The 57,671-nt window shown below is 63.0% G+C and carries 52 protein-coding genes; 22 read left to right on the forward strand and 30 right to left on the reverse strand.

Translation table 11 applies throughout. The annotated features are described in order from the left end of the window. Positions 1–3: 3 nt before the first annotated feature. Positions 4–258 (reverse strand): hypothetical protein, encoded by a 255-nt coding sequence (locus tag MU551_RS07190; protein ID WP_247042006.1) that lies wholly within the window; start codon positions 256–258, stop codon positions 4–6. Positions 259–478: 220 nt separating this feature from the next. Between MU551_RS07190 and MU551_RS07195 the strand changes: the two genes are divergently transcribed. Then, positions 479–970, forward strand: a complete 492-nt coding sequence (locus MU551_RS07195) for a YajQ family cyclic di-GMP-binding protein (RefSeq protein WP_247042008.1) — start codon at positions 479–481, stop codon at positions 968–970. A 90-nt stretch (positions 971–1,060) separates the two neighbouring features. Here MU551_RS07195 and htpX read toward each other — a convergent pair whose 3' ends face one another. Continuing rightward, positions 1,061–1,927, reverse strand: a complete 867-nt coding sequence (gene htpX / locus MU551_RS07200) for a zinc metalloprotease HtpX (protein ID WP_247042010.1) — start codon at positions 1,925–1,927, stop codon at positions 1,061–1,063. A 140-nt stretch (positions 1,928–2,067) separates the two neighbouring features. Here htpX and MU551_RS07205 point away from each other — a divergent pair, with 140 nt between their 5' ends. From MU551_RS07205 to MU551_RS07220, 4 genes are all read left to right on the forward strand, one after another. Beyond that, positions 2,068–2,871 (forward strand): hypothetical protein, encoded by an 804-nt coding sequence (locus MU551_RS07205; RefSeq protein ID WP_247042012.1) that lies wholly within the window; start codon positions 2,068–2,070, stop codon positions 2,869–2,871. A gap of 30 nt (positions 2,872–2,901) precedes the next feature. Beyond that, positions 2,902–3,375 (forward strand): Fur family transcriptional regulator, encoded by a 474-nt coding sequence (locus MU551_RS07210; RefSeq protein ID WP_247042014.1) that lies wholly within the window; start codon positions 2,902–2,904, stop codon positions 3,373–3,375. Between the two features lie 22 nt (positions 3,376–3,397). Beyond that, positions 3,398–4,915, forward strand: a complete 1,518-nt coding sequence (locus tag MU551_RS07215; protein WP_247042016.1) for a catalase — start codon at positions 3,398–3,400, stop codon at positions 4,913–4,915. Positions 4,916–5,038: 123 nt separating this feature from the next. Beyond that, positions 5,039–5,674, forward strand: coding sequence for a DUF2461 domain-containing protein (locus MU551_RS07220; RefSeq protein WP_247042018.1), 636 nt, complete (start codon positions 5,039–5,041; stop codon positions 5,672–5,674). Positions 5,675–5,700: 26 nt separating this feature from the next. Here the strand turns inward: MU551_RS07220 and MU551_RS07225 are convergent, their stop codons facing one another. The 3 genes from MU551_RS07225 to MU551_RS07235 all read right to left on the reverse strand — a co-directional run bounded on the left by MU551_RS07225 (position 5,701) and on the right by MU551_RS07235 (position 9,753). Further along, positions 5,701–6,339: a TetR/AcrR family transcriptional regulator gene (locus tag MU551_RS07225; RefSeq protein ID WP_247042020.1), complete on the reverse strand. Its 639-nt coding sequence runs from the start codon at positions 6,337–6,339 to the stop codon at positions 5,701–5,703. Positions 6,340–6,407: 68 nt separating this feature from the next. Further along, entirely contained in the window at positions 6,408–7,940 is a 1,533-nt protein-coding gene (locus MU551_RS07230) for an amino acid permease (protein ID WP_247042022.1), read from the reverse strand. Positions 7,941–8,043: 103 nt separating this feature from the next. Further along, positions 8,044–9,753 carry a sigma-70 family RNA polymerase sigma factor gene (locus MU551_RS07235; RefSeq protein ID WP_247042025.1) on the reverse strand — a complete coding sequence of 570 codons (1,710 nt, stop codon included), beginning with the start codon at positions 9,751–9,753 and terminating at the stop codon, positions 8,044–8,046. 142 nt (positions 9,754–9,895) lie between these two features. Between MU551_RS07235 and MU551_RS07240 the strand changes: the two genes are divergently transcribed. After that, positions 9,896–10,798: a hypothetical protein gene (locus MU551_RS07240; RefSeq protein ID WP_247042027.1), complete on the forward strand. Its 903-nt coding sequence runs from the start codon at positions 9,896–9,898 to the stop codon at positions 10,796–10,798. A gap of 144 nt (positions 10,799–10,942) precedes the next feature. Here MU551_RS07240 and MU551_RS07245 read toward each other — a convergent pair whose 3' ends face one another. The 5 genes from MU551_RS07245 to MU551_RS07265 form a co-directional block, all read right to left on the reverse strand. Then, positions 10,943–11,365 (reverse strand): DUF779 domain-containing protein, encoded by a 423-nt coding sequence (locus MU551_RS07245; RefSeq protein ID WP_372489815.1) that lies wholly within the window; start codon positions 11,363–11,365, stop codon positions 10,943–10,945. A 32-nt stretch (positions 11,366–11,397) separates the two neighbouring features. Then, the gene (gene exaC / locus MU551_RS07250; protein ID WP_247042031.1) at positions 11,398–12,921 is read right to left on the reverse strand and encodes an acetaldehyde dehydrogenase ExaC; all 1,524 of its coding nucleotides are present in this window, start codon (positions 12,919–12,921) and stop codon (positions 11,398–11,400) included. Positions 12,922–13,062: 141 nt separating this feature from the next. Continuing rightward, positions 13,063–14,448, reverse strand: a complete 1,386-nt coding sequence (locus MU551_RS07255) for a helix-turn-helix domain-containing protein (protein ID WP_247042033.1) — start codon at positions 14,446–14,448, stop codon at positions 13,063–13,065. A gap of 87 nt (positions 14,449–14,535) precedes the next feature. Next, positions 14,536–15,984 carry an FAD-dependent oxidoreductase gene (locus MU551_RS07260; protein ID WP_247042035.1) on the reverse strand — a complete coding sequence of 483 codons (1,449 nt, stop codon included), beginning with the start codon at positions 15,982–15,984 and terminating at the stop codon, positions 14,536–14,538. Positions 15,985–16,056: 72 nt separating this feature from the next. Continuing rightward, entirely contained in the window at positions 16,057–17,055 is a 999-nt protein-coding gene (locus MU551_RS07265) for a DNA topoisomerase IB (protein WP_247042037.1), read from the reverse strand. A 217-nt stretch (positions 17,056–17,272) separates the two neighbouring features. On the opposite strand from MU551_RS07265, the gene rarD reads away from it, so the two are divergent. Continuing rightward, on the forward strand, positions 17,273–18,250 hold the full coding sequence (rarD, locus tag MU551_RS07270; protein WP_247042039.1) for an EamA family transporter RarD: 978 nt from the start codon (positions 17,273–17,275) through the stop codon (positions 18,248–18,250). 104 nt (positions 18,251–18,354) lie between these two features. Here the strand turns inward: rarD and gabT are convergent, their stop codons facing one another. Both gabT and MU551_RS07280 read right to left on the reverse strand, forming a co-directional pair. Further along, positions 18,355–19,710: a 4-aminobutyrate--2-oxoglutarate transaminase gene (gene gabT, locus MU551_RS07275; RefSeq protein ID WP_247042040.1), complete on the reverse strand. Its 1,356-nt coding sequence runs from the start codon at positions 19,708–19,710 to the stop codon at positions 18,355–18,357. A gap of 111 nt (positions 19,711–19,821) precedes the next feature. Next, positions 19,822–21,252, reverse strand: coding sequence for an aminobutyraldehyde dehydrogenase (locus MU551_RS07280; protein ID WP_247042042.1), 1,431 nt, complete (start codon positions 21,250–21,252; stop codon positions 19,822–19,824). A gap of 183 nt (positions 21,253–21,435) precedes the next feature. Here MU551_RS07280 and MU551_RS07285 point away from each other — a divergent pair, with 183 nt between their 5' ends. The 6 genes from MU551_RS07285 to MU551_RS07310 all read left to right on the forward strand — a co-directional run bounded on the left by MU551_RS07285 (position 21,436) and on the right by MU551_RS07310 (position 29,139). Beyond that, positions 21,436–22,881, forward strand: coding sequence for a PucR family transcriptional regulator (locus tag MU551_RS07285; protein WP_247042044.1), 1,446 nt, complete (start codon positions 21,436–21,438; stop codon positions 22,879–22,881). Between the two features lie 202 nt (positions 22,882–23,083). Continuing rightward, positions 23,084–23,656, forward strand: coding sequence for a hypothetical protein (locus MU551_RS07290; RefSeq protein WP_247042046.1), 573 nt, complete (start codon positions 23,084–23,086; stop codon positions 23,654–23,656). A gap of 221 nt (positions 23,657–23,877) precedes the next feature. Further along, a complete protein-coding gene (locus MU551_RS07295) occupies positions 23,878–25,761 on the forward strand; it encodes a vWA domain-containing protein (protein WP_247042048.1) in 1,884 nt (627 codons plus the stop codon). 71 nt (positions 25,762–25,832) lie between these two features. Next, entirely contained in the window at positions 25,833–27,173 is a 1,341-nt protein-coding gene (locus tag MU551_RS07300; RefSeq protein ID WP_247042051.1) for an MFS transporter, read from the forward strand. Beyond that, positions 27,170–27,862: a FadR/GntR family transcriptional regulator gene (locus MU551_RS07305; RefSeq protein ID WP_247042052.1), complete on the forward strand. Its 693-nt coding sequence runs from the start codon at positions 27,170–27,172 to the stop codon at positions 27,860–27,862. The genes MU551_RS07300 and MU551_RS07305 overlap by 4 nt, the downstream gene beginning before the upstream one ends. Positions 27,863–27,966: 104 nt before the next feature. Next, positions 27,967–29,139 (forward strand): AI-2E family transporter, encoded by a 1,173-nt coding sequence (locus MU551_RS07310; protein WP_247042053.1) that lies wholly within the window; start codon positions 27,967–27,969, stop codon positions 29,137–29,139. Between the two features lie 78 nt (positions 29,140–29,217). Here MU551_RS07310 and MU551_RS07315 read toward each other — a convergent pair whose 3' ends face one another. After that, on the reverse strand, positions 29,218–29,757 hold the full coding sequence (locus MU551_RS07315; protein WP_247042054.1) for a hypothetical protein: 540 nt from the start codon (positions 29,755–29,757) through the stop codon (positions 29,218–29,220). A gap of 211 nt (positions 29,758–29,968) precedes the next feature. Here MU551_RS07315 and MU551_RS07320 point away from each other — a divergent pair, with 211 nt between their 5' ends. The 3 genes from MU551_RS07320 to MU551_RS07330 are packed head-to-tail and all read left to right on the forward strand — an operon-like array spanning position 29,969 to position 32,402. After that, complete coding sequence (locus tag MU551_RS07320; RefSeq protein WP_247042055.1) at positions 29,969–30,253, forward strand: hypothetical protein; 285 nt, start codon at positions 29,969–29,971, stop codon at positions 30,251–30,253. 29 nt (positions 30,254–30,282) lie between these two features. Further along, positions 30,283–31,101 (forward strand): DUF1206 domain-containing protein, encoded by an 819-nt coding sequence (locus MU551_RS07325; RefSeq protein ID WP_247042056.1) that lies wholly within the window; start codon positions 30,283–30,285, stop codon positions 31,099–31,101. A gap of 2 nt (positions 31,102–31,103) precedes the next feature. Then, a complete protein-coding gene (locus tag MU551_RS07330; RefSeq protein ID WP_247042057.1) occupies positions 31,104–32,402 on the forward strand; it encodes an SRPBCC family protein in 1,299 nt (432 codons plus the stop codon). Between the two features lie 107 nt (positions 32,403–32,509). On the opposite strand, the gene MU551_RS07335 is transcribed toward MU551_RS07330, so the two are convergent. The 12 genes from MU551_RS07335 to MU551_RS07390 all read right to left on the reverse strand — a co-directional run bounded on the left by MU551_RS07335 (position 32,510) and on the right by MU551_RS07390 (position 46,542). Then, positions 32,510–33,976, reverse strand: a complete 1,467-nt coding sequence (locus tag MU551_RS07335; RefSeq protein WP_247042059.1) for an FAD-dependent oxidoreductase — start codon at positions 33,974–33,976, stop codon at positions 32,510–32,512. Between the two features lie 101 nt (positions 33,977–34,077). Next, on the reverse strand, positions 34,078–35,361 hold the full coding sequence (gene cobA / locus MU551_RS07340) for a uroporphyrinogen-III C-methyltransferase (protein WP_247042061.1): 1,284 nt from the start codon (positions 35,359–35,361) through the stop codon (positions 34,078–34,080). A gap of 141 nt (positions 35,362–35,502) precedes the next feature. Next, the gene (locus MU551_RS07345; protein WP_247042062.1) at positions 35,503–36,441 is read right to left on the reverse strand and encodes a PLP-dependent cysteine synthase family protein; all 939 of its coding nucleotides are present in this window, start codon (positions 36,439–36,441) and stop codon (positions 35,503–35,505) included. A gap of 262 nt (positions 36,442–36,703) precedes the next feature. Then, positions 36,704–37,651 (reverse strand): ABC transporter permease, encoded by a 948-nt coding sequence (locus MU551_RS07350; RefSeq protein WP_247042063.1) that lies wholly within the window; start codon positions 37,649–37,651, stop codon positions 36,704–36,706. Then, complete coding sequence (locus MU551_RS07355; protein ID WP_247042064.1) at positions 37,641–38,366, reverse strand: ABC transporter ATP-binding protein; 726 nt, start codon at positions 38,364–38,366, stop codon at positions 37,641–37,643. The genes MU551_RS07350 and MU551_RS07355 overlap by 11 nt, the downstream gene beginning before the upstream one ends. Before the next feature lie 49 nt (positions 38,367–38,415). After that, the gene (locus MU551_RS07360) at positions 38,416–39,558 is read right to left on the reverse strand and encodes an ABC transporter substrate-binding protein (RefSeq protein ID WP_247042065.1); all 1,143 of its coding nucleotides are present in this window, start codon (positions 39,556–39,558) and stop codon (positions 38,416–38,418) included. Between the two features lie 92 nt (positions 39,559–39,650). Next, complete coding sequence (mmuM, locus tag MU551_RS07365) at positions 39,651–40,610, reverse strand: homocysteine S-methyltransferase (protein WP_247042356.1); 960 nt, start codon at positions 40,608–40,610, stop codon at positions 39,651–39,653. Between the two features lie 122 nt (positions 40,611–40,732). Next, complete coding sequence (locus MU551_RS07370) at positions 40,733–42,154, reverse strand: sulfate adenylyltransferase subunit 1 (protein WP_247042066.1); 1,422 nt, start codon at positions 42,152–42,154, stop codon at positions 40,733–40,735. Then, positions 42,155–43,117, reverse strand: coding sequence for a sulfate adenylyltransferase subunit CysD (gene cysD / locus MU551_RS07375; protein WP_247042068.1), 963 nt, complete (start codon positions 43,115–43,117; stop codon positions 42,155–42,157). Next, complete coding sequence (locus MU551_RS07380; RefSeq protein ID WP_247042070.1) at positions 43,114–43,860, reverse strand: phosphoadenylyl-sulfate reductase; 747 nt, start codon at positions 43,858–43,860, stop codon at positions 43,114–43,116. Before MU551_RS07380 ends, cysD begins: the two co-directional genes overlap by 4 nt. Then, positions 43,857–45,599, reverse strand: a complete 1,743-nt coding sequence (locus MU551_RS07385) for a nitrite/sulfite reductase (RefSeq protein WP_247042072.1) — start codon at positions 45,597–45,599, stop codon at positions 43,857–43,859. Before MU551_RS07385 ends, MU551_RS07380 begins: the two co-directional genes overlap by 4 nt. A gap of 205 nt (positions 45,600–45,804) precedes the next feature. Next, positions 45,805–46,542 (reverse strand): sirohydrochlorin chelatase, encoded by a 738-nt coding sequence (locus tag MU551_RS07390; protein ID WP_247042074.1) that lies wholly within the window; start codon positions 46,540–46,542, stop codon positions 45,805–45,807. A gap of 61 nt (positions 46,543–46,603) precedes the next feature. Between MU551_RS07390 and MU551_RS07395 the strand changes: the two genes are divergently transcribed. Together MU551_RS07395 and MU551_RS07400 are read left to right on the forward strand one after the other, a co-directional pair. Next, entirely contained in the window at positions 46,604–47,269 is a 666-nt protein-coding gene (locus MU551_RS07395) for a trimeric intracellular cation channel family protein (protein ID WP_247042081.1), read from the forward strand. 14 nt (positions 47,270–47,283) lie between these two features. Next, the gene (locus tag MU551_RS07400; RefSeq protein ID WP_247042083.1) at positions 47,284–47,706 is read left to right on the forward strand and encodes a hypothetical protein; all 423 of its coding nucleotides are present in this window, start codon (positions 47,284–47,286) and stop codon (positions 47,704–47,706) included. Positions 47,707–47,830: 124 nt separating this feature from the next. Here MU551_RS07400 and MU551_RS07405 read toward each other — a convergent pair whose 3' ends face one another. The 4 genes from MU551_RS07405 to MU551_RS07420 form a co-directional block, all read right to left on the reverse strand. Beyond that, the gene (locus tag MU551_RS07405) at positions 47,831–48,682 is read right to left on the reverse strand and encodes an endonuclease domain-containing protein (RefSeq protein WP_247042086.1); all 852 of its coding nucleotides are present in this window, start codon (positions 48,680–48,682) and stop codon (positions 47,831–47,833) included. A gap of 424 nt (positions 48,683–49,106) precedes the next feature. Beyond that, positions 49,107–50,207 (reverse strand): polyprenyl synthetase family protein, encoded by a 1,101-nt coding sequence (locus MU551_RS07410; protein ID WP_247042087.1) that lies wholly within the window; start codon positions 50,205–50,207, stop codon positions 49,107–49,109. After that, positions 50,204–51,523 carry a geranylgeranyl reductase family protein gene (locus MU551_RS07415; RefSeq protein WP_247042089.1) on the reverse strand — a complete coding sequence of 440 codons (1,320 nt, stop codon included), beginning with the start codon at positions 51,521–51,523 and terminating at the stop codon, positions 50,204–50,206. The genes MU551_RS07410 and MU551_RS07415 overlap by 4 nt, the downstream gene beginning before the upstream one ends. A gap of 6 nt (positions 51,524–51,529) precedes the next feature. Beyond that, positions 51,530–52,315, reverse strand: a complete 786-nt coding sequence (locus tag MU551_RS07420; protein ID WP_247042358.1) for a demethylmenaquinone methyltransferase — start codon at positions 52,313–52,315, stop codon at positions 51,530–51,532. Positions 52,316–52,432: 117 nt separating this feature from the next. Between MU551_RS07420 and MU551_RS07425 the strand changes: the two genes are divergently transcribed. The 4 genes from MU551_RS07425 to MU551_RS07440 all read left to right on the forward strand — a co-directional run bounded on the left by MU551_RS07425 (position 52,433) and on the right by MU551_RS07440 (position 56,606). Next, a complete protein-coding gene (locus MU551_RS07425; RefSeq protein ID WP_247042091.1) occupies positions 52,433–53,821 on the forward strand; it encodes an isochorismate synthase in 1,389 nt (462 codons plus the stop codon). Between the two features lie 260 nt (positions 53,822–54,081). Continuing rightward, positions 54,082–54,885: an ABC transporter substrate-binding protein gene (locus MU551_RS07430; protein WP_247042092.1), complete on the forward strand. Its 804-nt coding sequence runs from the start codon at positions 54,082–54,084 to the stop codon at positions 54,883–54,885. 120 nt (positions 54,886–55,005) lie between these two features. Next, positions 55,006–55,797, forward strand: a complete 792-nt coding sequence (locus MU551_RS07435; RefSeq protein ID WP_247042094.1) for an amino acid ABC transporter permease — start codon at positions 55,006–55,008, stop codon at positions 55,795–55,797. Between the two features lie 11 nt (positions 55,798–55,808). Continuing rightward, positions 55,809–56,606 (forward strand): amino acid ABC transporter ATP-binding protein, encoded by a 798-nt coding sequence (locus MU551_RS07440; protein ID WP_247042096.1) that lies wholly within the window; start codon positions 55,809–55,811, stop codon positions 56,604–56,606. Positions 56,607–56,676: 70 nt separating this feature from the next. Here the strand turns inward: MU551_RS07440 and MU551_RS07445 are convergent, their stop codons facing one another. After that, positions 56,677–57,663, reverse strand: a complete 987-nt coding sequence (locus tag MU551_RS07445) for a hypothetical protein (protein ID WP_247042099.1) — start codon at positions 57,661–57,663, stop codon at positions 56,677–56,679. Positions 57,664–57,671 lie beyond the last annotated feature (8 nt).

Here is a 57,671-nt window from a genome sequence, read left to right on the forward strand (position 1 = left end):
AAATCAGGCTTCTCCGAGTATCCGGCCAGCCAGCTTTGCTTCAAACCGTGCAGCCTGTTCTTCAGTGATCTGGTTCAACTGGACTGCCCGCAACAAGTCCGTATGCACTCCGTCCATCCGTGCTGACGCGGCCGCCGTGGGACTAAGAATGATCGAGGCGGCCAAGGCTGCAGCAGCCACGGTGCCCGCGGCTGACGCGATGGTACCCGCGGCGGAAGAGGTAGAACGGAGGACGTAGCGGGCGGCCTTGTGCGGCATGGTCTTTCCTTTCGGGGTGTCACTTCGGGGTGTCACTTCCAACAGCTACAACTCTGGCCGGGCACGCTTGGTTCCTCCCGGGGGTTAGCTATGAGTGAACTGTGAACAGTAGAGCTGGGCGAACCTTCCGCCGACTTCATTTCCAGCCCATCCGTATTAGGCTGGATTCCAGACATCCCGGCCGATATTGAGGCACCGGACCAATAGCAGAAGGAGAGTCATGGCAGGCGAATCCACATTCGACGTCGTCAGTAAGGTCGATAAGCAGGAGGTTGCAAACGCCCTGCACCAGGCCCAGAAAGAACTGGCGCAGCGATACGACTTCAAGGGCGTAGGAGCCGAAGTTGACTTCAGCGGCGAGAAGATCCTCATGAAGGCAAACTCGGAAGAGCGTGTGCTGGCGGTTCTGGACGTATTGCAGTCAAAGCTCATCCGCCGCGGTATCTCCTTGAAGTCCCTGGACACCGGCGAGCCTTACGCTTCGGGCAAGGAATTCCGCCTGGAAGCGACCATCAAGGAGGGCATCGCCCAGGACCTCGCCAAGAAGATCAACAAGCTGATCCGTGACGAGGCTCCGAAGTCAGTCAAATCCCAGATCCAGGGCGACGAGCTGCGTGTAACCTCCAAGTCCCGCGACGACCTGCAGGAGACCATGGCACTGCTGAAGGACTTCGACGAGGCCGACCTCCAGTTTGTGAACTTCCGCAGCTAACTCAGTGAGGACGCAAACGGGCTTAGGACACGCACATTTGAGTGTCCTAAGCCCGTTTGCGCGTCCTCAGCGAAGCACGACGGCGGCCCGTCACCTGAGCGGCCGTTCCGCCATCTGCTCCAGCCTGGCAATCCGCTCCCGCATCGGTGGGTGCGTGGCGAACATCTTGTTCATTACGCCGCCACGGAACGGGTTCGCGATCATGAGGTGGGATGCATTCACCAGCCGCTGGTCCGGCGGCAGCGGCGCGAGCTGCACGCCCTGCTCAATCTTTCGCAGGGCAGAGGCGAGCGCCAGCGGATCCCCGGTAAGCGCAGAACCGTCCTCGTCGGCGTCGTACTCCCTGGTGCGGGAGATGGCGAGCTGGATCATTGAAGCTGCGAACGGCGCCAGCAAGGCCATGGCGAGCATCGCGATCGGGTTCGAGTTGCGCCGGTCACCACCCATGAACACGAGCATCTGCCCTACCGAAGTAATCACTCCTGCTACGGCGGCTGCTACCGAGGACGTGAGGATATCCCGGTTGTAGACATGCATCAGCTCGTGCCCCAGAACGCCGCGCAACTCCCGGGCATTAAGGATCTGCAGGATGCCCTCCGTACAGCACACCGCTGCATTCTGTGGATTCCGGCCCGTGGCGAAGGCGTTGGGCGCCATGGTTGGTGAGAGATAGATGCGCGGCATTGGCTGCTTGGCCTGCACCGAAAGCTCCCGGACAATCTGGTAAAGCTGGGGCGCCTGGGCCTCGGAAACGGGGTACGCCTGCATGGACCTGAGCGCGATCTTGTCGCTGTTCCAGTAACCGTAGGCCGTGGTGCCGACGCCGATCAGAGCCATGATCCAGATGGGTGTTGTACTGCGCATGCTGGCGGCAATCAAGGCACCAAGTCCGAGCAGCACAGCCCAGAGCATTCCGAAGAGCGCCGCGGTCTTCAGTCCGTTGTTATGTTTGTGCACTTCGCCTCCAGCTGACACGCCGCCCAACAGCAGAACCCAACCTTCACTCAAAAGTTTAGTGCCGCCACCGGCCAGTATCTCTAACGGTGGAGGCGCAGCTTGATTGACGCTTGATATGGTCAGCTGGGAAAGGAGCACGCATGGGATTGGCCAGACGGCTGCTGTGGGGATCGGCAGCCTGGGAAGTAGCCCGCCCTCGCACGCCACTGACCGCAGGCCACCTGCTGATCAGGCTCAGTAATCCGGCCATAGCCCTTGACCAGCGCTCGGCCTCAGACTGGCTCCGCTGCCATAAGGCAGCTGTTGCCGCACTCACCCAGGTCCTTGGCGTGACCCACTGCACCCTGATGTTTGCCTATCAGTGGCATGCTCTCGGGGCAGCCGTTGGCGAGCCGGTAGCTGAGTCCTCCACACCCACGTTCCACCTTTTCGGACGTTGGGACGCGGAACCGGTCACCCCGGGTGCCGTGCTGGCAGTTCCCGCTCATCGCCGGACGCCTCTGGACGAAGATGAACTCCTGGAAATCGATCTCGCACTCCGTGATGCCCTCCGGGCCACGGCGGCGTTCGACTCAGAATTGACGGTTGATGAGGACGATCTTGACGTTGGCCTACTGGCCGGTGACAAAGGCGCCGCCACGCTTCCCGACGTCGCTACTGTTACGCCTGCGCACCCGATCGACGGCGGGCATCGGGTGTTGACGGTCCAGCGCGACTTGGCCTCCATCTCAGACGTCCGCCCCGCGGAAATCCTGGCCCTCGCGAAGGTTCTGGAAGGACTCGCCGCGGATCCGACTGTCAGTGGGCTGAGCTGTGTTGCGCCGGATCCTGCGGTCACCCGCGGCCGGCTGGAGCTGCACGTTCTGGGACGCTCGGCCAACGAGTCCGGGAATCCACTCGTTGCTTTGCTCGATTCCCCGGAACTTAGCCAAGCCTTATTGTGATTCAGTCATAATAAGTGTTTCAATGGTGCCATGAGCGATTCCGGTGGCGGCCACGAAGCATGGGCCAAGGCCCTGCGTGCCCACGGGCGCCGGGTGACCAAGCAGCGCCTTGCCGTGCTGGCCGCCGTCGAACGTCATCCCCACTCCCCTGCCGAAAACATCCTTGCAGCCGCCCGGAACGATCTTCCGGAGCTGACGGCACAGTCCGTCTACGTGGTCTTAGGGGATCTCACCGACCTGAACATGCTGCGCCGGTTTGAACCTCCCCACTCTCCCGCGCTGTACGAAACGCGAGTAGCGGACAACCATCACCATGCGATCTGTATCAGCTGCGGACGCGTCGAAGACGTCGATTGCGCAGTTGGCCACGCTCCATGCCTCACCCCGCATTGGGGCGAGGACAGTGGACGGCGCATGACCATCCAGATTGCCGACGTGCTGTACCAGGGCATTTGCCAGGACTGCCAGCACGCCCAACAGCTTCCTTCCGAACTCGATAAGTAACCATCCAAGAAATAGGAGAACGATGACCGCGAACAGTGTTGCGCCCATCCCCGTATCCACAACCCAATCAGGGGCGCCTGTCACTTCAGATGCCCATTCCCGCTCCGTCGGTGCTGACGGCGCAATCATCCTCACGGACCACTACCTGGTCGAAAAGCTCGCGCAGTTCAACCGCGAGCGCGTGCCGGAGCGTGTAGTTCACGCCAAGGGCGGCGGCGCTTTCGGTAAGTTCACCACCACCGAGGACGTCTCGGCCTACACCAAGGCTGCTTTCCTGCAGCCGGGCGTTGACACCGAGATGCTCATCCGCTTCTCCTCTGTTGCGGGCGAGAATGGCTCCCCTGACACTTGGCGCGATCCCCGCGGTTTCGCCGTGAAGTTCTACACCTCCGAGGGCAATTACGACCTCGTCGGAAACAACACCCCCGTCTTCTTCATCCGCGACGGCATCAAGTTCCCCGACTTCATCCACTCCCAGAAGCGCCTCCCGGGTACCCACCTGCGTGACGCCGACATGCAGTGGGATTTCTGGACCCTTTCCCCGGAATCCGCACACCAGGTCACCTGGCTCATGGGCGACCGCGGCCTCCCGGCTTCCTGGCGGGAAATGCAGGGCTACGGCTCGCACACCTACCAGTGGATCAACGCTGAAGGCGAGCGCTTCTGGGTCAAGTACCACTTCAAGTCCAACCAGGGCGTCAAGACCATGGGCGGGGACCAGGCCGAAGAACTCGCCGGTTCAGACGCCGACTTCTACATCCGCGACCTGCAGGAAAACATTGCTGCCGGCAACTTCCCCTCCTGGGACCTCCACGTGCAGGTTATGCCGTACGAGGACGCCAAGACCTACCGCTTCAACCCGTTCGACCTCACCAAGGTGTGGCCGCACGCTGACTACCCGCTGATCAAGGTAGGCACCATGGAGCTGAACCGGAACCCGGAGAACTACTTCGCGCAGATCGAGCAGGCAACGTTTGCGCCGTCGAACTTCGTTCCCGGCATTGCCGCTTCCCCGGACAAGATGCTGCAGGCCCGCATCTTCTCCTACGCGGACGCACACCGTTACCGCGTGGGCACCAACCACGCCCAGATCCCGGTGAACCAGCCCAAGAACCAGGTCAACAACTACAGCCAGGACGGCGCGGGACGTTACCTCTTCAACGCCCCTTCCGTTCCGGTTTACGCACCGAACTCGGTGGGCGGCCCGGCTGCGGTTGAGCCTCAGAGCCCGGCCGGTGGCTGGGAGAACGACGGCGAGCTGACCCTTGCCGCGCACTCCCTGCACGCTGAGGACAGCGATTTCGTCCAGGCCGGAGCGTTGTACCGCGAGGTTTACGACAACGGCGCCAAGGCCCGCCTGCTCGAAACCATCACCGGTGCCGTGGGCGGCGTCAAGAGCCCGGGTATCAAGGAACGCGCCATCCAGTACTGGACCAACGTTGACGCCGAGCTCGGTGCGAAACTCCGCGCCAACCTTGGTGCAGGCGTTACCGCCGGCGCTGGCAATTCAGAGGCAGAAGCTGCCAACAAGATCGGCTGATTGTTCTGATCGAAGCGTTACTGAACGCCCCGTCGCGGATTTCTCCGCGGCGGGGCGTTTTGTTTTCCACATAGCCTCCGGAGAGTATGGCCTGCCCCGCCAGCGACTGCCTACCATCCGTACATGGACTCTTTTGAAGGAATTCCCCCGACGGCGTTCGGGTTCTACGCGGAACTGGAAGAAAACAACAACCGCGACTGGTGGCTGCAGAACAAGGCCCGTTACGAGGAGGACGTCAAGAAACCATTGGCGGCGTTGCTCGCCGGGCTTGAGCCACGCTTCGGTCCCGCCAAGATCTTCAGGCCCAACCGGGACATCCGGTTCTCCCAGGACAAGTCCCCGTACAAGACCGCCCAGGGAGCGTTCGCGTCCTATCAGGAGGGTGTGGGGTATTACCTTCAAGTGGGGGCCGATGGCCTTCTGGTTGGCGGCGGGTACCACTCGCATTCCCCCGCCCAACTCGCACGCTACCGCAACGCCGTGGACGCCTCGGCAACGGGTGAATCGCTGCAGCACATCGTGGGGGCTCTCAACAATTCAGGGTTCGACGTTGATGGCGAAAAGCTGAAGACCGTACCCCGCGGCTTCGACTCCGCCCATCCCCGCGCCGAACTGCTCAAACACAAGACGCTTACCGCAGGAGTTGACCTGGGGCAGCCCGACTGGCTGGCTACTCCTGCGGCCTCGGATGAAATCGCCGGGCTTTGGGAGCAGCTGCGCCCCCTCGTCGAGTGGGTGGGCCGCCACGCCGCACCATGAGATCGCCCGCATGGGACGGCAGCCCGCTAGTTTTCAGTCTGGGCCGGCCTTTCCGGCAGAGTTCTGTGGTGGCCTTCCGTGACAAGCCGATAGTCAAGGTTGCTGAAAAACACTGAGAGCATCAGCTCGAAGGCCTTGGTGGCTTCTTCCGGCTGGTTCATCACGACGAAGTCGAACTGCAGGCCGTAGAAGGTCGAGGTAAACAGGCGTGCATCAGTATCGGCAAATTCTTCCCGGATGCCTTGGACCACGAGCCAGTCCCGGGTTTTGTGGTGCAGCATCCGGAAATTCTCCTGCGACGTGCCACGAGGTGCTGCGGCCACGATGTCCTGGGCGGTGGCCTCGAACTCCAGCCTCGCCAGGTGGCGGTTCCGCTGAGCCATGGTCCACTGCCAGGACTGCAGCAGGAACGCGCGCCACGCCTCGCGGTCAATGTCGCGCACGTCCGCGCTCCGCATGGGGTCCAGCCTGGACTCGATGGAACTGATGATTTCGGCTATCAGCTGCTCCCTGTTGCCGAAATGGTAGACCAGCACATAGCTGGAGATACCGAGCCCCTGGGCCAGGCTGCGGAAGGTCAGTTCAGCAAGGGTCTTGTCCATCAGATAGTCCAGGATGGCAGACAGGAGCTCCGCTTTGCGTTCGGGTTTTGCAGGGCGGGCCATGGCTCCATCTTAGGAGCCATGGCCCGGCAGGGTTGACATCGCGACCGGACCCCCAGCCGGGGTGCGGTTTAGACGCGGGTCAGGGCGTCGTCGTCGTCCGATGTCTTGTTGACCGCTGACCTGGCTTCGCTGAAGCGCTCGTTAAGACGCGAGTGCCGCTGTCCGTAGGAGAAGTAGATAGCGACGCCCAGCACCAGCCAGATCGCGAAGAAGATCCAGGTCTCAACGGCCAGGTTGGTCATGAGGTAGAGGCACAGCAGGGCCGACACCACAGGAAGTACCTTGCCGAATGGAACGCGGAACGCCGGCTTCAGGTCCGGGCGCTTCTTCCGGAGCACCAGGATACCCAGGCTGACCATGACGAAGGCGGAGAGCGTCCCGATGTTGATCATCTCCTCCAGGAGATCCACATTTGTCAGGCCAGCCACCACGGCGACGGCTGCCCCGCAAATGATCTGGAGACGTGCCGGAGTGGAACGCTTTGCACTGGTCTTGGACAAGGAGCGCGGCAGGAGGCCGTCCCTGCTCATGGCCAGAACCACACGCGACAGACCCATGAGGAGCACCATAATGACTGTGGTCAGGCCGACGAGTGAACCGAACGCGATCACCTTGGCCGCTCCGGTATCCCCAACTGCTTCAAACGCCGTAGTGAGGGTGGGGTTCTTGACCTCGGCCAGCTCGGTGTATGACACCATGCCGGTCAGCGCCAACGAAACCAGGATGTAGAGCAGGGTCACCACTGCCAGGCCGCCGAAGATACCGCGCGGAAGGGTTTTCTGCGGGTTCTTGACCTCTTCGGCGGAGGTGGCAACGACGTCGAAGCCGATGAAAGCGAAGAAGACCAAGGCTGCGCCGGCAAAAATGCCAAGGGTTCCATACTGCGCAGGGGCAGCCCCCGTCAGGAAGCCGAAGAAGGACTGCTTGAGGACGTCGGTGGCGCCTGCCGCGGCGGTGGGCTCAGATGCGGGTACAAACGGGCTGTAGTTCTCGAACTTGACGTAGGTGAACCCGACAACGATGACGAACAGCACGACGGCGATCTTGATCAGGGTGAACACGTTACCGACGCGGGCTGACAGCTTCGTCCCCAACACCAGCAGCACGGTGAAGATCGCGACAATCAGGAAGGCGCCCCAATAGAGGTCGATCCCTCCGAGCGAGATGGCCGGCGGAATGTCCAGGCCTGTCAGCGCGAATACTTTGCTGAGGTAGATACCCCAGTACTTTGCGATAACTGCGGCGGCCGTGAAGAGCTCCAGGATCAGGTTCCAGCCAATGATCCAGGCCAGGAGCTCGCCCATAGTGGCGTACGTGAAGACGTAGGCGGAGCCAGCCACGGGAATGGCCGTGGCGAATTCGGCGTAGCACATGATGGCCAGCGCGCAGGTGATGGCAGCGATCGCGAAGGAAACGGTAACGGCTGGGCCTGCGAAGTTTGCTGCTGCCTTCGCCCCTACCGAGAAGATTCCGGCGCCGACAGCAACGGCGACGCCCATGATCATCAGGTCCCAGGTGCTCAGGGTCCGCTTGAGTGTGCGGCCCGGCTCCTCAGCGTCGGCTATCGACTGCTCAACTGACTTGGTCCGGAAAAGGTTCATGAGAAAGTCCACAATCTTGATTGCGTGCGGGAAACAGACTTATCAAGAGTAGTGTCCATCCAGTGGACGGCCATATTTGTCCCGGAATGTGAGACGGCCGTATTTAGAACGCGAATGTCGCGGGTATCACCCGGGTCCCGCCAATGTCGAGGGTGAAGCTGCGGGGCGTGGCCGCGGGATTGGTACCGCCAATGACGAGGGGCGGAAGTGCCCCTGCGGTGCCTGCCGGAAGTGTGCAGCTGATCTGGCGGCCCGCAACCGAACATTGCCATCCCCCGGAACCAGCGGTTGTCGGCCGGGTCTGGGAGCCGTGATACTTCAATACAACAGTCACGTCTGTGGCATGGGATCCGCCGGTAACGGCGGCGAGTGAGATAGACAGGACATCGCTGAACTGCTCGCCTCCACCCCTGCTGACATTGGCCGAGGCGCTGAACAGGGTGGCTTCCGCGGGGGCAGGCGGAGGTGCGGGGGCAGGCGGAGGTGCGGGGGCAGGAGCCTGGGTTGGTGGCGGTGCAGGTTGCGGTGATGTTTGCACAGCTCCAGAATCGGCGGAAGTTTCCTGCTGGGGAACCTCACCTACAGTCTGCTGTTCGGCGCCGGGACCTGTTCCCACTGAGCCCGGATCGTCAGTGGATACCAGCTCCGCTGCGGCCTGATCTGCTGCCCGTTCCTCGGCCAACTCGTGGGGCAGCGGATCCTCCGCTCCGGGCGAGGCGGGAAGGCCTCCTTCCGGCACGTCTTCCGGCGAAGAGCCGGCGTCGGGGGAAACTCCCCCTCCAGGTAGCAGGGTGTCCGCCGGCCTGCTATCGCCTGGCAATTGGGCTGCAGGCACATGCTGCCCTGCCCCGCCGGCATTGAGCCCGCCAAACTGCACCGCCACTGCGATTGCGACGGTTACAGCAGCAACGGAGGCTGCGCTTGAGCTGACCAACGCGTGGGTACGCGCCCAGCCCCAGGTCCGTGCGGCGCCCTCCTGCAGGCCCAGGACAGCCCCGCTGAACACTCCGCCAGCGGCAATTCCGGCTGCGGAGGGGAACGCCACCCCGGCAGCGAGCGGGAAGATGATTCCACGCATGCCTGCCCCCACGTCCTGGACCTGAAGCAGCAGTCCGAGGCACTTGGAGCACTCGTCCAGGTGGTCACGCACTTTTGCTTCGTTCCTGGGACTCAGCCCCCGGCGGGCATAGGCGCCCAATTTGTCGGTAACCGCAGCGCAGCCGGGATCTTCGGCTGTGGCCGTGATGTGGTGCTGGAGGTAGGACTGCCGCAGGCCTTCGCGTGCGCGGACGGCGAGCGCAGACACTCCGTTGGCGGACAGTCCCAGCAAGGGAGCTACGGCTGCCGGCGACATGCCATCGATTTCGGTATACCAGAGCACTGCCTGCCAGCGTTCAGGCAACGAGCGGAACGAGTCCGCAACGGTCTTGGATTCAAATGATGCGAGCACGGGATCGGTATAACCCGTGGGGTTCTCATAGGCAGTCAGGTCATCGCTTAGCGTCTGCCGGCCGTCGCCAACGTTCTTCCGGGCTGCCAGCCGGGCTATGGACGAAAACAGATAGGCCCGGAAAAAGGCGTCGGGTCCGGACCCGGTTTGCAGCGCCGAGAGGACGTTTGCGAAGCCTTCAGCAGCCAGGTCCTCGGCGTCGGATCCATTGCGCGCATAACGGTAGGCAAGCCCGACGGCGGCCCGGTGGTGCCGTCCGAAGAGTTGACCGTAGGCGTCCCCTTCTCCGGCGCGCACCTTGGCGATGAGTTCCGCATCGCTGGGTTCGGCGGGTTCCGCACCGGGGGTGGCTTCGCTGAGCATCGTTCTTCCTGACAGGCCGTTGTATCCCTGCCGGGCAGGGCAGGGCTCCCAGTTTACGGCCGGAGAATCAGGTTCCCGGGTTGTCTTGGGAAAATCTTCAAAAGTCGCGTCATGACTCCCGTGTTGAGTGCTCTTAACCGGTGTGACCATTCTTCAGCCCGCGGCCGGCATCAGGCCCATGGACCCGTTGGATGTGCTGGCACGCTGGCGCCAGCGCAGCATGGCAGCCGACTGGCGGGTCGAAGCCGACTGGCTTTGCGCTGGAACACGGGCCCTGGCAACCGCTTTTGCCCGGGGATCCTTCGATCCATTACGGCCCTCGTCCTACAACGATCGCTTCAACGGGCAGCCCACGGCCGGACAGCCCGCAGCTGGCCAGCACGCAGCCGGCCAGCACGCAGGAAAAGTCTTCAGCCTCGGTTCGTTTGGCGCAGGCATCAAGACAGCCGATACTGGCTCACTCGAACCCGTACGGCAGCTGGGGGCGGCGAGGGCTTATGACGGCGTTGGGATCGCCGAGGCACTGACCGACGTCGGGGCGCTCTTCTCGGCCCATGACCTTTCCACGCCCATGAACGTGACGGCCGCCTTCGCCGAGGCCTGGGTGGAGGCGTCGTCGCTCCTGAGCGTAGCGATTTCCTGCACCGATCCCGCCAGCGGGCTCTCCACCTGGCCGCATTTCAGGAACCGGCTCTACGAACTTTACGGCGCACACGAGGACGTCAGCCGGCGTTTCCTGCTTGCCGTCCTCAGGCACCCGAGCCATCACGGTGCAGGGCGACGCTGGGAACTCGAAGCCAGGATCGGCCACATCTGTGCCGACAACTTCGCCCGGAGCGGAACAGTTCTGAGTCGTGCGCCCGACGCCGTCATCGTCCTATCGGAGCGGACTCAGGACGCCTTCGGACGAATCAACAGTTGTGCCGCGGAACTGAACATCCTGCTGACCGGGCAGTTCCCGGGAGCGAAGGTGAGGATCGACGTCGAACCCCTTCCTGACGATGTTCAGGATGTAGCCAGGCTCTTGGACAGCCTGCGGCGGTGACCGCGTAAAAGAACTGCTTTGCCTGGCCCGCTGGGGGTGTCAGGCAAGGCCGTACCACCGAGGGAGGTCTCCTGCTAATTGCAGGAGACCTCCCTTTTGCTTTTGCCCGTACTGACTTCCGTGTCCGTACTGCCGGGACCTTTCTTAGCCGGAGGACGCACCGGCTGATCCGGATGCCCAATCCATCAGGGTTGACCGGATAAGGAACCGCTTGCCCTCGGGGGCTTCCACTGAGAACCCGCTGCCTCTGCCAGCCACCACGTCAACTGTCAGATGGGTGTGGCTCCAATAGTTGAACTGTTCCCTGGACATCCAAAATTCAAGGAACTGGGCGTCTTCCTGTTGCACACTGAGGGCTCCGGATCCAGCTGATATATCGAACCGGCCCAGCAGTACGTCAGAATTGCCGGTGTGGAACTCGCCGAGCGGGAAGCACATCGGGGAGGAGCCGTCACAGCAGCCTCCTGATTGGTGGAACATCAAGGGACCGTACTGGATCCACAGCTTGCGCAACAGCTTCACAGCTTCAGGCGTGAGCGCTACCCGGGAGAATTCTTCCCCCGGCATCGTCACCGCCGCCTCCAGCCTGGCCGGCATGTCTAGAAGAAGCCAAGCTTGTTTTCGGAATAGCTGACCAGGAGGTTTTTGGTCTGCTGATAGTGGTCCAGCATCATCGAGTGGTTTTCGCGTCCGATGCCTGAGGACTTGTAACCGCCGAACGCCGCCCCTGCCGGGTAGGCGTGATAATTGTTGACCCAGACCCTGCCGGCCTGGATTTCACGTCCGGCCCGGTACGCAACGTTGCCGTTGCGGGACCAGACCCCGGCGCCAAGCCCGTAGAGAGTGTCATTGGCAATGCCCATGGCGTCGTTGTAGTCGCTGAAGCGTGTCACGGAGACCACTGGACCGAAGATCTCCTCTTGGAAGATCCTCATCTTGTTGTGGCCCTCGAAGATGGTCGGTTGGACGTAGAAGCCGCCGGCCAGGTCGCCTTCCATTTCCACACGGGCGCCGCCGGTGAGCAGCTTCGCCCCCTCCTGCCTGCCAATATCGATGTACGAGAGAATTTTCTCCAGTTGGTCATTGGAAGCCTGGGCGCCGAGCTGCGTTTCAGTGTCGAGCGGGTTGCCCTGGATGATCCTTTCGGTCCGGGCTACGGCGTCAGCCATGAATGACTCGTAGATGTCCTCCTGGACCAACGCACGGGAGGGGCAAGTGCAGACTTCGCCTTGGTTGAAGGCAAACAGAGTGAAACCCTCCTGCGCCTTGTCATAGAACGCATCGTTTGAATCGGCGACGTCGTTGAAGAAGATGTTGGGGCTCTTACCACCGAGCTCCAGAGTTACCGGGATCAGATTTTGACTGGCGTACTGGCTGATGAGCCGGCCAGTAGTGGTCTCCCCCGTGAAGGCGATCTTGCGGATCCGGGAACTCGAGGCCAAGGGCTTACCGGCCTCGACGCCGAAGCCGTTGACCACGTTGAGAACACCGGCCGGCAGGAGGTCCCCGATCAGTTCCACCAGGACCAGGATGGAAGACGGCGTCTGCTCCGCCGGCTTAAGGACGACGGCGTTGCCTGCAGCGAGCGCCGGGGCCAGCTTCCACACGGCCATCAGGATGGGGAAGTTCCAGGGGATAATCTGGCCGACAACGCCAAGAGGCTCATGGAAGTGGTAGGCCGTCGTGTCGTCATCGAGCTGGGAAAGCCCGCCCTCCTGGGCACGGACGGCGCTGGCGAAGTAGCGGAAATGATCGGCTGCCAAGGGAATGTCCGCGTTGAGCGTTTCCCGGATTGGCTTGCCGTTGTCCCACGATTCGGCGACAGCCAGCATCTCAAGGCTGGCATCAATCCGGTCGGCGATTTTGTTCAGGATGGCCGCGCGCTCTGCGACGGATGTCTTGCCCCACGACGGCGCAACCTTGTGTGCAGCGTCAAGTGCGAGTTCGATATCCTCGGCAGTACCGCGGGCGACCTCGCAGAAAGCTTTGCCCGTAACCGGAGTGATGTTTTCGAAGTACTGGCCCTTCACGGGGGCAACCCACTCGCCGCCGATCCAGTTCTCGTAGCGGTCTTTGAAGGTGACCTTGGAACCCTCTGTGCCGGGTTGGGCGTAAACAGTCATTTGCTGGCTCCTTTGCGTGCAACATGATGGCGGCCGTCGCTGCGTTGATGACGGTAACCGTTGCGTTCAGCCTAGGAGCGGGGAGGTTGCAGCAAGGTTGCGATGGCGGAGGCACAGGTTCAGCATCGGTAACCAGAGCGGCTACACCCCGAGTTCGGCGTCCAGTCTTTCCACATCGGCGACGACGGCGGCCCGCTTGGGTGAGCGGGGAGGCAGCAGCTTCAACGCTGCTTTGCGGATCTCAAGATCGTCTCTGGCCTCGGGAAGCCCGGCGTATTTGAGGAGGGCTTCTGCGCTGCCATCACTGAGGACCGCTTCACGCAACAGGAAAGATACCCGGCTACGAAGTGCGATGATGCCGGGAGCTTCGGAGCGCGGCAGAACGGCGCCGCGGTAAATTTCCAACGCGATCCGGTGCGCTCCGCGTTGCAGGCATTTGAGGACCTGGGCGGAGTCCGGTTGAAGGTCCACAAGTAGTTTGTAGGGCCGGGAAGCGGGAACTGCCCCAGGGTTAAGTTGCTCAAGAACCTTGCGCAGGCGCACCATCTCCGCCCGCAAAGTCATGGTGGAGGTGACACCTGGATACAGGAGCGTACCCAGTTCCTCAGCGCTGAGCCCGTCCGGGTGGATGCTGAGCAAAGCCAGGATTTCACTATGGCGTGCTGAAAGGGCCAGGGTAACGCCTTCAATACTGAGCAGGGCCTGATCCCGGCCAAGCAGCTGAAGGCTGTTGCGGTACAGGCTCTTGGAATCCGTAACTACAGCGTTTCCCGATCCGGCAGCAATTGCCGGGCTCCGCCGTCGGGCAGTCACTGTTTTCCGGGAAGCAGCGAGCTGAAGCCGTTCCACCCGCAAGTGGGCCTCCGCCGCCGCTACCGTCGCTACTACCAGCGAAAGCGTATGTGCTGCCACCGCTGCCTCCGTTCCGGTGATGTCCACGACGCCGAGAACCGCCCCGGAATCGGGATCGTGGAAGGGAACTGCCGTGCAGCTCCACGGATGGACCGAGCGCTGGAAATGCTCGGCACCGGAAATCTGAATGCCCCGGTCCAAGGCCAATGCTGTACCCGGCGCGCTGGTGCCGACGGTGGCCTCTGACCAATCCGAACCCGGGACGAACATCATGCCCTCCGCCCGCCGACGCATCTCCCGATCTCCCTCCACCCACAGGAGCCGGCCCACCTCATCGCCAACAGCCACCAGCAGTCCGCTGTCGTGGCTCGGCAGGACCAGGAGCTTGTGGATGACCGGCATGATGGTGGCGAGCGGGTGCTGCCGGCGGTATTCCTCAAGCTCATCGAGGTCCATGGCCAAGGGCGCCTCAGGATTGTCGGGGTTGGCCCTCAACTGCATGGAGCGCTGCCAGGATTCCCGAACCAGGGTGCGGATACCTGGGAAGGGGCCGCCGGGAATCTCGTGGTCATGCAAGGCGGGGACGCCCGCTTTCGCAGGATCAATATGGTCGTGGCTCGCGACAGCGAGCTGTTGACGGGCGGCGTCGGTAGCCGGTCGAACCACATTCTTCATTGAACTCCCCTGGCGAGCACGTCTATCCACTGTAGTTCTTGCCAGTGTGCATGGCCATGGCTCGGCCGGGGAACCAGTATGCGGGCGTCAGCCCTCTGAGCCCCGTGAAATCTCGATCATTTCCTCACGCGGAACCACCTTGACACGCTCACGGATGATGCCGGACCCGGTCTCCCCGGACCAGGTCACCCCGAGTTTCAACTCGTGGGCGTCGAGACGGTTCCAGCCCTCCCAGGTGGTGTACCGGATTCCCCGTTCCTCCAGCAGCCGGATGATGGCCTGCGGATCAGGATTCTTTGCGGGAGGAAGCGTCAGCCGGTCCTCCAACAGGAAGCCGATGGTTTCCAATGCATCGCCCTTGGTATGGCCGATCAGCCCCACCGGTCCCCGCTTGATCCAACCGGTGGTGTAGATCCCTGGTACTGGCTCGCCATACTCGTCAAGTACCCGGCCTCCCTCGTTCGGGATCACACCGTACTTGGCGTCGTACTCGAGTTCGTCCAACGGGGAGCCGTGATAGCCAATGGCACGGTAGACAGCCTGGACCGGGTAGTCGATGAACTCGCCGGTCCCCTTGACATGTCCCGTCCCGTCGAGCTGCATGCGCTCGAACTTGATGCCGGCCACTTTACCGGCACCCTCGCCGCTGTCGCTTCCGTAGATCTCGACAGGGCTGTGCAAAAAGTGCAGGTGCAGGCGGCGCGACGACGGGACGTCCGCCTCGGTGTGCTCCTCCGCCAGCCAGTTGGTCATGGTGTTGACCATCGTCTTGATCTGGTTGTTGCTACGGATGGCTTCCTCGGAGGCTTCATCGAACTCGAAGTCCTCGGGATACAGCACTATGTCCACGTCCTTGGCGTGGCTGAGTTCGCGCAGTTCCAACGGCGTGAATTTCACCTGAGCAGGACCGCGGCGGCCGAACACGTGCACATCAGTGACGGGGGAATTCTTCAGCGCCTGGTACACGTTGTCCGGGATTTCCGTCGTCAGCAGCTCATCCGCGTGCTTGACCAGCATGCGGGCAACGTCCAGGGCCACGTTTCCATTGCCGATGACCGCAATTTCCTTGGCATCCAACGGCCAGTCCCTGGATACGTCCGGATGTCCGTCGTACCAGGACACAAAATCCGCGCCGCCAAATGAGCCCTCCAGTTCGACCCCGGGCACGTCCAGCTCCGCATCCTTGATGGCGCCGGTGGAGAAAATCACGGCGTCATAGAAGGCACGGATGTCGTGAAGGGTCAGATCCCTGCCATAAGTAACGTTGCCGAGGAAGCGGATATCGCCTCGGTCCAGCACCTTGTGCAGGGCATTGACGATTCCCTTGATCCGGGGGTGGTCCGGAGCCACACCGTAACGGATGAGGCCATACGGGGCGGGATGAGCCTCGAACAGATCGATGCTGACCTCGAAATCCCCATCCTTGACCTCATTGGACTTGGTGAGGATGTCCGCCGCGTAGACCCCTGCCGGCCCGGCGCCGATGATCGCGACACGGAGGGGCCGTTTGGGCGTGTTTTCTGCCGAACTGGTCACGGGAGCCCTTCTGAAACTGGAGACTGCACGAGCTCATGCCGCGCACAGTATCCAATTCTAGTAGCCTGTCCGTCAGCCGGCGTTCTGGATGGAGACCACCTGCCCTTCGCGATACAGAAGAGCCCGAAGCTCAGCTTCCGCCGAATCCAGGCGTCTGGGATCTATCGTCTCGCCGTCCGAGAAATGGTCCAACAAACGCGGGTCAACGTAACTCTTTCGCGCAATAGAAGGCGTATTACCAAGAACTGCCGCAGCCTCCCGCATAGCCTGACTGATGGCAGCCTTGCGGGCTGCCACTGATTTTTGCGGTCCACTCCGGGCCAGGCTCACGGCGGCAGCAACAGTTCCACGCAGGGTCCTGAAGTCCTTCGCGGTGAAGTCGGACCCGGTCCGTTCCTTCACATAGGTGTTGATATCGGCGCTGGTTACGGGATGCCACCTCCGGCGTTCCCGGTAGGCCAGGAGACGGGCATTCCCGCCCCGTTTCTTGAGGATGCGCATCAGTGGCGCAAGGTCGGGATCATCGATATCCGATTCCCAGGTCTTCCCGCTCTTGGCAGGAAAGCTGAGCAGTAAAGTGTCCTTCCGCACCTTTACGTGGGCGCAGAGCAGGGTGGCCAATCCGTGGCTGCCATTTTCGTTGGTGTACTTCTCCGACCCCACCCTTAATGATCCGCTATCCAACATCCTGAAAGCCGCTGCCAGGACCCGTTCGCGTGAGAGCCCCTCAGACCGCAGATCCATGGTGACGCGGCGCCGTGCGGAGGGGAGGGACTCGGCAAGCTGCAGGGCGCGGTCAAATTTCACCCGGTCTTTACGTTCGCGCCATTCCGGGTGGTAGATGTATTGGCGTCGGCCAACAGCATCAAGGCCGGTCGCCTGGATGTGCCCATTATCAAAGGGCGAGATCCAGACATCCGTCCAGGCCGGCGGGATCCCGATGCTCTCCAGCCGATCACGGACAGGACCCGGCGGCAACGTGGTGCCATCCAGGTCCCGGTAGCTGAAGCCCTTTCCGGCAGCCACCCTGCGGTAGCCCCGACCCGAGGCGTTGCTCCGCCTGAGCCTCATGGAATGCTTTCCTGCCCATGCATCATGATCACAATGGTAAGCCTACTGACTAACTCCGAGACCAGGGCAGTTTGAACAGGGTTCTTTTCTCTCTGGGCGGAATACTGGCAGCAGCTGTGATGTTCTTGACTTTGTGCCTACACCTCACGGATCCTCCTCTGCCAGTGTTGCCAGTTCTGACCCCGTGGCGGGCCCTTCAATGAAAACTGGACCTTCCATGGAATCCCATTCCGGAGCCCCCTTGGCCACTCCGGCTGGACAAAAGCCTGGCCTGAAGGCAGTGGATAAGGACACGACGGCGGGGATCCTCTTCGGGATTGGCGCCTACGGCCTGTGGGGGCTGCTTCCCATCTACTTCTTCGTGCTGCAACCGGCCGGAGCTGTGGAGATTGTGGCCAACCGGGTGGTGTGGTCGCTCATATTTTGCGCACTCTTGATTACGGTCACCCGTTCCTGGCATGTGCTTGTGGGCGCTTTCAAGGACCGCTCAGTTTTTGGAACGCTTGCCATTGCGGCAGGGCTCATCGCCGTGAACTGGCTGACCTACACCTTCGGAGTAACCACCGGCCAGGCAGTGGAGGCATCCCTGGGCTACTTCATCAACCCGATCGTCTCGGTCCTGCTGGGCGTGTTTGTCCTGAAGGAAACACTGCGTCCCATGCAGTGGGCCGCCGTCGGAATCGGTTTTGTCGCGGTAGTTGTTCTGACGATTTCCTACGGCAAGCTGCCCTGGATCGCCCTCACGCTGGCCGTCAGTTTCGGTTTGTACGGCTTCGTGAAAAAGCGCGTGGGCCCGAAGGCGGACGCCATCACCAGCCTCACCGTGGAGACCATTGTGCTGGCACCGCTCGCGGCAGCCACCATGGTTTTCCTTGCCTTCACAAACACCGCCACCCTGACCAATAACGGGGCTACCCACTTCTGGCTGCTGCTGTCCTCCGGCATCATCACAGCTGTTCCCCTGGTGTTCTTCGGCGCCTCCGCCAGACGGCTGCCCATGACCAGCATCGGCCTGCTGCAGTACTTCGCTCCGGTCCTCCAGTTCGTCATAGCCCTGGTGGTGTTCCAGGAGGCCATGACCACGGGACGGTGGATCGGCTTCGGCGTGGTCTGGCTTGCGCTCCTGATACTCACAGTGGACATGCTGATTCATGCCCGGAAGAACTCGGCCGCGCGGAAGCTGGCCCGCCCCTAGGAAAACAAGCGCGAACTGGCAGCTGATGCCCTCAACATCGTGATTTGAGGGCACCTGCTGCCAGCTCGCGCTCGTGGTGCGTTGGTGCTGTGCAGGAAGGACTCTTAGGCGTGCGCCTTGATTGCGGACGCCAATACGGAGAGGCCATCGAGCAGCAGCTCGTCGGTGATGACCAGGGGCGGCAGCAGGCGGATCACATTGCCGTAGGTCCCACAAGTGAGGATGATGACGCCTTCCTTGAGGCAGGCTCCGGCCACGGCCTTGGTGAGCTCCGCGTTCGGTTCCTTCGAGCCGGCCTGCACCAGTTCGATGGCGAGCATGGCGCCGCGGCCACGGACATCACCGATCACGGAGACTTCCTGGGCGAGCTCGCGCAGCTTGCCCGTGGCGAGCTCTTCGATGTGCTTGGCCCGGGCGTTGAGGTCATACTCCTCCATGGAGCCGATCGACGCGAGAGCCGCGGCGCACGCTACCGGGTTGCCGCCGTAGGTGCCGCCCAGACCGCCCGGGTGGACGGCGTCGAGCAGGTCAGCGCGGCCGGTGATGGCCGAGAGCGGCATCCCCCCGGCGATGCCTTTGGCCATGGTGATGATGTCCGGAACAACACCCTCGTGATTAACCGCGAACCATTCACCCGTGCGGCAGAAGCCGGACTGGACCTCGTCGGCAATGAACACAATGCCGTTGTCCTTGGCCCACGCAGCGAGCGCCGGCAGGAAGCCGTCGGCCGGGACAATAAAGCCGCCTTCGCCCTGGATCGGCTCGATGATGATCGCAGCAACCTGGTCGCCGCCGATCTGCTTCTCGATCATCGTGATGGCGCGCTTGGCGGCCTCGGCACCGGTGATCGAGGGGTTCTCCTCGCGGAAGGGGTAGCTCATGGGCATGCGGTAGACCTCGGGCGCGAACGGGCCGAAGTTGGTTTTGTACGGCATTGCCTTCGCCGTCAGTGCCATGGTCAGGTTGGTGCGGCCGTGGTAGGCGTGGTCAAAGGCGACGACGGCGTCCCGGCCGGTGGCCAGGCGAGCCACCTTGACGGCGTTTTCCACTGCTTCGGCACCGGAGTTGAACAGGACCGTGCGCTTCTCGTGGTCGCCAGGGGTGAGCCGGTTGAGCTGCTCGGCGACCGCCACGTAGCCCTCGTACGGGGTGACCATAAAACATGTGTGGGTGAAGTGCTCCACGGCTTCCTTCACGGCACCGACGACGGCGGGATCGGAGGCCCCGACGCTTGTCACTGCGATGCCTGAGCCAAGATCGATGAAGGAGTTTCCGTCGACGTCGTGGATGATCCCGCCGTCGGCGTCCGCTACGTAAACAGGGACGGCGGAGGCGACGCCGGCAGCGACCACTGCCTTGCGGCGTTCGGTCAGTGCTACGGACTTGGGGCCGGGGAAGTCAGCCTGGACGCGGCGCTTCTGCTCGAGGCGGTAGGTGATTTCACTTGCTGTGGCGGTCATGGAGAAGCCTTTCTTCATTGCGTTGGGGGCTCACGCCGGGAGGGTAACTGGCCGAAGCGGAGCGAGGTTAGGGGGTCGGCAGTTGGGGCCGGTGGGGACTAGGCGTCTGAGCTATGCATCAAGTGCAGACATCACGTGCTTGATGCGCGTGTAGTCCTCGACGCCGTACATGGACAGGTCCTTGCCGTAACCGGATTGCTTGAAGCCTCCGTGCGGCATTTCGGCGGTGAGCAGGATGTGCGTGTTGATCCAGACGGCACCGAAGTCGAGGTCACGGCTGACGCGCATGGCCGTGCCGTGATCGCTGGTCCAGACGCTTGACGCGAGGGCGTATTCGACGTCGTTGGCCAGGGTGACTGCCTCTTCCTCGCTGCTGAACTTCTGGACAGTGATGATGGGGCCGAAGGTTTCCTGCTGCACCACACTGTCTGTCTGCTTGGCGCCCGTGATGATGGTGGGCTCGAAGAAGAAACCCTTGTCTCCTGCCCGTTTGCCACCGATTTCAATCCGGCAGTTCTCGGGGAGGGACTCCACCACGGCGCTGACAGCCTTGAAGTGGTTGATGTTGTTCAGCGGGCCGAAGTAATTGTCCTCATCGTTCTGCGAGCCGGTGTGCAGGGTCTTGGTGTGGTCTACCATGGCGGCCACGACGTCGTCGTGAACTGAGTCCTCCACCAGTACGCGGGTGATCGCGGTGCAGTCCTGGCCTGCGTTGAAGAAGGCGAACTCAGCGATGGCGGCAGCGCTCTTCTTGATATCAGCGTCCTTGAAGACGATGGCAGGTGCTTTGCCGCCCAGCTCCAGGTGTGCACGCTTGAGGCCCTTGGCAGCTCCGGAAGCCACAGCTATACCCGCCCTGACTGAGCCGGTAATGGACACGAGCCCCGGGACCTTGTGCTCCACCATCATCGAGCCGGTCTCACCGGTGCCAAGTATCACGTTGAGCACACCGGCGGGAAGGATATCCGCTGCCAGCTTGGCAAGGACCAGCGTGGATTCCGGGGTAGTGTCCGACGGCTTCAACACAACAGTGTTGCCGGCGGCGAGGGCGGGACCGATCTTCCAGATGGCCATGAGGAACGGGTAGTTCCAGGGAGCTACCTGAGCCACAACGCCGATCGGCTCGCGGCGGACAAAGGAGGTGTGTCCTTCGAAGTACTCACCGGCGGACTTGCCCTCCAGGATGCGTGCGGCACCGGCAAAGAACCGCATCTGGTCTGCTCCGGCAGCAACTTCTTCCGAGGCGATCAGGGAGCGGACCTGCCCGGTGTTCCGGTGCTGGGCTTCGACGATCTCGTCGCTGTTGGCTTCGATGGCGTCAGCAAGCTTGAGCAGCATCAACTGGCGCTGCCCCGGCGTGGTGTGCTTCCAGCTCTTGAAGGCATCGGCGGCAGCAGTCATGGCGGCGTCCACGTCAGCCTGGCCGGAAACCGGAGATTTGGCCACGACGTCACCGTTGGTCGGATTCACAATGTCCAGCATCGCCGTGCCGTACGGCGTGACGAACTCGCCGTTGATGAAGTTCTGCAAGGTTTGAACCACGGTGTGCAACCTCTTTCGTACTGACTCAGGCAAAGAGCCTTTATGTGATGCGGAGCATAGGAGCATGCTTCCGGTGCGGCTGCAACGAGCCTATGCCTTGCCCTCATGACTGGGAATAGCCACCTGCACACCGTTGACGGAATCCTTTAGTGCGATGACACAGCACAGGGCTATTCTTTACGCATGGCAATCTCACTCGCGGCCCTGCTGGGGGTGCAGGCTCTGAAACTCCGCAAATCCGGGCTGGCGGAGACCACCTGGCATCAGGACATCCATTGGGTGGCCGTCACTGAACAAGAGGACCCGCAGCGGTTCCTCAACGGCGGAGAACTCGTGCTCACCACGGGCATGCGACTGCGCACGGCTCCGGAGCAGCGCCGCTTCGTCCGCCAGGTACAACGCGCCGGGGCTGTGGGGATCGGCTTCGGAACGGGGCTGACGCATGAGGAAGTCCCGCCCGCGCTCATCGCCGAAGCAAACCGCTGGGGACTTCCGGTGGTAGAAGTGCCTTACGAGACGCCCTTCATCGCCATCGGCAAACTGGTGGCCGATGCGCAGTCGGCCGACCACTACGCCAAACTCGAGCGGCTCATCGCCGGCCATCAGATCCTGGCCCGCGCCCTGCTGACGGGCGGCGGGCTTTCGGAGCTTCTGCGGCATCTTGGTTCCATGCTCCGCACTGACATCATCCTGACCCAGTTCACCGCACAGCTCTACAACAGTGCGGCCGGAAACCCTTCCCCTACCGCGGACGGTTGGGCGTCCTACCCCATCCCCACGGGACGCCGGGATGCCTGCACCCTGTGGGTCAGAAAGCCTTTCGAGGATTCGGGGATCGTTAACTACGCCCAAAACCTCATCAGCGTCGAGCTGAACAACATGATGAAGCAGCGCCAGTCCCAGCGGGCGTTGTCAGGGCAGGTCCTTGAGGACGTTATCCACGGGACACTGGAACCCAGTGAAGCCTCCCGGCGGCTGGCCGGCATTGGGGTCAACAGCACACGCAAGAACGTGGTCCTGCTGGCCGAATCCGCGGCGCACCAGAAACAACTCGTCAGCTCCTCACTTCCGCCGGAGCTGGAGCTGGGGGTGACTGCCGTCGTCGGCAAGGACCTTATTACTGTCGTCCTCGACGATGGCAGCGGTTCCGGCGCGCTCGCCAAGCGACTCAGCGATCACCTCGCCGAGGCAGGCATCCACGCCACGATAGGAATCGGCGGCGCCTACACCAAGCCGAATGGGCTCCGCTGGAGCTACTTCGAGGCACGTGACGCTGCCAGCCGCGGCCTGCCCGTCAACGAACCGGAACGGCTTAGCCTGACATCACTGCTGCTGGCCAGCGAAGACGTACCCCTTGCGGACATGGCCAACGAGTCCCTCAATCCGCTGCGGACGTTCGATGCCACTCATGGTGCCGAACTGATGATCACCCTGGAGAGCTATCTCGGCAACAACGGGTCGGTTGCCGCCGTGGCCGAAGCCCTGACCCTGCACCGTAATACAGTGCGGTACCGTCTGGCGCAGATCACTGAAATGACCGGATACGATCCCTCGATTACGGCGGACCGCGTGCAACTCTGGCTCGCGCTGGCGGTCTCTCGCCTGGGAGCGCGCCACGCAGGACGATAGCTCCTCGAACCGTTGGATCAGGGGTAATGCCGCGCCTTCCAAAAAGGTGCCGCATATGGAATATGTCGCTTCAGTGACAGCCCTTTAGGAGTCATTCCTGGTTCTAGAAACCGGGTTGTACGCTTTAGCCCGGCATCGACCGCGGCTTCCATGAGCAGGAATCCGTCCCGGCAACGCGGAGGTGACACCTGAGGGAGAAGCCTTGCCGGAAACGTGGTCCACCAGCACACTGATTGCCGCCGGGCGGCGTCAAACCGGCCCCCTGTTCACCCTTTCCATGCTGGCCGTGGCCGGCTGGGTCGTCTGCATAACGCTTGGCGCAATTGTCAGGCCCGAACCTGAAGTCCACCGGACAGCCCTCGTGTTCCATCTGGCCGCCATGGTGGTCTCCTTGAGCGGTGTCCTGGCAGTGGACATCAGAGGATTCTTGTGGATGGCCGGTGTCCGCCCGGTCCATGCCGCCCTTCGGATGGAGAGCTTCGTAACACCGTTGATATGGGGCGGGCTGTTGGTCCTGATGGTGTCCGGCATCTTCCTTGAGCCCAGCCTGGACACAATCCCAACACTGGCAAAACTCGTCGCCGTGCTTGGGCTGATTTTGAACGGCATCTGGCTGGTTCCCTTCAAGGAACGGCTAAGGGCCATGGGCAGGGATGCTCCATTCCTGGCGTTCACCCCATGGTTCCGTCAACAACTGCTTCTACGGTTCGCTGCGTCGCAACTCTGCTGGTGGACTGCAGTCATGGTTGGATTCGTCTCCGCCGCGAAGCACTAGCGGGCTGCCGCGACGAGCCCGCACATTGCGGCAGTACTTGGGATTGTGACTCAAGCCACGTCGCTGCAGAGGACTTTGGGATATTCTCGAGTGGCGTATCCAGGTGTCCCCGGCACCAGGGCGGGGGCTAGGCGCATTGTGGCGGCCCCGCCGCCCCGGCTGGTTTTTCGCAGATGCGGGCCGGGACCCCGACCCGGCAGACATCAAAGGATACGACGAGCATGGGCAGACGACGTGCCGCCACCAGACCCAGCTACCCGCGTTGGCTGTTGACCGTTGCCATAACCGCGGCCGCCGTGCTGGGCCTGATCGGCGGGGCAATGCTGTTGCCGACGCTGCTGGGACCGGGCGGGTCCGCATCCTCCCAGGGTGGGGCCGCTGTGGGCGGCACTCCAACCCCTCAAGCAGCCCTGCCTGTAGACCAGCCCGCCGCTGCCTCCGGGAACGGTCCATGCATTTCCCTCAACGTGCTGGCGTCACTGGAGAACGCCGATATGGTGCGGTCCCTCGCCTCGGAGTACATGGCCAAACCCCGAAGCGTGGACGGACTTTGTGTGACCGTGAATGTCAGCCAGGAGAAGTCCGGCGTGGCAGCCGTGAAGAGGGCAAGCCAGTTCGCAACCACTCCCGTCGCAGAACGTCCCACCGTTTGGCTGCCCGATTCCACGGCCTGGCTGCAGGTGGCTAAGGACAAGGCGGGAGAGGCAGGAAACGGTTTTGAAACTGCCGGCACCAGCGTCGCACGGAGTGGGATCGTGCTGGCCATGCCGGCCTCCATGGCAAAGGCGGTCGGATGGGACGCCAAGGCTCCCAGTTGGGCCGACGTTTTCAAAGCGGCAGAAGATCGCAATCTCTGGAAGCGGCTCAACCATCCCGATTGGGGGGAATTCAAGTTCGGCAAGGCCAGCCCCACCGTTTCCACCTCAGGCCTGATGGGGCTGGTCGCCTCCTATGGAATCGCTGGAAACAATCTGGAGGCCCTGGACGCGTCCCGGCTGAAGGATAGCGCTGTCATCGCCAAGGTGAAGGCAGGCGAGCTCAGCACGAGCCACTACATGGCCACCCCCGAGCATTTCCTCTGGCATGCCCGCCAGGCGGATGACGCCGGCAAAGTCTCGGAATTCCTGTCGGCAGTGATCGTTGATGAGAAATCCGTTTGGGACTACAACCGGGGTATTTCCAGCAACGACGGCGTAACCAAGCAGGCGGGTCTGGCACCTAAAGAACCCCTTCTGGCGATCTACCCGAGCGAAGGCGTCCTCGTGGCGGACAGTCCAGCCGTGGTCCTGGAGGGCAGCTGGATCAGTGCGCAACAGCGTCTCGCCGCAGTAAGCTTCATCGCCTACGCCGGTACTGAGCAGGGCCAGAACGTGGTGAAGACCACCGGGTACCGGAATATCCAGGACAAAGTGGAGGACGTGGTAGCGACGACGGGACGTTATGCGGCCTCGCTTAAAGAGATCCCGCTGCCCTCCGATGAAGTCCTGACGGTTGTACAAAAGAGCTTCCCCGACGTTCGCAAGAGGGCGCGGGCACTTTTCCTGCTCGACGTCTCCGGCTCCATGGGACAGGAAATCGTTCCAGGTGTGTCCCGGCTGCAGGGCGCAAAGGACGCCGTAACAAAAGCCATGGAGCATTTCACCGGGGATGACCAAGTGGGGATGGCCGCCTTTTCCCATCTGGAGGGCGGAAAGCTTTCTCCTGGACTGGTGAGTCCTGTGGCCCCGCTCAAAACAAACAAGGCTGATCTGCTGGCGGAGTTGAACGCGTTGCACCCGGTCGCCTATACGCCTCTCTTCGAAGCTGTGGGCACGTTTGCCGCGCAACAAGCTGAGGCTTATGACAGCTCTTCTATTAACACCATCGTCCTGCTCAGCGACGGCAAGAATGACACCCCGCATGCCGGAACCCTCGCTGCCCTGACAGAACAGCTCCATGACCAGCACCACACCACCCCCGTACTGGTCTTCACCCTCGCCTACGGGGCCGACGCCGACACGGCTTCCCTGCGGGCAATCGCCAAGGCCAGCGGAGCGCATTTCTACGACGCGAGTGATCCAAACCGGCTGGAAGCAGTGCTGGGCGATCTGGTGACCAGCTTCTAAATTCCGCAAGTTCGGAGCGATCTGCGCCACTTAAGTTCCTGTCGCAAACGTCTAACGTCTAACCTTTGGTAATGGCTAGTACGACGACGGCGTCCCTGCGGACGGCTGCACCGCTCAAGAACGGCGCAGCAGCAGATCCGGCAGTGGACCCACAAGCAGACGGCACCCCGTCAACCGGTGCGGCAACGAACACCGTTGCCGCCGACGTTTCAGGCGTCCCTTCAAAGCCCCGCTCGGTGCTGATTCTGGGCGTCATCGCCGTTGTGCTGATCGGGCTGAATTTGCGGGCAGGCATCACGGGAGCTTCGGCCTTGTTCCATGATCTGCAGCAGGTACTGGGCTACGGATCTTTCGTTGCCGCAGTGATCCCGTCGATCCCTACCCTTTGCTTCGCCGTCGCGGGCGCCGCCACATCGTGGCTGAGCCGCCGGCTGGGCGTCGAAAAATCAATTCTGCTGGCCTTGGGAATGCTGACGGCCGGACTCCTGCTGCGGGGCATCCCCTCCACCGGAATGCTGCTCGCGGGAACGGTGGCGGCAATGTCCGGCTTAGCGGTCTGCAACGTGGCGATGCCCTCCTTCATCCGCGAGCATTATGCGCACCGGACATCACTGATGACCGGCCTTTACACCGTCACCATGACCACCGGAGCCACCCTCTCCTCCGTACTGATCGTCCCCCTGGCTCATCAGCTCGGCTCACCGTCCCTGGGAGTAGGGGCAATTGGCCTGCTCTCCGCCGCAGCTTTCCTGGGATTCCTGCCGGTTGCCCTCCGTGCGCACCGGATGACAAAGGTGGCGACGCCACTGCACTTCTCGCCTTGGCAGATGCTTCGAACCCGCAAAGGCCGGCTCATCACAGCGGTCTTCACACTGCAGGCACTCCTCGCCTACGCCATCCTGAGCTGGTTCCCGTACATGCTCACCACGGTGGGCCTCTCCGCAGCGGACAGCGGACTGATGTTCGGGCTGATGCAGCTGGTTTCCGTCCCTTCAGGCATGGTGCTCATTGCCATCGGCTCCCGTCCGCGGATGCTGCGGCCCGCTTTTTACCTCGCCACCGCAGCCATGGTCCTGGGGGTTGGTGCGCTCCTGCTGCTCCCCGCATCCCTTGCCGCCATCCCGGCAGCAGTACTGGGCTTCGGGCTTGGAATTTTCCCGCTGGTCATGGTGATGATCAGCCGCAGCGGGCGGACGACGGCGGAAACCACGGCGATCTCCACCTTGGCCCAGTCGGTGGGGTACCTGCTGGCTACGGCAGGACCGTTCGGGATGGGGCTGCTGCACAGCGCCACCGGAAGCTGGAGCCTGCCCCTGGCACTCTTGCTCGCCGTGGCCCTGGTACAGATGGTGGTGGCCCATCAGCTCACCAGTGAACGGACCGAAAAGAAGATCCCGGTGGCCAAGCCATGAGCCTCACTGCCTCTTCGCGGCCGGCACTTGCTGAGGAAGTTACTGCCAAGCTGCGGCAAATGATCCAGTCAGGGGAATGGCCCCTGCAGGAACGGATCCCTGCCGAACCGGAGTTGATGGCTGCGCTTGGCGTCTCCCGCGGCACCTTGCGAGAAGCCATCAAATCGTTGGCGCACAGCGGAATGCTGGAGGTCCGGCGGGGCGACGGAACCTACGTCCGGGCCACGAGCGAGCTCTCCGGAGCTGCGCGGCGGATGTATAAGGACCACACCGAGGAGCACATCCTCGAGGTGCGGGTGGGATTGGATACCCAGGCGGCACGGCTTGCCGCCCGCAACGCCACGGAGGCGGACATCACCTCGATGCGGACGCTCCTGGCCGTAAGGCAGACCGCCTGGACTGCAGGAGACTATGCAACATGGGCGCGGGCAGACTGGGAGTTCCATGAGGCAGTTGCCCAGGCATCCGGGAATCCCCTGCTCCATGAGCTCTACACCAGTTTCGGCGGGGTCTTCCACAGCGATCTTGTGCGCCAGCAACTCCGCCCCGGTTTCGAAGGCCTTCCTGTTGCGGGTCACGGCGAGCTCCTGGACGCCATCGAAGCGCACGACGAGACTGCCGCCGTCGAAAGCGTTCAACGCAACCTGAACTCCTGCGCTGAGTGGCTGCGGGAGTGGCTGCCGCAGTAGCCCCCTGAACTTCCCTCAAAAATGTCAGTAGGCTTACTGTTTCAGGGTTATCTTTGCAATGAACCCTGAATGCAGCTTTGCCCGCCGACAACTGGGAGAACTTCATGGCTAGAGCAGTGGAACCCTCAGCAAAGGAATCCACGTCACACGTGGCGCCACCCCTCACCGCCCCAACCACCCGCAAAACTCCGCGCTCCCTCTGGTCCGATAGCTTGGGGCGCGTGGCTGTTCGCTCTGCCCAGATTCTGCTCATCCTGGCGGTTGTCAGCGTGTCAATATTCGCCCTGATGCAGATCCGGCTGTTGGTGATTCCGGTGCTGATCGCGCTCATCCTGGCTGCTGCGATCGGCCCGTTCGTGAACCTGTTGCGGCGACGTGGACTGCCCGGCGGCGCTGCCACGGCTATCGCTTTCATTCTGCTGCTGACAGTCCTGGCCGGAGTGACGAGCATCATCGTCATGTCTGTCCGCAACCAATGGGGCGAGCTTGTTTCTCAAGCGGGGTCAGGCTTGGAGGAACTGGAAAACTTCCTCCTGACGGGCCCCTTCCCGCTGGACAGGGAACAGCTGGAACAGGCCCGGACCGGTCTGGTGGAGTTTGCCACCAGCAGCCAGGTGCGCTCCGGGGCCATCACCGGGTTGTCCGCCGTGACCGAGTTCCTGACCGGCGCGATCCTCATGGTGGTCATCCTCTTCTTTTTCCTCAAGGACGGCTCGAAGATCTGGGAGTTCTTCATGCGGCCCTTCAAGGGGCAGCGGGAACAGAAACTGCGGCGGGTAGGCAAGCGGACCCTGGAGGTCCTGGGCGGTTATGTCCGCGGGACCGCAGTCGTGGCGCTCGTGGATACTGTGGCCATTGGCGCGGCCCTGCTGATCCTCCAGGTCCCACTCGCCATTCCGCTGGCCATCATCGTCTTCATCACCGCATTCATCCCCCTGGTGGGTGCGACCGTTGCCGGCATCCTCGCGGCGCTGGTGGCACTCGTGGCGAACGGGCCTGTGGTCGCGTTGATTGTGGTGGCAGTGGTGGTCGCCGTGAACCAACTGGAGGGCGACCTTCTGCAGCCCATAGTCATGGGCAAATCGCTTCAGCTGCACGCTTTGGTCATCCTGATGGCGCTGACAGCGGGAACCATTCTGGCGGGAATCATCGGGGCCGTGCTGTCCGTGCCACTGGCGGCCGTGGGCTGGGCAATCATCCAGGTCTGGACCGCCGAGGATCCCAAACTCGAGGACATGAATCCCGACCTGCCCCCAGCCGACAGCCAGCCCGTATAACTTTCGCGGGTGACTGTCGGCTGGGCTGCCCCTGGCAGGGCTGGCATGGACTGGCTGAAGTGGACTGGCAGCTGGTGACTAGGAGCGCCTGAGGCCTGCCAGGACATTCTTCGGACGCTGCATCTCGCCGTGCTTTGCGCCCATGACAATCACCGTTCCGGCGAAAGCAGGAATGGCCCACTGGAGCAACTTCAGCTGCTTTTGTGCCGCCTTGAGCTCATCGGAAGCGGCAGAATGAGGCTCCGTTGCGCCTTCGGCTCCTTCGGCCGCCAGCTTCTCGACTTTTCCTCCGAGCATGCCTGCATACAGCGTGACGGCGGCCCCCAGCAACGTCACGGCCGTTTTGTACATACTTAGACGCGTGACGCCCTCTTGCTTGGCCATGCGCTCCTTGTTCTCCCAGATCACGGCGAGGCCTGCAACGATGTGCGCTGCGAAGGCGGCGGTCTGAACCGGCGCCCACCTCTTCCATCCGAGACTGGACAGCCGGGTGCGCTCCGTCGGATCCTTGGCCTCAGCCGCTGCCCCGTTAAGTCCGATGGCACCCATCAGCGAACCACCGAACCAAGCCCCTGCCGTCAGATCGTGGATGGAACGGGCAATAAGATTTCCTGCCATTGTCTCTTCCTAACGTGTTTGCATTTCCTGGATTGGGATCAGGCTTCAGGCCTTCCCGGACCTTCACTGCAGGATGCTCGAGCAGGATCCGGATCATTGGTCGTGATCTAATATGGTAAGCACACTTACTATAGAACTGATACCCCTTGAAGAGGAATGGAACGGAACGTTGAAGCGTATGGTCGCGGCTAGGGAATCGGCGGGAACGGAAATGACCGGAACACTCTTCGGCTGGGCCTTTGGGGACGCCTCGAGGCACGACGACGCGCAGTACGTGGAGACTCTTCGCCATGAGGCGCTTGAGAACGCGAAGCAGGCCGCTGCTTCCAAAAACGTCAGCGTGGAGCCGGGCACGGAAACCTACACAATGCTCGCTCCCGGGGAAACCCTGGTGGACTTCCACACAGCACCCGACAGCCTGGTGGTCCGCTGCACCGTCAAGCTTGTGGGGCCTGGTTCAGAGAAGATCCACGCCGAGGGGCCAATGAACGGGTAGGAAGGTCAGCCGGTTTGGACAGGACGGACATGGATGCAGTACTCAGCGAAGCGGCGAGGGCCGCAGAGGCGGCATCCAACGGGAAGGCGCTCGACGTCGTCGCCCGCTGGGGATTTGCCGTGATGGCGCTGCTGCATATTGTTGTGGGGGCCATCGCCATAGCCGTCGCATTCGGGCAGCCGGGAGAGCCGGAGCCTACGGGCGCTATCGAGCAGCTCGCCGCAAATCCTTGGGGCCCTGCCGTGATGTGGTCATGCGCAGCAGGATGCGCGGGTCTCGCATTGTGGCAACTGAGTGAAGCGACGCTGCGGGTGCGTCGCGAACGCCGGCGTGAGCGTCTGGGGAAGCTGATCTCGTCCGGGTCGCTCAGCCTCGTATACGGCAGCGTGGGCTTTACCTTTGCAGGCTTTGCCGTGGGTGCGCGCAGTGACTCCGGCGAGTCAACCAGAGCCTTCAGTACCTCCTTGTTGAGCCGCCCGCTCGGCGCCCCAGTTCTGGTGATTGTGGGTCTGACCATCATCGGCATCGGCATCTACTTCGTGTTTAAAGGATTTGCAAAGCGGTTCAAGGACGAGCTGCAGCACTTTGAGGGCACACGGCGGGGCAGGGCCATCAGCGGACTTGGCGTTGCGGGGCATGTTGCAAAAGGTGTTGCGTTGAAGCTGGTGGGACTGCTGTTCATCGTGGCAGCCGTGCAGAACAAGGCTGCAGAGTCCACCGGCCTTGACGGCAGTTTGACAGCGCTGCGCGACCACCCGTGGGGGCCGCTTCTCCTCACCGCCATCGGCACCGGCTTCGTCTGCTACGGGGTCTTCGCCCTCGTCCGGTCCCGGTTCGGCAGGATGTAGCTATGGCAATCGGAACCAGCGGTGTGGCCGGCGTTGCAGGGCTTGCGGGTGCCGCCTTTTCCCTGATTTTCAGGGCCCTGAAAGTTGTCCGCCCGGAACGCCCCATCCACCCCAAAGGAACCTCACTCACCGGCGAGCTCATCAGGGACGGTCTGTGCAACACCGACAACCCCCAATACGGCGAACCCAGCGGCGTACAGTGGATAGATTTGCCCGGCAAGCATGCTGTGACGGCCCGCTATTCCCGCTCGTTGGGACTGCCCGCTCCCCTGCCTGACATTCTGGGCCTCGCTCTACGACTCGAGGACGACGGCGGCCCGGAAGATGTTCTTTTTGCAACCACCGGCTGGTCCTGGCCTGCCCGATTCGCCCTCCTGCCCAGACGGGATGCGGGCAAGGCCACCTTCACCACACTGATGCCCTACAAAGGGGCGCACGGTCCAGTCCTTCTCGGCCTCACCACGGACTCCCCCGGTACAGTTGCATCCGGAACAGCATCGTCAGGAATACAGCCCTCCGCAAATGACTGGGTGTTGGCGATGCACTACGCCAAGCCGTCGGGACCTTGGATCCGGTTCGGCACCCTCGCGCTGCGGCCTGCACGCGACGGCGGAGACACCGGCCTCCGCTTCGATCCGGTCCTCAATCCACTGAACTGCGCCGGGACCTACACCTGGACCCGACGGCTGCGTGCCCCAGCGTATGGCACTGCCCGCCAGCCAAGGGACCGTCAGCTAAGCGGTCGCGAACCAAACTATCGGCACCCAAGCGACCGAGGCTCCCGCCGTCGAGCCCTCCACGCCACCAGTCCGCCCACCCATCAATCCCTGAGCAGGAGCACCCACATGGTTACCGTCAGCAAAACCTTCCTCGCCTCGGCAAACGACGTCTGGAACGTCATTGCGGACGGCTGGCTCTACTCCGGCTGGGTAGTGGGTGCGTCGAGGATTCGCGACGTCGACGCACTCTGGCCCGCCGAGGGTGCGGTTCTCCATCATTCAGTAGGAGCATGGCCCCTCCTGATCAACGACAAAACCTCTGTCACCGCCGCAAACCCGGGCAAGTCCATCGAACTTATCGCCAGGGGTTGGCCGCTCGGTGAGGCAAAAGTGGTGATCACCATCGAGGAACAGCGCACCGGCTGCAAGGTCAGCATGGCCGAAGACGCCATCAAAGGGCCCGGGAGTGCCATTCCAAAATTCATCCGCGACCCCCTCATCACCGTCCGCAACAACGAAACGCTCAAGCGGCTGGAGCTCATGGCCTCAGGAGGTGCGGGCACAAAAGGTCCGGACATCTAAGGCTGAGGGCCGCTAACTGGCGGTTAAAAAGCAGCGCGAACCGGCAGCTAATGCCCTCAACCTGAGTTTTGCGGTCATTAGCTGCCAGCTCGCGCTGAAGTAAGGGACTAGACGCTGGCGGAAACGCCGTCGCGGGAGATGTCCACCATGTCCTCGCGCGGCACAACCTTGATGCGCTCACGCTTAACCTCGACACCGTGCGATCCGCCGGCAGCAGTAGCCTCCGCGCCGAGAGCCAGCTCGTGGGCGTCCAGCGCCAGCCAGCCTTCCCAGCTGGTGTACTTGACGCCACGGTTTTCCAGCAATTCGACGACGGCGTTCGGCGCGGGCGCTGCAGCAACCGGAAGGTTTTCGCGGTCCTCGAGGAGGTAGGTCACGGTTTCGAGGGCGTCGCCCTTGGTGTGGCCGATGAGGCCCACAGGCCCGCGCTTGATCCAACCGGTGGCGTAGATGCCCGGGAGGTGAGAGCCCGAAGCGTCCAGTACGCGGCCGCCGTCGTTCGGCACAACACCCTTCTTGTGGTCGAACTCGACCTCGGGCAGGGCGGAACCGAAGTAGCCGATGGCGCGGTACACGGCCTGGACCGGGTAGTCGATGAACTCGCCAGTGCCCCGGGCGTTGCCGGTTCCGTCCAGCTCGGTGCGCTCAAACTTCATACCCGCAACCTGGCCGGGGTTGGCAGGGTCGTCGTAGATCTCCACCGGGCTGTGCAGGAAGTGCAGGTGCAGGCGGCGGGAAGCCTTGAACTCCGAAGGGTCCTCGGGCTGCTCGGCGATCCAGTTAGTGAGGGTTCCCACCATGGTCTTGGTCTGGTTGTTGGTCTGTACCTGGCGGTCAGACTCTTCGTCGAACTCGAAGTCCTCCGGGTACAGGATGATGTCCACGTCCTTCGAGTGGGACAGTTCGCGCAACTCCAGCGGGGTGAACTTCACCTGGGCAGGGCCGCGGCGGCCGAACACGTGGACATCCGTGACAGGCGAAGCCTTCAGCCCGGCGTAAACGTTCTCGGGAATCTCGGATACCAGCAGGTCATCGGCGTGCTTGGACAGCATACGGGCGACGTCCAGGGCCACGTTGCCGTTGCCGATCACTGCGATTTCCTTGGCATCCAGCGGCCATTCGCGGGGGACGTCCGGGTGGCCGTCGTACCAGGAGACGAAGTCAGCGCCGCCGTAGGAGCCCTCAAGCTCGACGCCGGGGATGTTCAGGTCCGCGTCCTTGATGGCGCCGGTGGCGAAGATGACGGCGTCGTAGTGCGTGCGGAGGTCCTCGATGGAAATGTCCGTGCCGTAGTCAACGTTGCCGAAGAAGCGGATGTCGCCGCGGTCCAGCACCTTGTGCAGGGCGTTCACGATGCCCTTGATGCGGGGGTGGTCCGGGGCAACGCCGTAACGGATCAGGCCGTAGGGGGCCGGGTAGCGGTCGAAGAGATCGATGCTGACCGTCAGTTCGCCGCTCTTGACGGCTTCGCTCTTGGTGAGGATGTCCGCAGCGTAAACGCCGGCAGGGCCGGAGCCAACGACGGCGACGCGCAGCGGGCGGGCAGCAGATCCTACGGTGGTGCTGGTTGACACGGCTGTGTTCCTTTTCTTCGGTCCCGCCCAACTAGGTAGCAATTGTTGCTGTTTTGAGGGCTCAAAACAGCAACTGCTGCTACCTAGTTGGGAAACGGAGGCTAGGTGGTGAGAACGCGGGCGGAGCTCAAGGGTGTGCGGGGGCGGTTCGGGGTGATGGTGCTGTAATCGGAAGTCTTGAAGTGCGACGGCGCGAACGGGCTGACGCGGACAACGTCACCGATCACAATTACCGCGGGGTTGGCGACGCCGGTGGCTTCTGCCTGGTCGGCTATGGACGCCAGGGTGCCGATCGTCACGCGCTGGTTAGGCAAATAGCCGTTTTCAACAATACCAACGGGAGTGTCTTCAGGCAGCCCGGCCTGGGCAAGGGAAGCCGCGGAGGAGCGCAACTGCCCCACTCCCATGAGCAAGATCACAGTGTGGTCGGCACGGGCCGGAACTTCAGCAAGCTCCTCGTGGCCGGTGACCACGCTGAAGCCCTTCGCCAGTCCACGGTGCGTCACCGGAATGCCGGCAGCCGCGGGAACGGAGATTGCTGACGTCACACCGGAGACCACTTCAACCTCGACGCCGTGCTGCCGGCAGAACTCGGCTTCCTCGCCGCCGCGGCCAAGGACGTACGGGTCGCCGCCCTTCAGGCGGACCACGCGATGGCCCTGCAGCGCCTCGTCGACGAGGATCAGGTTGATCTCCGACTGCGGAACGGGGTGGTGGCCAGGCGTTTTGCCGACCTCGATGACGCGAACGTCGGGGGCTAGCTCCTTGAGGAGTTCGCGGGGACCCAGGCGGTCGGCAACCACGACGTCGGCCTGGCCAAGGAGCCGCCGTCCGCGCACGGTAATGAGGCCGGAGTCGCCCGGCCCGCCGCCCACCAGGGCCACGGAACCGGCGTCGGTCGAAGCACGACGACGGCGCAGGGGTAGGTCACCAGTTTCCAAAGCAGTGGCAACAGCATCGCGGAGTGCCATGGCGCGGCGCGGGTCTCCCCCGGCATTCACCGCGATGTGGACGTTATCCACCACGGCGACGGCGGGGGTCCAGGCAGCTGAGGCTTCATGGTCCGAGGCGTTGACGCACCAGATGCGCTGCGCCTCAGCATCAGCGGAGACCTGGGCATCGACGGCTGCGTCACCAGTGGCGGTCTGGACGAACCAGACGGCGTCGACGTCGGAAGGCTGGTAAGTCCGCTGCACCCAGGTGAGCAGTCCGGCGTCGGCCAGTTCCAGGAGAGCGGCTGACGCAACAGGAGCGACGACGGTGACCCGGGCTCCGGCGTTTAGGAGTCCCTTGGCGCGGCGGGCAGCAACGGGGCCGCCGCCCACCACCAGCACGGGGCGGCCGAGGAGGCGCAGCGCTGTGGGATAGATGTCCTGGATAGCCATGAATCAACGGTAGGGCCGCGTCACATTGGGGACCAACGCCGCGGAAACACCAGTTCACGCAAGGTAACGCTGCGTAACTTTCGGTTTTACGGCTGCCGGCCAATCTCCTGCGATCTCCTGCAAAACACAAGGAGCGGCTTCCTAGCCGTAAAGCCCCGTGCTGAGATAGCGAAAACCGGAATCGACCATTACCGTGACAACGGTTGCATCGGGCCCCAGTTCTTCTGCGACCCGAAGTGCGGCAATGACATTTCCCCCCGAGGAAGTCCCTGCGAAGATTCCTTCCTCCCGGGCTAGACGCCGGCTCATGGCCATGGCATCGGCGGAAGAGACCAGTTCTATCGAGTCAACCTGGTCCGGTTCCCAAAGCGGGGGTAAAAAGCCGATGCCGATCCCTTCAATCCTGTGGGAGCCCGTTGGGCCACCGGATAGCACAGCGGATTCAGCTGGCTCGACGGCGACGACCCTCACCTCCGGCAGGTGGGTGCGCAGGGCACGGGCTGCGCCATGGATGGAGTGAGCGGTGCCTACAGACTGGACGAAGGCGTCCACCCGCCCGTCGGACTGTTGCCAGATTTCCTCGCCCAACGCCAGGTAGCCGGTGACGGCATCTCTGTTGTTGAGCTGATCGCATGCCCAATGCGATGGCTGCGCGCTGAGTTCGCCTGCACGGCTGATCATGGCCTTGATCAGTTGTTCGGTGATCCGTCCTTGATCACTGGGCACACTTTCCACGATGGCCCCCAGGGCCTCCATGGTTCGACGTTTCTCTGGGCTGAACGCGTCGGAAAAAACTACATGGAGCCCGTAGCCCTTGGCTGCGCAGACCAGCGCGAGGGAGATTCCCGTTGTACCGGCGGTGTACTCAACCACCGTATCGCCCGGAACCAGATCGCCTCGCTCTTCGGCTCCCTGGATCGCCGCAGCCGCCATCCGGTCCTTCATGCTCCCAGTCGGATTCGCCCATTCGAGCTTGGCGAGGATCCTCGCCGAGCCCGGAGGCACCACGTTGCTGAGTTCGATCAGCGGCGTGGAACCGATCCCTGCCAGAACTCCTTCGCCAGACTCCAATCGCTCCACGACCACACCTCACGTCCCAAACCCGCGTCCCGGGCACCCCGGATACGTGTCAAGGTATACCCGCCGACATGAGGACGCTAGGGTGCTGAAGGCCTAACGGGTGCTGCCGGCGAAAATGCGTAAGTTTCGGCACGTCTCGCGGTACGCGTTCCATGCAATCCGGGGCTTCCCCGCTCATGAGAAGTCATAAGTTGCGCAAATATGGAGCAAGGCCCGACGGCGGGACTCGCCGTCGGGCTCGACTCTTATGTTTGGCGGGTGCCTAGCGGGTGCTGCCGGCGAGGAGTCCGCGGCTGCGTAGAAGTCGCTTCTCAATGGGTGCGAAGACGAGCAGCTCGATCAGGATGCCGATGGCGAGGATCAGCAGGATGGCGGACATCACGATGGTCATGTCGGACAGGTCGCGGCCCTGGTTCAGCATGGAGCCGAGGCCGAAGCCGATGGTGCCGCCGACCGCGATGATTTCGGCTGCCATCAGGGAGCGCCAGGAGAAGGCCCACCCCTGCTTGAGGCCGCTGAGGTAGCCAGGGAGGGCAGCTGGAAGGACGATCTGCAGTGCCATCTGGAGCCGCGAGGCACCCAGGACCGTGCCCACGCTGCGGTAGTGCGGCGGAATCTGGTCCACACCCGAAATCAATCCATTGATGATGGACGGAATGGCGCCCATGAAAATGACGAAGTACACAGTGGCGTCGGTGAGCCCGAACCAGATGATGGCTGCAGGCACCCATGCGACGGACGGGAGGACCTGGAGCCCGGAAATCAGCGGGCCGAACGCACGGCGAAGCGGAGCCACCTGGGCAAACAGCAAGCCGATCGGGGTGGCAATGGCCACGCTGATCAGGAAGCCCAGGAGTCCGCGCTCGAGGGAGGTCCATACTGCTTCCTGGAGCTTGCCTTCGCTCCACTGGGCACCGAACTGGGCCGCAACATCCAAGGGTCCCGGCACAAGATCCCGCCGTTTGAAGCCCATGGACACGTAGAGCTGCCAGATGATGATGAGCACCACGATTGCAGCTACCGGAAGCAGGATGCGCGACCAGTCGATCCGGGCCTTGCGGACGGCGTCCGACTGCAGCGAATCAAGGCCGGAGCCCAGTTCGCGGAGGTCCTCGGAGCCGGTTGAAGAACGTGTCAGTGCAGCATGGACTTTGTGCGATTCCGCCGGTTCTGCAGAAAGTTCAGTGATCGGTGCAGGGTTACTTGGCATGGCGGCGGATCTCCTCTCGCAGCCGGGCTGTGATGACCCCGGTCAGCTGTCCGGCAAGCCCGGCATCGGTTCGGTGTTCCTCAGTGACGTTCCATTCCTGGACCACCCGGCCGGGCCGGGAGGAGAGGAGCAGGACACGCTGGCCCAGCCGGACGGCTTCGCGGACATTGTGCGTCACGAAAACGATAGTGCGGCCTGTTTCCTTCCAGATCCGCTCGAGTTCGTCATGAAGGAGGTCACGGGTAATGGCGTCCAGGGCAGCAAACGGCTCATCCATCAGCAGCAGCTGGCGGTCCTGGGCCAGGGAGCGTGCCAGCGCCACACGCTGGCGCATACCGCCGGACAGCTCGTGAGGACGCTTGTCGCCGGCTCCCGCCAAGTGCACCAGTTCCAACAGTTCGGCGGCTTTGACCCGACGCTCACTCCTGCCGACGCCCCGCAGTTTCAGGGCGAGCTCAATGTTCTCCCTGGCTGTGAGCCAGGGGAACAATGCGGAGTCCTGGAACATGAAGGCTGCCCCGTCGCTGGGCACCTCGAGGGCGCCCGACGTCGGGAGCTCCAGTCCCGCCATGATGTTCAGCAGGGTTGACTTGCCGCAGCCTGAAGCACCGAGCAGGGCGACGAACTCGCCTTTGCCGATGCTGGCGTTGACGTCGTCCAGTACCGGGGCGCCGTCGCCGAAGCGCTTGCCCAGGTTTTCCAGTACGACTGGCATGGTCCCGTCCTTTGTTAGTGGTGTGTGGAGGTGCTGCGTGCCGGCGGTGCTAGTCCTGGCCGAGGCCCGCGGCAGAAATCTGACCACCAGTAGCGGTGTTCAGGGCAGAGAGGTCGAAGATGCCATTGATGTCGGCCTGCTTGGTGGTTCCGGCCTCGACGCCGTCCTGCAGCAGTTTTGGAAAGGTTCCAGCCAGCGGATCCGTGGTGAAGACGATGTTCTGCAGGGAGCGCTCGAGTACATCGGCGGGAAGCTCGGCACCCGAGTCTTCCTTCAGCGCGGCGTTAATAACGGAAGTTTTCTCAGCAGCCGGCGCGTCGTTGAGCCAGGCAACGGACTCAGCATGGCCCTTGAGAAGTGCCGCGACCGTTTGAGGGTGTTTGGCTGCGAACTCCTTGTTCACGATCAGGACTGTGGTGGGAAACTGGCCAGGCTTGCCGGTTTGGGAGCCGTCCCAGAGGTCCTTCTCATCCACCAGGACCTTCGCACCGGCCTGGAGCACCAGCCGTGAGGCCCACGGCTCAGGCAACCACGCGCCGTCGAGCTTTCCGTCCTGGAAAAGTTTCAGGGACTGCGAGTTCTCTGTGGGATTGATGGCAACATCGCCACTGCCGTCGGTGCTGGTTTTGAAGCCTTGCTTAGCCAGCCAGGACCGCAACGCAACATCCTGCGTTCCGCCAAGCTGAGGAGAGGCCAACGTCTTGCCCCGGAGGTCGGCAGGCGAGTTGATGCCTTCTCTCACGACAAGCTGCGCGCCGCCCGCCGCTGCCCCGGCGATGATGCTGATGGACTCGCCCTTGCTCTTGACAAAGGAGTTGATGGCCGGGTTGGGGCCGATGTAAGTGGCGTCGATGGCACCGGCGTTGAGCGCTTCAATGGCGGCCGGGCCGGCGTTGAAGGATTCAGTGCTGAGGCGTGTGCTGCCCAGTTCCTTGGCAATAAGACCCTGATTGATTCCCACAAGAGCGGGCGCGTGAGTGATGTTGCCGAAGTAACCGAGCTTCAGTTCAGCGGCGTCTGTGGCCTTCGGCGGAGCATCGGATTGCGCGTTGGACATCGAGGACACAGCAGCACCTGCGGCAATGAGCAGGACCAGACCAATGGCCAGCGCGATCTCCACGGCGCGGCTCCGCTGCGGCTTGTTGCTCTGGCCAGCAACAATGCGCTTCATGCCGGGCTGTGGACTAGTCATGAATTCACCATAGGGAGTGTCATAAACGTCATTCAATGAGCCGGAAACGGGGGGTCACGCGGGTTCATGCGGCGTCATAAACGCTTTGTGGCTTACTCCGCTGACAACCTGGCCACGGCGGCGATATCCCGAGGTGTGGTACGGCAGCACCCGCCGACAGCCCTGGCACCAAGTTCACGCCAGATGCCGAATCCTTCCGCGATGCCTGCAGGCGGTTTTCCGCCGGGTTCGCTGTGCCCCGTCGCCGCGGCGCCCCACGTCTTGGTGATGGGGTCGTAGCTTTCGCCGGAATTCGGATACGCGATCAGCGGCATGTCAGTGGCTTTGCGCAGGGCCTCCAGCGATGGCGAGACCAGATCCAGCGGCACGCAGTTCACACCGACCGCCGCTACCCGCGGCTGCGCTCCACAGAGCCTTGCTACCTCGGCCAGGGGCGTACCGTCGCTGATGTGCCCGCCGTCGCGCAGGGTAAAGGAAAACCAGGATTCGACGTCGAACTCCTCAACGAGCGCCAACAGCGCCTCGGCCTCTATGAAGGAAGGAAGCGTTTCACAAGCCAGTAAGTCCACTCCGGCCTTCACCAGCGCCTCGATCCGAGGGCGATGGAACTCCTTGAACTCACTCCGGCTGAGGACGTAATCGCCCCGGTATTCCGAACCATCAGCGAGGTAGGCGCCGTAAGGTCCAACAGATCCTGCAATCAGCAGGGGACCCGCTCCGGGGTTCTCGGCGAGGTATTCCCGCCGTGCCTCATCGGCCAGGCGCACACTCAGTGCCACCAGTTCCAGGGCTTCCGCTTCAGAAATGCCACGCTGGGCAAATCCCTGGGGCGTCGCCTGATAGCTTGCCGTGATGGCCACCGTTGCTCCGGCACCGAAGTAATCGCTGTGTACCTGTTTGATCAGGTGCGGTTGTTCCAGGAGCACTTTGGCCGACCACAATGCGTCTTCCAGATTGCAGCCGCGCGCTTCAAGCTCAGTGGCGAGGGCGCCGTCCACCACCACATTCCTGCCGGCGTCGAACATGCGGGACAGGGTGGTGTTACGGGCAATACGGGGCATCGTTGCACAGCTCCAAGCATTTCAGATCAAAAGAACATCGTAAGGCCACGTTGGACTTCAACGTGGCCTTACGATGTTCATTCAGCGGCTTCGGCGCAGCGGCTTCAGCGAGACTAGATCGAGTAGCGCTCATCCTCATGGTCGCCCGGGTGGTCGTTCACGAGGCCGGCGGCGAGGGTGTTGCCATCGATCGGATCGATCACCAGGAACGCTCCGGTGCGGCGGTGGTGCAGGTAGTTCTCCAGCGGCAGCGGGGCAGCGAGTCGGAGCTGGGCGTGGCCGATGTCGTTGAGCTCCAGGCTCGACGCGCCCTCAAGCTTGAACGTGGCCAGGTCCAGCTTGCCGCTGACGTTCCGGACCAGTGCCTGGACCGTGCGGGTACCGTGCTTGACCAGTACCTTGGCGCCTTCGCGGAGCGGCTTGGGAGAAAGCCAGCAGAGAGCGGCGTAGAGGTCGGCGGAGCTTTCCCGGATGGTCCCGGCTGCCGCGATCGTATCGCCACGGGCGACGTCGAATTCATCGGCGAGGCGGATCGCCACGGACTGCGGTGCAACCGCTTCGGTGAGCTCGGCTCCGGCGAAGTCGATCCCGGTGACGGTGGTGGTGCGGGGGCCCTGACCCGGGGTCAGGACGGTGACCTTGTCCCCCAGCTTCACTGAACCTTCGGTGATCTGTCCGGCGTAGGCTCGGTAGTCGCGGTAGGCCTCCACGTCCAGGCCGCCGGCGATGGCGTCGGGCGCCAGGGCGCCCTGGGGCCGGATGACCAGCTGCACGGGGAAGCGGAAGCTTTCCAGGTGGCTTTCGAGCTCGTCAGCCGCGGGCAGGGACTCGAGGGTTTCCAGCAGCGCCGGCCCTTCGTACCAAGGCGTGCGGTCCGAGCGGTCCACCACGTTGTCGCCGTCGAGGGCAGAAACCGGGATGACCAGGAGATCGGCGATGCCGTCGCTGCCCAGGCCAAGTTCGCGCCCCACCTGCTGCACGTCGGCTTCGATCTCGCGGAAGACGGACTCGCTGAACTCCACGAGGTCGATCTTGTTCACGGCCACGATGACATGGGCAACCCGCAGCAGCTGCAGAACGGAGAGGTGCCGGCGCGTCTGCTCGAGGACACCCTTGCGGGCGTCGATGAGTACGATGACGGCGTCCGCAGTGGATGCGCCCGTCACCGTGTTCTTGGTGTACTGCACGTGTCCGGGGCAGTCCGCGAGGATGAAGCTGCGGCGGTCCGTGGCGAAGTAGCGGTAGGCGACGTCGATGGTGATGCCCTGTTCGCGCTCGGCACGCAAGCCGTCGGTCAGGAGGGCAAGGTCGATTCCGCCTGCAGAACCGCCAAAGCCGCGGTCGGCGGAGGTCCTTGCTACGGCGTCGAGCTGGTCGGCCAGGATCGCCTTGGAATCGTGAAGGAGGCGGCCCACCAGGGTGGACTTGCCGTCGTCGACCGATCCGGCAGTAGCGAAACGGAACAGTGTCGCATCCTTGAGGGGTGCGTCGTCAAGAAGTGTGGCCGCGCGGGCGGCGTCGAGTTCGGTGCTCATTTAGAAATAGCCATCCTTCTTGCGGTCTTCCATGGCGGCCTCGGAGATGCGGTCATCTGCACGGGTGGCGCCACGTTCGGTGATGGTGGAAGCGGCAACTTCGATGACGACGTCGCGCACGGTAGCGGCGTCGGATTCAACAGCGCCGGTGCAGGACATGTCGCCAACGGTCCGGTAGCGGACGGTCTTGGTGATGACTTTTTCAGTGTCCAGGGGCTGCGACACCTCGCCCACAGCGCGCCACATGCCGTCGCGGGCGAAGACCTCGCGTTCGTGGGCGTAGTACAGGCCCGGAAGCTCAATGTTCTCGCGCTCGATGTAGCGCCACACATCCAGCTCGGTCCAGTTGCTGATGGGGAACGCGCGGACGTGCTGGCCCACTGTGTGGCGGCCGTTGTACAGGTTCCACAGTTCGGGCCGCTGGTTGCGGGGGTCCCACTGGCCGAACTCGTCGCGGAGGCTCAGGATGCGTTCCTTGGCGCGGGCCTTGTCCTCGTCACGGCGGCCGCCGCCAAAGACGGCGTCGAACTTGTTGGACTGGATGGCGTCCAGCAACGGAATGGTCTGCAGCGGGTTGCGGGTGCCGTCTGCCCGCTCGGCCAGCTCGCCGCGGTCAATGAACTCCTGGACACTGCCGACGACGAGCTTGAGGCCCAGCCGCTCAACGGTCCGGTCACGGAAGTCGATGACCTCGGGAAAGTTGTGGCCGGTGTCCACGTGCAGCACAGGGAACGGAACCTTGCCCGGCCAGAACGCCTTCGTGGCGAGGTGCAGCATCACCACGGAGTCCTTGCCGCCGGAGAAAAGCAGCGCAGGCTTCTCGAACTCGGCGACAACCTCGCGGATGATGTGGATGGCCTCGGACTCAAGCGTGTCCAGGCTGGAGAGGCGCGTAGCTGGGACGGGGGTGTCAGATTCCAGCACAGACAGCTCCAGGTCCTCGTTGGTGATTTGGGTGCTCATACGTGTAGTCCGCATTCTGTCTTGTCGGTTCCTGCCCAGCGGCCGGCGCGGGGGTCATCGCCCGGCGCCACCTTCCGGGTGCAGGGCTGGCAGCCAATGGACGGGTAGCCCTGTGAAAGCAGCGGGTTGACGGGGAGGAGGTTGTCGTCGGAGTACTGCACCAACTGGTCGAAGCTCCATGCCGCCACCGGGTTGACCTTGACCAGGCCGTTGGCCTCATCCCAGGTAACGAGGGGCGTGTTGGTGCGGGTAGGGGCTTCGTCGCGGCGTACTCCGGTGAACCACAGCTCGTAGCCGGAGAGGGTGCGCTTGAGCGGCGCGACCTTCCGGAGGGCGCAGCACTGGGCGGCGTCACGGGCGAAGAGGTCCTTGCCCAGGAGCCGGTCCTGCTGCTCCACGGTGTTCTCGGGGAGGACGTCCACCACGTTGACGCGGAGGTTGGCAGCCACCTCGTTCCGCGTGGCGTAGGTTTCCGGGAAGTGGTAGCCGGTCTCCAGGAACAGGACGTCGACGCCGGGAATCTGGTCAGCGACGAGAGCCGGGAGGACGGCGTCGGCCATGGAGCAGGCGACGGCGACAGCGGGGAGTTCGAAGTTACGCGCCACCCAGGCGATCACGTCACGGGCGGGTGCGTCCCAACCCAGCTCTGCAGCGCCGGATTCGGCCAGGGCTTTGAGCTCTTCCTTGGAGCGAAGGGCAGGCGCCGACGGCGCGTCAGCCGTACTGGCTGCATCACTGGTCATTGCAAGTCCCCCTCATCAGCTGCATGGGCCCACTCGGCGAAAGTCTGGTTTTCGGTGCGCTTGGCCACGAAGCTGCGGACCACACGCTCCACATAGTCGGGAAGGTCCTCGACGTAGACCTTGAGCCCGCGGACGGTGCGGCCCAAGCCTGCCTCGTCGCGGTCGGTGGATGCCAGCCCGCCGCCCAGGTGGACCTGGAAGCCGGGGGTGGGATCGCCGTCGGGCGTTGGCAGCATCATGCCCTTGAGTCCGATGTCCGCGGTCTGGATGCGGGCGCAGGAGTTGGGGCAGCCGTTGATGTGGAGGGACAGGGCGTGCGGCAGTTCACCGGACGCTGCCAGGTCCGCGAGGCGGCGTTCGAGCTCGGCGACGGCGGTGGCTGCGGTGACCTTCGTTTCCACGATGGCCAGCTTGCAGTATTCGATGCCGGTGCAGGCGATGGTGCCGCGACGGAACACAGACGGGCGGGCGGAAAGGCCCAGGGCGTCCAGCTCGGCAACCAGCGGCTCAACCTCGTCCTTGGGAACATCGAGGACCACGAGCTTCTGGTGCGGCGTGGTGCGGAGGCGGTACGAGCCCCTGGCCTCAATGGTGTCAGCGAGCTTCACCAGCTGCTTGCCGGAAAGCCTGCCGGCCAGCGGGGTGGCACCGATGAAGAACTTGCCGTCCTTCTGCTCGTGCACGCCGATGTGGTCGCCCGGGCTGGTGGGCCTGGGGGCGGCGGGGCCGTCAGCAAGCTTGTAGCCGAGGTATTCGTCCTCGAGGATCTGGCGGAATTTCTCCGGGCCCCAGTCCGCCATCAGGAACTTCAGGCGGGCCTTGGTGCGCATGCGCCGGTAGCCGTAGTCGCGGAAGATGCTGGTGACGCCGAGCCAAACCTCTGCGGCTTCTTCGGGCTTCACGAAGGCGCCGAGGCGCTTGCCGAGCATCGGGTTGGTGGAGAGGGCGCCGCCGGCCCAGAGGTCGTAACCGACACCCAGTTCGGGGTGGCGTACGCCGACGAGGGCGAAGTCGTTGATCTCGTGGACCACGTCCTGGCTCGGGTGGCCGGTGATGGCGGTCTTGTACTTGCGCGGCAGGTTGGAGAGCAGCGGGTTGCCGATGAAGCGTTCGCCCAGCTCAGCGATCAGCGGCGTGGGATCGATGATCTCGTCCTTGGCGATGCCTGCCACGGGTGAGCCCAGGATGACGCGCGGAACGTCACCGCAGGCCTCCGTGGTGGACAGGCCGATACCTTCGAGGCGCCGCCAGATCTCGGGGATATCTTCCACCCGGATCCAGTGCAGCTGGATGTTCTGGCGGTCAGTGAGGTCGGCGGAATCACGGGCGAAGTCAACGGAGATCTGGCCGATGACGCGCAGCTGCTCGGTAGTGAGGGCACCGCCGTCGATCCTGACGCGCAGCATGAAGTACTTGTCCTCAAGCTCGTGCGGCTCAAGCGTGGCGGTCTTGCCGCCGTCGATCCCGGGCTTGCGCTGGGTGTACAGGCCCCACCAGCGGAAGCGGCCGTGAAGGTCCTGGCCGGGGATCGAGTCGAAGCCCTCTTTGGAGTAGATGGACTCGATACGCTCGCGCACGTTGAGGCCATCGTCTTCCTGTTTCCAGGTTTCGTTGGCGTTCAACGGTGTGGTCCCGTCGACCTTCCACTGGCCGTGCGGCTTCGCTGCCGGGCGGGAGGTGCGGGCCGGTCGCTTCGGAGCGGAATCCGCGGACGCTCCGGCTAGAGCTGTATCAGTCATGCATCGACTGTAGAGGGGACCCGAAACGCGTCACAAAGGTTGGGAAACGGAAGGTCACCTAGGGAAATATTTCGTCATGTTCTTGGCCGGTTCAGAGCGTGCCGGTTCAGAGCGTGCCGGTTCTGAGCGTGCCGGTTCTGAGCGTGCCGGTTCTGACCGTGCCGGTTCAGAGCGTGCCGGTTCTGACAATAAGGGGAGCTGCGCGTCAGGCAGGGAATTTGGCGAGGGCCGCGTCGAACCGCTCCAGGGCGATCTCGGCCACAATCGGCGACGGCAGCAGGGGCTCGGTCACCAGATCGGCGCCGGCCTTGGCCAGCTGGTCGTGGAAGTAGCCCGGCGCCAGGAGGTAGGAGGCAATAACCACACGACCGCCGTCGTCCACGGCACCGGCGGACTCCCCCGCCCCGGCACCGCCTGCGGCTTCCGTGCGGAGCATGGCGACGGCGTCGGGCACCGACGGCTGCGCTGAGGCGCCATAGGCAGGCACGATCCTGTTGGGCCGGAGTTCGCGCAGCTGGTCGGCCAGCTCTTCCACGCTGCGTGCGGCGTGGGGGTTGGATGACCCGGCGGCGGCCAGGACCACGGCGTCGCGATCCGTCACCCCAGCCTCGCGCAGTCGCTGATCCAGCAGGGCCGCAAGCCGCGGATCCGGCCCCAGGGGTGCGGCGGCGAGGCTCCCCTGCCGGCTCTTCACAGCCCGGGCGATATCCACCTTGACGTGGTATCCGACGCTCAGGAGCAGCGGCACCACCACGGCAGGTTCACCCTCGGGAAGTGCAGCTACAACGTCCACCAGATCAGGCTGCTGAACGTCCACGTATGATTCCCGGACATCGAGGCCCGGCCGCAGGGCTGCGATGGCATCGCGCAGGGCGTTGACCTCTGCAGCACCCTGGGCGTTGGAAGTCCCGTGGGAACAGGCGATGAGGATCGGGGTATTCATAGGGCTAGCGTAACGTTGGAGCCGCCCCGTCCGCCCTTCGAAATCCACTGGATGCCGCTGCATGACCTTCCCTTTTGACATCGCCCTGGTTTGGCTGGACCTCGCCGGAGTCTTCTTCTTCGCGGTGTCGGGTTCGTTGCTTGCTGCACGCAAACAGTTCGACATCGTGGGCTCCCTGCTCCTGGCTTCCCTGGTCTCGCTGGGTGGGGGCGTGATCCGCGACATCATCCTCAACACCACTCCGGCTGCCTTCAGTAACCCTGCTTATTTGGCGCCGCCCCTGCTGGCCACCCTGCTGGTATATTTCCTGTTCTCCAGCGTCCAGCGCTTCACCTCCTTGCTTATCCTTTTCGATGCCGGCGGGCTGGCCCTGTTCTGCATCACCGGGACTTTAAAGGCCCTCTCCTTGGGGATGAACCCCTTTGCCGCCGTGCTTCTGGGGGTCACGACGGCGGTGGGCGGGGGCCTGCTGCGCGACATTACGGCCAATGAAGTGCCGCAGCTGTTCGATCCCAAGGACATTTACGCTTTGCCCGCTTTTGCCGGCGCCACATTGACCACCATCCTGTGGGTCACAGGTTCCTTCAACGCCCTTACCGCTTCCGTTGTGGCGGCCGTTGTTTTCGCTTTCAGAGTCACCGCCTGGCGCCGTTCTTGGCACGTTCCGCTGGCCGTTCGGGGCTGGCAGCGGCTGGGCTTGGACGGCGCAGGCAGGCCTCGCGATTAGCTAGGATAAGAGCCATGACTGACATGTTCCTCGAGAAGTTCCGTGCGCTCGTTCCGAAGTATCTCGAAGACGAATGGCAGGAAGAGGATGGGCTGTCCCAGGAGGAGCTCGACAAAGCCCTGGCAGACCACCAATTTACGGTCCCGCTGGTGCTCCGCGAGTTCTATGAAGCTGTGGGCGGCTGTGAGGATCTCATGGAGGCCTACCACTACTTCTGGGACCCCGAGGAACTGGAAGTCGATGATGAAGGCTTCCTGATGTTCCTTGAGGACGAGGAAGAGCAGTTCACCTGGGGATTCCGCGTGGGCGATCTCAACGTCCCCGATCCCATTGTGTGGCGGCGCAACAACGCCCGCGGCCAATGGAAGAGCGAAGAGGGTACGTTCTCCGAGTTTGTCTTCGACATGTTCGAGTGGGCTTTCAACGACGAGGACTGAGTCTGGTCTGGGCGCCCTGTGACCGCCGCAGCTTTGTCCCCGACCGATTTGCGTAACTTATAGCGCCTACCGGGGTGGCAGCCCTTGAACTCTCGGGGCTGAAAGCAGCTGCCGAGGCCAAGAGTTACGCATTTACGTTGGGGAACCCGTTGAATTTCCCGCGGCGCCACAACTCGAGGACGGCCAGGACTTCGGCCACCATCTCGTCCGGTGCAAAAACGACGTCGTCATAGTAGTAACGCAGCACTAGATAGCCACCCAGCGTGCTCCTGTTATTGCGCCGCTGGTCACGCTTGACCGATTTAGGCTCAAAATGAGTGCGGCCATCCGTTTCCACCACCAGGCATTCCTCCACGAGGAAGTCCACTTCGCCTACCCCGGGAATGAAGACGTGCCTTCGGACTCGCAATCCGGCCCTCGCAAAATGGGTATTCGCGAGCACTTCCAGCAGTGAATCGGCTCTCGGTATCAATTGATCCAATACCGCACGTACTTTTCCATTCCGGCGTCCCGTGGCCTTGGCATATAGGAAGTCGAGCGAGATGTCTCCGCGTCCCACTGCCGACTGCACAAGGACGAGGGACTCGAGCTCGGGCAGACACTGCAAGCTGTGAAGAAGCACATCCGCCAGGCCGGCCACAGGGAGCCAAGCGTGACGCTCATGCCTCGGTCTGCCATGTTCCGTGACGCCTTGGCCTGAAACAGGGTGGCTCCGGCAGAGGTGAAGCCGCGCGGCCTGCTTCAAGGTCCACAGTCTGTAGATTTCAGCCGCCGATAGACATGTAAGCAATCCGCCATGCGCCAAGGCCTGAGCCACGTCACCGTTGCTCGAAAGCCCATAGATCCCATGGCTGACCTTGATTACCGAGCCACGATCCAGCGCCTGCCCCAGTGCCGCCCTGCCGAACCCGGAAGCACGGATTCTGGAGGCCCGGGCGGCGCCTCCATTGAGCTGCATGAATTCAACGATGTCCACTCAAGCAACAGTGAGCGGCCAGCGGCGCCTCGAAAAGAGATGCAGGCAGCTATGTGGACAATCATGGCTAGGCTCAGCGCCTGCAAGAATGCGTGACTTTTGCGGGTTCAGGACAGGTCGCACCCTGACTTTCCGCGGGCACTCGTCGTTGAGAGCGATATAAGTTACGCACTTCGGCAGCGAAGAAATGTGACACACCGTTTACACCCTGGTTAGCCAACATGACATATCTGTCATAGACTCATTCACGGATCCACTAATTGCCTCCGGTGGATCTGATGCGAACGGAGAAATGGCCCCGGTTCAGCGCAGCGGATGACGAACGATGCGCAGGGACCGGGGCTGTTCCGTTAAAGCCCCAATGAACCGCGGCGCCACAAGCCGCGGCGCCGGAGGCCCCGAGAACCCAAGAAACAAAAACAGGCTAGCTGCTGCGGTCCACCACGGCGGAAGCGAAGTTGCTCAGCGAAGTCTTGACGACGCCTTCCGGCAACGGAGCCAGGGCGGCAATTGCCTCATCAGCCCAGCGGCGCGCCACAATCCAGGATTCAACGGTGACGGGGTGTTCACGGAGGCCTGCAACTGCTTCAGCCAAAGCGGCGTCTGAGGACAGGTCGCCGTCAATGAGGTCAAGGAGGTCCACCGCCGACTGGTCGCCAGCTGAAGCAGCTTCACGGAGCAGCAGAACAGGCAGCGTGGGCACACCTTCGCGCAGGTCGGTGCCGGGCGACTTCCCGGACTTCACCTTGATGCCCGTGACATCAATGACGTCGTCGGCGAGCTGGAAAGCCACACCCACTTTTTCGCCGTATTCCACGAGCACCTGTTCGTATGCATCATCGGCACCGGCGAAGATGGCGCCGAGCTGGCCGGATGCAGCCACCAGGGAACCCGTCTTGTCCGAGATGACCGAGAGGTAGTGCTCAATGGGGTCCTCGTCAGGACGCGGTCCCACGGTCTCGTGGAGCTGGCCCAGGCAAAGCCGTTCAAAGGTGCGTGCTTGGATTCCCAGAGCGCGGGAGCCCAGTTCCGAAACCAGGATGGAGGCCCGGGCAAAGATGAGGTCGCCGGTGAGGACAGCCACCGAGTTACCCCAGACCTCATGGGCCGTGGGAGCTCCGCGACGGAAGGGCGCCGAGTCCATGACGTCGTCGTGGTAAAGCGTGGCGAGGTGGGTCAGCTCCACCACGACGGCGGCCTGTACCACCGCGGGCAGGGAAGCGTCGCCGAGATGGGCGCAGAGCAGCGTGAGCAAGGGGCGGATCCGTTTGCCGCCGGCTTCCACCAGGTGACGCGACGTTGCGTCGGCGAGGGGATCGGAATTGGCGATGGCCTCGCGAAGCTTCTTCTCCACCCGCGCCAGGTTGGTGGTGATCGCAGGACCCAACTCAGGGTCCCCGGCGATGGCCGCGAAGCCAGCGGGCAGCTGGAGGCCCGTGGCAATGGCGGTGGTATTCAGATCGGGTTCAGAGCTCGGCAGGCCGTGTCCGGCATGCGTCCAGCTTTGGTCTGCAGAGTTGGTCACGGGTTAACCCTAACTTTTTGTTGCGGAAACCGCTGTTTGGTGGCTAAGGGCACGCTCGAGGTATTGGACGTTGCCGGGACCAGCGCTTCAAGCACGCGGATCACTCTGTCCTCAAACCCTTTGGCAGCCGGATCGGTGAGGTTGGCCAGCAGCCGCACCACAAATCGCATCAGCACGGGGATAGGCATACCGGTCCGCAGGGCGAGCTTCATGATGGCCGGCTTGCCGATCAGCGCGGCGAAGGCCCTGCCCAGTGTGAAGTGCGATCCCCACTGGCCGCGCACGTAGTCCGCGTACCCCGCAAGGTGGGTGTCGGCGTCGTGCGCTGAATCGGCGGAAATAATGAACTCGGCAGCGAAGCGGGCCGACTCCATGGCGTAGGAGATGCCCTCGCCGTTGAACGGCGACACCATTCCGCCGGCGTCGCCCAGCAGCAGGAGTCCCGGCGAATAATGCGGCGTGCGGTTGAAGCCCATGGGCAGCGCCGCGCCCCGGATCTCCCCCACCTGGTTTTCCGGCGTGAAGCCCCACTCGGCGGGCATTCCGGCGGTCCATTCGCGGAGCACCTGCTTGTAGTCCAGCTTGCCGAATTCCTTGGACGAGTTCAGGATTCCGAGGCCCACGTTGGATGTGCCGTCGCCAACGCCGAACACCCAGCCGTAACCGGGCAGCAGTTTGCCGTCGCGGCCGGGAAGCTCAAGCCAGCCTTCCATCCAGTCGTCGTCGGTCCGCGGCGAGGTGAAGTAGGTGCGGACGGCGACGCCGAGGGGGCGGTCGTCGCGCTTGTGGATCCCGAGGGACACGGCGGTGCGGGTTGAGTTTCCGTCAGCGGCCAGTACGACGTCGGCAGTAAAGTCGCGCGACTCCCCCGTCTTCCGTCCGGACTCGTCCAGGAGTGCAGCGCGGGCGCCGATGACACGGCCGTCTTCGGCGCGAAGCGCCTCGGTGACGCTGTGACGCTCGAGGACGACGGCGCCGGCAGCCTGGGCGTGGCGGGCCAGTTCCTCGTCGAAACCTAGGCGGGTCCGGATCAGGCCGTACTGCGGAAAGTCGGAAACTTCCGGCCAGGGCAGTTCGATACTGCGGCCGCCGGCGAGGAGCCGCAGCCCCTTGTTCCGGCGCCAGCCATCCTCTTCCGAGTGCGGCAGGCCGAGTTTCTGGATCTCCCTGACAGCCCGGGGAGTCAGGCCGTCGCCGCAGACCTTTTCACGCGGGAAGCTGGTTTTCTCCAGCACCGTGACCTCGATGCCGGCCTGGGCAAGGTAATACGCAGCGGTGGATCCGGCGGGGCCTGCGCCTACTATCAGAACTTTCACAGAGGGCTAGCGCGTGCTGCGCGAAATGTTGCGTCGCAGTTTGGCAACCGGGCCGGTGTGGGCAGCGATGGCGGCAGCACCGCCGTCGGGCGTTGAATCAAGCGGTTTGTGGGCACGGTGCACTGCCACGATTCCACCACTGAGGTTGCGGTAGGTCACCGTTTCCCAGCCAGCCTCTTGCAACCAGGCGGCGAGGTGGTCCTGGTCCGGCCAGGCGCGAATGGACTCGGCGAGGTACACGTAGGCGTCCGGGTTCGATGAAACCTTGACGGCGATCGCCGGGAGTGCGCGCATGAGGTACTCGGTGTACATGGTGCGCCACAGAGGAACCACGGGCTGCGAGAACTCGGCGATGACCAGCTTTCCACCGGGCTTGGTGACGCGGAGCATCTCGGCCAGCGCCTTCTTGGGCTCGTTGACGTTACGCAGGCCGAAGGAAATGGTGGAAGCGTCGAAGGAGTTGTCCGCGAAAGGGAGGCGGGTGGCATCGCCGGCGATGAAGTCGATATCCGGGCGGCGGCGCTTGCCTACCTTGAGCATTCCGAGGGAGAAATCGCAGGCCACCACATCAATGCCGGCGTCGGCATATGGCTCGCTTGACGTTCCGGTTCCGGCAGCCAGATCCAGCACGCGCTGGCCCGGGATGGCATCAACGGCCTCCACCACCACTTTGCGCCAACGGCGGGTCTGCCCCATCGAGAGGACATCATTGACGACGTCGTATTTGGGGGCGACGTCGTCAAACATCGTGGCTACTTCGTCCGGACGCTTATCCAAGGATGCTCGGTTCACCATGCCATTGTCTCAAATGTTAGGCGGGCCCACGAACCAACGGGGATTTGGCGGGCCTTGCGCGTTTGGATACCCGAAAATACCTAAAAGTACCCGAAAAGGTACTCTTGACCCATCATGACGAGCACGTTCCGTACATTAACAGTCCCCCTGGACGCAGGATCAGCGCAACGGGGGCTGCCGTCATTTCTGACGCGGGACGACGTCCTCTGCTGGACCCGCCGCGAAGCAGGCCTCGTGGGTTTCGGGGAGCTCACCCGCTTCAGCGCAACCGGCCCGGACCGCTTCCTGGAAGCCGATATCTGGTGGCGCCATCTGGTGCTTGAGGCCGACGTCACCGACCTCGTTGAGTGCCCCGGCACAGGCCCGGTGGCCTTCGGCTCCTTCGCTTTCTCCAAGCTGTCAACCCACCGTTCGCGGTTGATTGTGCCCGAGATTGTGGTGGGCGTCCGGGACGGCAGGGCCTGGCTCACGCAGTTAACGTTCGACGACGTCGAGCTCACCGAAGCGGGCGCCCTCGCCGCGCTGAAGGGGTGGCTTGAAGGCTCCGAGGAGGGGCCGGGCGAGGTGCCGCTTGATGGAGGTTTGGCTGGTGGGGTGGCCCTGGGCGGGCCGCTCCTTGGTGGGGTGCCCGCGGAGCCGGGCGCCGCCGTCGTGCCCCAAACAAAGCTCGAAACCGGATCCCTCAGCGAACACGACTGGATGGCCGCCGTGGTCGCAGGAGTCGCTGAAGTGCGGACCGGAAAGCTCGAAAAACTGGTGCTGGCACGGGACATCGTGGCAACGCTGCCTGAAGGCGTCAACGCCGTCGAGATCCTTCGGCAGCTGGCCGTCAGGTACCGGGAATGCTGGACCTACGGGGTGGACGGCCTCGTCGGATCCACACCGGAAATGCTCATCCAGGTGGAGGGCCGCACGGCGCAGGCCCGCGTTCTGGCGGGGACGCTGGACCGTCGCGATGCCGATGGCATGGAAGGCTCGCCCCTCGAATTTGCCGAGCGGGTGCTGGCCGGTTCGGAGAAGCAGCGGCATGAGCACGAGATCGCCATCCAGTCGCTGACAAAGCAGTTGGCGCCCTTCTCTGAAGCCATGAACGCCCACAGCGAACCGTTCATCCTCGAGTTGCCTAATGTGTGGCATCTGGCCTCGGATGTGAAGGCTGAACTCACTGAGGTGGAAGGCCACGTCCCTACATGCCTTGCCCTCATCAACGCGCTCCACCCCACGGCAGCCGTGTGCGGGACGCCCACGCTCGTGGCAGGCGCCCTGATCCGGAAGCTCGAGCACATGGACCGCGGACCGTACGCGGGACCGGTGGGCTGGCTCGACGCTGCAGGAAACGGCGAGTGGGGCATCGCTCTTCGCGGTGCTGTGATCGAGGCTCCGGATACGGTCCGCCTGTACGCCGGGTGCGGGATCGTCGAAGGCTCGCAACCCGAAGCGGAACTTGCGGAAACGTGGGCCAAATTCCGCCCGATGCTCGAGTCTCTGGGCATCAGCAGCTGACTGCAGGCCGTCTGCGTTGCAGCATCGCGGCATCTGGTCCATCAGTCCAGCCTTTGGCGTCCGGCTGGACCAGTCCGGAAGCCAGGCCCGACGGTGCAGTCCGGGATCCGAGACACCCTTCCTCAAAACAGGCTTGTGTTTTGTGCTCCAATAGTTATCCAATAGTGAAACAAAGTTTCCTGTGACGCACATCTCTCTTTCAGCGGATACACTATTAGCCGTCTCAGAACACATCCCCTGCAACAAAAGGTAAGAAAACTATGCAGCCGAAGTCCCCTGCCACGGCAAAACTCGCCGTCAAGGCAGCCTCTATCCTCGCCGTCGGAGCACTCACCCTCACTGCCTGCGGCGGCACCAGCGGCGCCACCCCGGCCGCGAAGGACGGAATCCAGCTCATCGAGTCGGGCAAACTGACCGTGTGCTCGGATGTCCCCTACGAGCCCTTCGAATTCCAGAAGGACGGCAAGATTGTCGGCTTCGACATGGACATCGCTGCCGAGGTCGCCAAGGACCTCAACGCCGAACTGAGTGTTGTGGACAGCTCCTTCGAGGCCATCGAGACCGGTACCGCGCTGAGCCAGTGTGACGTCTCCATCTCCTCAATTTCCATCACCGATACCCGTAAGTCGGTCATGGACTTCTCCACGCCGTACATGGACGACGACCTCGCACTGGTCGCGTCCCAGGACTCGGGTATCAAGAACCTCGATGACGCCAAGGGCAAGAAGGTGGGTGTCCAGCAGGCCACCACCGGCGCCGATTACGCGAAGGAAAAGGGCATCGACGCCCAGCAGTTCGAAGACACCGGGCTCCTGGTCCAGGCTCTTCAGGCCGGCACCATCGACGCAGCCCTGGGAAACCAGTCGGTTCTGGGCTACGCCATCAAGGACGACTCCAAGCTCAAGTCCGTTGAGGACTACTCCACCGGCGAACAGCTGGGCATTTCCATCAAAAAGGGGAACGCGGCAATGGCCGAAAAGGTCAACGCCACCCTGAAGCGCCTGACGGATGACGGCAGCCTGAAGAAATTCCAGACCACCTGGTTCGGCGACGCCGCCAAGTAGCCGGCACCTCAATCCCTGAGACCTAAGCAGCTGAGGCCCCGTATCGTCCTTCCAAGCAGTCCCCAACACCAGGGACGGCGCGGGGCCTCACGACTGCGCAAAAATGAATGTGAGTACATCATGGCAATGACCGCAACTCAACGAGCCAGAGTCAGCCTGAACGTCCAAGCAGGGATCTTCATCGTGGCCGTGGCCGCATTGATCCTGGCCACGGACTGGGAGACCATCGGCGCCAGCGTCTTCAACTTTGGCAAGATCGGCCCGATGTTCCCGGACATCTTCCTGGTCGGCCTGACGAACACCCTTGTTTACACTTTCCTAGGCTTCATCGTGGGCCTCTCCGGCGGCCTGCTCCTGGCCCTGATGAAGCTCTCCAGCTTCCCGCTCTACCGCTGGATCGCCACGGGCTACATCGAGTTCTTCCGCGGCATCCCGGCCCTGCTGGTCTTCATTGCCTTCGGCTACGGCGTTCCGCTGGCATTCGGGGTTTCCTGGAACGTGACCGTTGTGGTCATGGTGTCCCTCGGCATGGTGGCCGCGGCCTACATCGCCGAAACGCTTAGGGCCGGCCTGCAGGCTGTTCCCAAGGGTCAGCTCGAAGCCGCACGATCCCTGGGCATGCCGCAGTGGCGGGCCATGGTCACCATCATCATTCCGCAGGCGTTCAAGATCGTGCTGCCGCCGCTGACCAACGAAGTCATCCTGCTGACCAAGGACTCCTCACTGATTTACGTCCTGGGACTCACCGCTTCGCAGTATGAACTGACCAAGTTCGGCCGCGACGGTATCTCGAGCCTGGGCGCGGGCCTGACCCCGCTCCTGGTTGCCGGCGCGCTCTATCTGGTGATCACCATCCCGCTGAGCCTCTTGGCCCGGAAGTTCGAAAGCCGCTCCGCGCGGACTAAGCGATAGGCAGGACAGTCATGAACGACGTCGTAAATTCCTCCCCGAAAGCCGCACACGTACAGGCGGCCGGTGTTTCCCTCACGGGTCTCCGCAAGTCCTACGGCTCCAACGAAGTACTCAAGGGCATCAACCTGGACGTGGCGCCCGGCGAAGTGGTGTGCCTGATCGGACCGTCCGGATCCGGCAAATCCACCCTGCTGCGGTGCGTGAATCTCCTCGAACAGCCCAATGAGGGCACAGTCCATGTTGGCGGCTTCGAAGCCACCCACCCGGACGTGGACATTGACCGGATGCGGCGCAAAGTGGGGATGGTGTTCCAGCAGTTCAACCTGTTCCCGCACCTCAACGCGCTGCAAAACTGCACCGTCGCGCAGACCAAGGTCCTCAAGCGCTCCCAGGCAGAGGCAGACAAAGTGGCCCAGGCCAACCTGGACCGTGTGGGTCTGGGGCACTTGGCAGACCGCTACCCGGACCAGCTTTCCGGTGGCCAGCAACAGCGCGTGGCCATTGCCCGGGCGCTGAGCATGGATCCGGAGCTCATGCTGTTCGATGAGCCCACCTCCGCTTTGGACCCCGAGACCGTGGGCGACGTCCTGTCAGTCATGCGCAACCTCGCCAAGGAGGGCATGACCATGCTGGTGGTGACGCACGAGATGGGCTTCGCCCGCGAAGTGGCCGACCGCGTGGTGTTCATGGATGGTGGAGTTGTGGTGGAGGAGGGCTCGGCCGAACAGGTCATCAGCGCTCCCACCCAGGACCGCACCAAGGAGTTCCTGCGCCGCGTGCTCGATCCGACGCACATCGACCTCTCCTAGGTCCGCCCGCCGGTTCTGATCACCGCTGCGACTTCGGACAGCCGCTACTTGGATCCATGTAGCGGCTGTCCTATTTCGCGGCGTCCGTCCAGAAACGGTGCGCCCTCGGGACCCCCGCTGACGCCAGGAAAGCAGAAAATCTGTGGGAATCGACAAGTTCCGCCCAGGTCCAGCGGATGACCCTTCGGCCTGTAGCGCGGATCCTGTCCTCTCTGCGTTTCTCGTCAATGACGGTTTCGGAGGGAGTCCGCCCGCTCAGATACTCAGCCTTCCGGTATTTCACCAGGCCATCGAACTCGCCAACGAGCCCCGCCCCTGGCCATTCGAAGTCACAATAAGCCACCAAGCCGTTGACGTCCCGCACCACTGTTTGAAGCAGCGGCACCTGAAAACCCAGCTGATGCATTAAGGCGCGGCTGAGAGATTCCCCGGGAGAACCTGAGGCCGGATCGGCAAAGGCGAGGGCTGCCCTGATCCGGCGGACAGCAGCCCCGCTGTAAACAGCTGTCCCGTTGGAACCTTGGCTGCTGGGCTCCAATGCATTCTCAAGTTCGTCCCTGCTTACGGCCGCTAAAGGGCGTGTTTTGTCTGGCTTCAATATGTGGTCGAGAACAACCATGGCCTGCCCAAACGATTCGTAAGCCGCAAGATCCAAGGACGTTCGGATCCGATCAGTGACCAGCAGTCCGGAAACCTCCTCGCTCCGCAGGTACGCCCGCTGCACATAATGCCGCCGGACACCTGCCCTCGAACGTCCGCCGGCGCCGTCGAACGTACAGGCATGCACGAGCGTCTGGCGACCAAGCAGCGGAATGCCCCAAATTGCAGCTGACGACTGGCGGCAGAACACTGTGTTGCTTTGCAGGGTGGCAGCCGCCGCATGAACCAGGAGCGGATACCTCTCCCAGCTTTTGAGCACATCCCATTCAACGGCGCGAACATAAACGCCTTGCCTAATCCTGCGCAGCTCACCAGTTTTCGCCTGTCGCGCCAGGCTCCGAACATCGTGGCCCAGCAGCGAATAGCGTCTGGCTAAGATCAGCTGAGAAGGTTCCATCCCCCGAT

The organism is Arthrobacter rhizosphaerae (genome assembly GCF_023062595.1).
Lineage (GTDB): Bacteria > Actinomycetota > Actinomycetes > Actinomycetales > Micrococcaceae > Arthrobacter > Arthrobacter rhizosphaerae.

Coding starts and splice junctions, on each gene's coding strand:
- MU551_RS07430 (WP_247042092.1), top strand. CDS start 54,082: ATGCAGCCGAAGTCCCCTGCCACGGCAAAACTCGCCGTCAAGGCAGCC.
- MU551_RS07310 (WP_247042053.1), top strand. CDS start 27,967: ATGGCTAGAGCAGTGGAACCCTCAGCAAAGGAATCCACGTCACACGTG.
- MU551_RS07190 (WP_247042006.1), bottom strand. CDS start 258: ATGCCGCACAAGGCCGCCCGCTACGTCCTCCGTTCTACCTCTTCCGCC.
- exaC (WP_247042031.1), bottom strand. CDS start 12,921: ATGACTGTTTACGCCCAACCCGGCACAGAGGGTTCCAAGGTCACCTTC.
- MU551_RS07320 (WP_247042055.1), top strand. CDS start 29,969: ATGACCGGAACACTCTTCGGCTGGGCCTTTGGGGACGCCTCGAGGCAC.
- MU551_RS07305 (WP_247042052.1), top strand. CDS start 27,170: ATGAGCCTCACTGCCTCTTCGCGGCCGGCACTTGCTGAGGAAGTTACT.
- MU551_RS07390 (WP_247042074.1), bottom strand. CDS start 46,542: ATGAATACCCCGATCCTCATCGCCTGTTCCCACGGGACTTCCAACGCC.
- MU551_RS07215 (WP_247042016.1), top strand. CDS start 3,398: ATGACCGCGAACAGTGTTGCGCCCATCCCCGTATCCACAACCCAATCA.
- MU551_RS07325 (WP_247042056.1), top strand. CDS start 30,283: ATGGATGCAGTACTCAGCGAAGCGGCGAGGGCCGCAGAGGCGGCATCC.
- MU551_RS07385 (WP_247042072.1), bottom strand. CDS start 45,599: ATGACTGATACAGCTCTAGCCGGAGCGTCCGCGGATTCCGCTCCGAAG.
- MU551_RS07380 (WP_247042070.1), bottom strand. CDS start 43,860: ATGACCAGTGATGCAGCCAGTACGGCTGACGCGCCGTCGGCGCCTGCC.
- MU551_RS07400 (WP_247042083.1), top strand. CDS start 47,284: ATGACTGACATGTTCCTCGAGAAGTTCCGTGCGCTCGTTCCGAAGTAT.
- MU551_RS07330 (WP_247042057.1), top strand. CDS start 31,104: ATGGCAATCGGAACCAGCGGTGTGGCCGGCGTTGCAGGGCTTGCGGGT.
- gabT (WP_247042040.1), bottom strand. CDS start 19,710: ATGACCGCCACAGCAAGTGAAATCACCTACCGCCTCGAGCAGAAGCGC.
- MU551_RS07315 (WP_247042054.1), bottom strand. CDS start 29,757: ATGGCAGGAAATCTTATTGCCCGTTCCATCCACGATCTGACGGCAGGG.
- MU551_RS07230 (WP_247042022.1), bottom strand. CDS start 7,940: ATGAACCTTTTCCGGACCAAGTCAGTTGAGCAGTCGATAGCCGACGCT.
- MU551_RS07255 (WP_247042033.1), bottom strand. CDS start 14,448: ATGAAGAATGTGGTTCGACCGGCTACCGACGCCGCCCGTCAACAGCTC.
- MU551_RS07300 (WP_247042051.1), top strand. CDS start 25,833: ATGGCTAGTACGACGACGGCGTCCCTGCGGACGGCTGCACCGCTCAAG.
- MU551_RS07235 (WP_247042025.1), bottom strand. CDS start 9,753: ATGCTCAGCGAAGCCACCCCCGGTGCGGAACCCGCCGAACCCAGCGAT.
- MU551_RS07195 (WP_247042008.1), top strand. CDS start 479: ATGGCAGGCGAATCCACATTCGACGTCGTCAGTAAGGTCGATAAGCAG.
- MU551_RS07360 (WP_247042065.1), bottom strand. CDS start 39,558: ATGACTAGTCCACAGCCCGGCATGAAGCGCATTGTTGCTGGCCAGAGC.
- MU551_RS07205 (WP_247042012.1), top strand. CDS start 2,068: ATGGGATTGGCCAGACGGCTGCTGTGGGGATCGGCAGCCTGGGAAGTA.
- MU551_RS07295 (WP_247042048.1), top strand. CDS start 23,878: ATGGGCAGACGACGTGCCGCCACCAGACCCAGCTACCCGCGTTGGCTG.
- MU551_RS07265 (WP_247042037.1), bottom strand. CDS start 17,055: ATGAGGCTCAGGCGGAGCAACGCCTCGGGTCGGGGCTACCGCAGGGTG.
- MU551_RS07210 (WP_247042014.1), top strand. CDS start 2,902: ATGAGCGATTCCGGTGGCGGCCACGAAGCATGGGCCAAGGCCCTGCGT.
- cysD (WP_247042068.1), bottom strand. CDS start 43,117: ATGAGCACCCAAATCACCAACGAGGACCTGGAGCTGTCTGTGCTGGAA.
- MU551_RS07435 (WP_247042094.1), top strand. CDS start 55,006: ATGGCAATGACCGCAACTCAACGAGCCAGAGTCAGCCTGAACGTCCAA.
- MU551_RS07350 (WP_247042063.1), bottom strand. CDS start 37,651: ATGCCAAGTAACCCTGCACCGATCACTGAACTTTCTGCAGAACCGGCG.
- MU551_RS07355 (WP_247042064.1), bottom strand. CDS start 38,366: ATGCCAGTCGTACTGGAAAACCTGGGCAAGCGCTTCGGCGACGGCGCC.
- MU551_RS07425 (WP_247042091.1), top strand. CDS start 52,433: ATGACGAGCACGTTCCGTACATTAACAGTCCCCCTGGACGCAGGATCA.
- MU551_RS07395 (WP_247042081.1), top strand. CDS start 46,604: ATGACCTTCCCTTTTGACATCGCCCTGGTTTGGCTGGACCTCGCCGGA.
- MU551_RS07220 (WP_247042018.1), top strand. CDS start 5,039: ATGGACTCTTTTGAAGGAATTCCCCCGACGGCGTTCGGGTTCTACGCG.
- MU551_RS07225 (WP_247042020.1), bottom strand. CDS start 6,339: ATGGCCCGCCCTGCAAAACCCGAACGCAAAGCGGAGCTCCTGTCTGCC.
- MU551_RS07245 (WP_372489815.1), bottom strand. CDS start 11,365: ATGCCGGGGGAAGAATTCTCCCGGGTAGCGCTCACGCCTGAAGCTGTG.
- MU551_RS07445 (WP_247042099.1), bottom strand. CDS start 57,663: ATGGAACCTTCTCAGCTGATCTTAGCCAGACGCTATTCGCTGCTGGGC.
- MU551_RS07285 (WP_247042044.1), top strand. CDS start 21,436: ATGGCAATCTCACTCGCGGCCCTGCTGGGGGTGCAGGCTCTGAAACTC.
- rarD (WP_247042039.1), top strand. CDS start 17,273: ATGGAATCCCATTCCGGAGCCCCCTTGGCCACTCCGGCTGGACAAAAG.
- MU551_RS07370 (WP_247042066.1), bottom strand. CDS start 42,154: ATGAGCACCGAACTCGACGCCGCCCGCGCGGCCACACTTCTTGACGAC.
- MU551_RS07440 (WP_247042096.1), top strand. CDS start 55,809: ATGAACGACGTCGTAAATTCCTCCCCGAAAGCCGCACACGTACAGGCG.
- cobA (WP_247042061.1), bottom strand. CDS start 35,361: ATGGCTATCCAGGACATCTATCCCACAGCGCTGCGCCTCCTCGGCCGC.